Source organism: Aquimarina sp. ERC-38 (genome assembly GCF_026222555.1).
Classification (GTDB): domain Bacteria; phylum Bacteroidota; class Bacteroidia; order Flavobacteriales; family Flavobacteriaceae; genus Aquimarina.
On record NZ_CP098511.1, the window covers coordinates 4,146,830 to 4,204,500 of the forward strand.

A 57,671-nucleotide genomic window follows, 5' to 3' on the forward strand; every position below is an offset into this window, starting at 1 on the left:
CCCTGCTAATATCCTCAAAAAATTAGCTGATCTTTTTGGGACTTCTATTGATTATCTTGTTTGTGGTACGGCTAATGAAAAAATTGTAAGTGATATACAGGATGCTAGTATTATCAACGAATTTAAAAAAATTGCTAGTCTCCCTAGCGAAGAAAAAAAAACACTACTAAAAGTAATCTCCGCTTATCTTAGAGACTTCCAAGCTAAAAAAGCGTATGCTTCTTGATCTTAAAAAAATGAACAAAAAAATTATTAAAGGAAGTAAATTGATCAGTCTTATTTTAAGGCATCAACCTGAAAAAATAGGACTAACTTTAGACAATGAAGGTTGGGCTAACGTAGAAGAGTTAATAAGAAAACTAAACAAAAAAAAGTTTAATATTGATCCTGATGATTTGAAAAACATCGTAGAAAATAATGATAAAAAACGTTTTACATTTTCTGATGATTTTACAAAAATAAGAGCTAATCAAGGACATTCTATAAATATTGATTTAAAGCTTGAACCCATAATACCCCCAGAAATTTTATTTCATGGTACAGCAGAAAAAAACATAACTTCTATTTTCAAAAAAGGGTTACTTAAACAAAATAGAAATTATGTTCACTTAAGTACTGATATTGATACAGCTAAAAAAGTTGGTATGCGTTATGGTAAACCTATTGTATTAAAAATTAGTGCTTTGAAAATGCATCAAGAAAACTATAAATTTTATCTTTCTAAAAATAATGTATGGCTTACTGATTTTGTACCCAACAAATTTTTCGAAGATTGATTATTCATCTTCAAAAGAAAACATATCATTTAATGCTTCTTTAAACCAATCATCAAAATTTTCAAACTCTTCTTGTTGTTCCCAACCTTCAGATGCAAAGTCATGGATTATATATATTTTTTCAATACTTTCTGTTTTAGACAAATCCCAACAAGCTACATCGTCACAATCTATTCGTCTAGCGAAAGGAATTAAGTTTCTTTTTGAATATCTCTTTCTTAAATCTTTTCCATATTTATCACTTTGACTTTTAGATAGTATGCGCCAAGGTTCAAAATTCTCTAGATTTAAATCTAATAATCTTTTATATTTCTTTGATATAATCATAAATTAATTTACCCTTTTGGTTTTGGATAATTTGCTCTTGGTTTAGTAGTTGTACCATTAGGATTTTCCGTCCTGAATTTAGCTCCCTGATTATTAATTCTCATTTTAGCGGCTTCTCCATAAGTACTTGGTCTTTGTCCATATTGAGCTTCGAAAGCATCCGCTCTCTCTTTTGGCAGAACATCATCATAATCATATACATTAACTTTAGCATCTATATTAGCATCTTGAGCTGCTGCTAACCTTTTATTATCTAAACTAGTGTACATATTATCTTTCATTCTTACAATATCTATAGCATCTCCATTCCAACCTTTCGTTTTCATGCTTTGAACAATTCTATCGAACTTAGGACCATTCATTGTTTTTTGAGTAAATCTTATTAGTTTAGAATCCACAAACTTAGAAGAACGTGCTATTAACGAGATTTTACCAACTTTTGCTAGTTTATCAAATCCTTTAGCTGTGATAATACCTGTAAAAACATCTGTTGCTATTTCTGTTCTATCTTCTAAACTGCCATTTAAAACTTTATTCGCAGCTTCTGTTATACCAGCACCAAAAGCATCGTTTGTAGCTTTAGTAGATGTACCAAATTTATCGTCAATATATTGTAAAACTTGTTCCCTATCTCCATCAGGTAATCCTCCTAATAAAAAAGTTCCTAAAGTAAAATTTCCGACACCCTTTGCAGTGCCTATTGGATCCTTAATAACTCCTTGGACACCCTCTACTGTTTTAACTACTGACTTATCTACTCCTCTTTGAATTTGTTGTATATTATCTCCATAAAGACCTGCCCGTGCTCCAATCATAAACCATTCAAATTCCCCTCCTTCTAAATCAATACCTTCTATTAATCTATTTTCACTTATAGCATAAGTTGAGTTCCATGGATATGATTTAAATAATGGATCAGAAGACATAAACCTATTAATCCTAGGATCGTACATCCTTAAAGAGAAGTTTACACTATTCCCTTCCCCTTTAATTTCATCGTCCATCTCTTGACCTTGGAAGCCGTATCTATAATCTGAAGAGTTTCCGTGCCTACCAGGTAAGAGCATCCCGCCGGGATAGTAGTCATTATAAGCTACTACATCGGGAAGGTAATTCCCATCGTTACCTACTATCTTCCTGTCAGTTACAACAGAAAGGACATTGCCCAGGTGGTTGGTAAGAGCATAACGTTTATCTCCGGTAGTGTTTGTTATCAAATCAGGGATGATCTTGTTCTCATCAGTAATAGCAATTCTCTTCTCTTCAATTCCTAACTTACTGCTACCATAAAGGTGGTGTTCGGTTAAGTATAAGCCTTGATTGCTTCCTACTGTACCCTCTACGGGTGCTATTTTTGCTAATACATTTGAACCGGATACAATATGAGTATTAGGTTTCCAGGTGATACTAGTTCCTGCCGTATTCATATATTGTACTCCTGTTGAAACTACTACTGGTTCTGTAATAGAACCTATATTAATTGTATTGACAGCTTTATCATCTCGATTTTCTGCAATTAGCTCTCCTTGTATATCCAATTCATTTGGATTTGTAGTAGTAACGCTTCCGTCAGAAAAACTTTCGTAAACCGCCAATGGGTTTCCTTGTGCATCCCTAGCGTATAGGGTGGTTTTATTTTTCGGAATTATGGTTTTGGAAATACGATTTCCTAACCCATCATAACCAAACTGTATCTGAGTACCATCTGTTTTGTTAATTTGCTTTACTTTTCCGTCTACCCTCCACTCGATTTTCAAGCCTTCTGCTTTGTCCTCAACTAATTGCCCTATTTCATCATATACATAATTTTCCGGATTTTGGTTTCCTAAATCATTAAATCCAACTTCACCTAAAGCATCTTTAACATATTCCAACTGGTTAGACCTTTTAGACTCCCCGGTTTGAGGATCCATAACATTTTTATAAGTATAGGCTAATTGATCCATTTCTTTAGTTACACCAGAATTATTTACAGTGGTACGATCTAAGGTAAGTAGATTTCCATTATTATCATAACTGTAAGAACTACTGTAATTTTCTGTAACTCCATTAGCATACCCTTGCATCTCTGTAATGCGGTTAAGTTGGTCATATCCGTATTGATTTACCTGTACTCCGACCATGGATTCATCATCATCTATTAAACTAGTCACCATTTGCCGAATGTTTCCATTATATAAATTTCTACCAGTGGTGTTTGTAGCTGCTTTTGGATTCGAACCAAAAGTAAATGCATTTATTCCAACTACCCCATTTATAGTTTTAAAATCATTTTGATAATAAGCTAAAGAATATCCCATGGCATCTTTAGCAAACGTACTACCTGAAATCCCGTCTTTCCCTAAATCTTCCTGAGATGTTAAGTTTTCCGAATTTACTCCTTTTAACCATCCCTGTAACGTATAAGCATAATCCATACCCTGAACTTTTCGGGTACCCAGTTCTGTTCTGGCCAAAGGGCCATGTGCAAAATACGTATAAGTTGCATCTTCTTCCCATAACTTACCATTGTCCGAAGTTTGCACCTTTACAATACGGTTATCTGCATCATAGGCGTACCAGTGAATAAACTGATCCTGTTTATCTCTTTGGTAAATGACTTTGTTAACATTTCCACTAATCAGGTCATATTGGTATTGAGTACGTTTCATACCAGAAGTAGCATTACTTCCATCTATAGAAAGTTGCCGGTTATGCTGAGTTAGTTCAGAGACATTTCCGTGAATATCGTAAGCATAGAAAATAGCATTTAAGTATTGACTTTCGCGATTTACCTGGATATTATAATCATCATAATAAAAGATAGCTGCAACCCGGTTTCTAGTATTGCTAAGATAACTATTAATACTAGGTACCGTCTCAAAAATAGTCAGCGGGCTATCTAATATAGTATTGTACCTTGTTTTGGTTACTTCAAAACGCTGAACTGCAATGTTATCAGGATAACGTTGTACAATCGTAGCAGGCTGGTTGGGTTGGATTGCATCCGGATTTGGAACGCTCCTCTCAAAAACGACCGGATTTCCAGTATCCTGATTTATTAAAATCCCGGTTTTTTCTATGATTACTAAAGGAACTGTAGGTTGCATTTCACCCGCTTCAATAATTCTTCCCAAGGCATCATAGGATGTATAACTAAAACGGTTATTTATCTTTTGCTTTGCATTTTGCGAAGCAATGATCCTTCCTAAGTGATCATAGGCAAAAACGGTAATACCACCGTCCGGTGTTTTTTGCCAAACTAGCTGGTTTAAGCTGTTATACCGATATTCTGTTAGTAATTCATGATCCGGAAGTAACGTTGGATTCTCTATCACCCCTGGAGTTACTCGATGTTGATTAATTTGTTGGTTTAAATTATTTATTTCTTGATTAGTAAATCGGTCTACCCCTTCAGGAGGTACAGTTTGCAGCAGATTGCCTGCTTGATCGTAGTAATAGAGTGTATATTGATATTCTTTATCATAAAAAGTCATATCAAAGTTTTCTATTGCATTTTCTATTGCTGTATTAGTATAATTCCTAATAAACTCTTCCCTTTTTTGATCTAAAAAGTTTCCATACACATCTCGAGTATAAGCATTTCTAACATTCTGTACAAACTGTTGACAATCCGTTTCATCTGGAACCTCAATGATCAGGTCGCTAAAATCCGTTAGGAATGGACGTGGTACACAAATTTCTTCATTTCCCGGACGGTTTAAATAGTCACTGGTCCAGGCAGACCAGGATAATTCCTGGTCATCTTGAGTATTGTTTATATAGGTTGCATACTCATCGATCAAAGCATTTCTCCCTTTATAAGAAGTACGCATCCCGGGATAGCCGAAATGAAACTCTGTAGCACCAAATCTTCCAATACTCATATAATGTAAATCTTCCGAAGATGTAACATTTAATTTATTAAGGAAGTAGCGATAATCATCAACCAGATATTGTAATGAAGCTTCACAAAAATCACCTTCTAAAACGATATCCGTTTCATTATCTTCATTAGAAATAACTATATTATTAATCGAACTCATAACAGCTATATAGTCTTGATATTTATCTGTACAGCTTACCGGTTCTGGTACCGGTGGGATACAAAATTGTTGATTACAATTTTCAATATTCACAGATAGATGATTTTCTTTTGTATCAGACAATTGGATAGATTTACTTATTGCATTTTGACCTGATGACAATTGTAAACTATTACGGGTCAAATTATTTACTACCTTATCAATCATAGATGGTTTATCCTCTATTTCTAAATTTAATAATTCGCAAAAGAATTTACTACCAGACACTGTTGTACTACTGCTTGTATGAGCAAGAACCCCTATATTCATTGCAACATAGAGACTTTTTGTAAGATTATTAAAATTTAGATATGTTAATTTAGCTAAAGATGTTCCAGTATTTATACCTTCGATATAATCAATTTCTTTTATCTCTTTTATATCTTTAAAATCTAATTCTTGATCAATCAGATGATGAAGATTTTCGGTTGACATTCTTAATCTAATTGAGTTGAATTCTTCACCTTCCACTATGCGTCTATTTTTAAAACCAATTCTGATAAATAGATATGAATAATTGTGTATACCTTCAATAAAATAAAAATAATGTGCTCCTTCTCTACTTATAGGTTTATCAAATAAATGAGTACTAGCTTCATGTAATCTATCTTCAATTCTTAAGGTATAATCGTTTAAAAAGGACTCGACATTATCCAACTTATTCAGATCAACCGGACGTCCTGATACTTCAATCGTTTCACTTATTACATCCTGAAAAATGGATTTCATGTAATTTTCATATAATATTTCTAACTCCGGAGCTAATTCACAGAAATTTACTGGATCAGTAGAATCTATATCTGCAAAAAAATCACAATCAATTGATGTGTTCAAAATTGGATTTCCTTCTCTATTAAAATCATGAAATTGAAGGTTTACTTCTATCTTTTTATTAAATTTTATTTGTTCTCCTACTTTATAAGTTATATAAAATTCAGAGTTTTTATAATCAAGACATATTACTTCGATAATATTAGGGAAATCATTTTGAAATTCAATATCAGCAGATTGAATATCGATTCTATCATAGTTTCCATTAAGAATTAAATAAAATGTAGAACTATTATTGAATTTTCTTACCTCAAGCCCTTCCACTTCAACATTATATGGCGAACTAAACTTTTTTCGTACAAATTCTTGTAATCTTTTTTCTAGCTTTATATCATTAATGAAATTAGAAATTTCAACACTGTTCTGATAGTTTTCTACTCCATCTCCTAAGTAATTATTCTGTTGGAAAGCAAAAGTTAAAAGATTTTTAAAACGGTCTTCAAAAAGTTCTTCATTTTCTGGATTTGTAATACAATCTACTGAATTAGTACATTCATCCGTACTTGGAACATCCTCAAAAAACCCACAATCAAAAGTAGAGAAAGTACCATTATCCGATACCGCAAAAGGATGTAAAACTTTTATAGAATTATCAGTAGATATACCTAAATTATTAGTAAACACTGATGTTCCTTCTGCAAAGGAATCGATTCCTCCAAAGTTATTTTCACTTGTAAATTCAGTTAGGTCTATACATTGAATTTCTTCTACATCTTCCTCTAAGTTAATATCCGTAAGTTTAAAAACTATTTTAATTGGCGACGAATTAATACCAAAAGTAAAAGAAATAGTATCATAAGATAATTCATATGACTTTATAGAACTTTGAAAATTTTCGTCCAGGTTACTATTATCTCGTTTAAACCTTTCTAATAATTCAACTTCTTTCATAAACGTATCCATTAAATCATATATTATCCGTTCATCTTCATTTCTTATGATAGCATTTACTATTTCTAATAGATGTTCTTCATAGAGTTCTTCTACATTGTTATTTTCCGGACATGCAGGTATAGGATCACCGCATTCTACAATTTCTTCGCCAACATACAAATTATTAATATCACCACAGCAGTTTAAGTTAATCAACTTACAATTCGTACTATCTGATATATTGGATAAACTAACATTAAATTGTGATTCGGAGAAGATTTCGTTTTGTTCGCAACTTTGAAAAATTTTTCCGGTTTGTGCATTTATTCTGAATCCGGTATCCATAGATACAATCGTTACACGTTGTCCGGTTATCCTACCTTCTTTATTAAATTCATATTGCAATCCAAAACCGGTAAATACGCGAACACCGGATTCAGGCAATTCTTCTTCTAATCTTAATGTTACCAGATTGTTTGATCCGTTAGCAACCAATAAATATTCTCCACCTCCTTGACTTAGCCAGGTTATATTATTATATGCACTAAAAAAAGTAGCTAAATACGTATTTTGATAGTACGGTTTAGCATCCAGAATACCTGAACCGGATAACATTCCGTCATTTTTTAATCCGTTTAACAGCTCTAACATTCCATTACGGAAGCGAGCAGGTTTGTTACAATTTGCATCTGCATTAGTTCCGGCATCGTGTAGGTATTCTCCAATAGTATCTTCAGTAGTAATACTGCAATCAGATAAGCGGGCTTCGCTACTACCACTCATCAGTACTTCAATTCGTTTATCCGTATTATTAGCATCTTGTATCTCAGCAACTAAGATATATTCAAACTGCTCGTCTTTTTCCTGATTTGATGCCTTTATGTTCTTTAATTTTTTAACTGTCCATTGAGAACCGTAGTTACTCCAGGAATAGGTATCACTTTCTATAGTAATTCTGGTAGGAAATTCTCCAATAACTTCTCCCCCCTGATAAAAAGTAAATTCTAAGCTCTGGCCACTGGCATTAGCTTCAATTTCTACCGGATCACTAATCTCTTCTGTAGGACGTACACCACCTAGATCAACAAGCAGTCCCTGGCTCAAATAATTACCTGTAAATTCTTCTTTTAGAAACGTATTATTTTGATGGTTAAAGAAATAATATTGTAAAAACAACTCTAGATCCCTGGCTTTAGGACAAACCCCAGTTTCTTTAAAATATCCGGCATCCGTTAATCTCTTCATATCTTCATAAATATCCCGATTGCTGTCTCCGGAATTAAACAACACATCAGAAGGTTTAAAGCGTTGTTCTTTTTGCTCATATAATGCCTTGTTTTCATCACAAATATTATCTCTCTGGTTTGTGATCAATTGATCAATACTACTTCTAGACGATGCGCTATAATCTGAAATTACCGTTAAAATATCCGTTGGAGGCTCTTTATCTCCTATACAACCGTTATAACAACCATTATTTAGGGCGTATATATTAGCAAACAGAGATTGTACGGTCTGTTTAATAGTTAAGTAATTAGCTTTATACGTATTCCAGAATTGATTACGTTCTGGCTTACCAAGCAAACTTTCCAGGTTTGCCGTAGAACTAAAATCTTGATCACAAGTAGTTACGCTGCTACATACTATGGTTGCATAAGATGTTGATATCAAATTTTTACCACTTCCATTATAATTATCATTTAAAGCTTCATTTATAATTAGTTTATGATGGGCTGTATTTAAAAGTGCTACATTATTACTATAAAAAGGGTCATTAGTAGCAATGGCATTAGAAATTAACCCAGCTAATTTTGCTTCTTCATAGGTTTGAATTGAGTTTAAATACGCATCATACCCATCAGAATTCATGATTGTTCCGGAAACAGGTGCAGTCTGAGCACATGAGGCATTTGCCAGTTCCAGGTAGCAATATTCCGGATGGTATTGAAGCAAAGATTCTGACCACTGTGGTTGCCAAATATCCTTACTTAAAAAATCACTCACATTTGCCAAGTATTGAGGTTCAGCATATACAAACTCTGTATCTCCCGTAATTTCGCGGATAAGCGTACCTTCTTCAAGCGGAGGGTCATATGTAATTTCTCTACTGAAAACTACTCCATTCTCATTAGTATCTGTAGTAATGGTTTGTTTTACTTTAATATAAGATATTGTACCATCTTCATTATAATAGTGTCCGGAAGTAAATAGACCTTTATCAGAAATTATTCCATCTCTTTGAATATGTGCAGGATTTTTCCAGCTATTGTACAAATTATCCGTAGTTTTTGCAGATAATAATATATTTTTATCGTTAAAAATACTTAAGCGAGCGTCATTATCAGAGGTACTATTTGTATTAGAGGCATTATTTTCATCATCAAAAGTGTTAGCTGTGTATGCCCCGTATTGTCCTAAAGGTTGCATATCGGATAATAATACTTCTTTAGCTGTACTACAAGAAATTGAAGAAGCAATCAGGTCTTTTGACTCAGTACTGGTTGTCACTTGATCTTTATCTATACAAGGTTCTTTACAAGCCCGGATTAATGCCTGCCATTGTTCAGAAAGTGTCAAGCGCAAGCGATTTTCTTCATCATTTTGTTCAGAAGTTGATAAATGATTCCATTGAGTTCGGTCGAAATTGTCAAACTGGGTTTCGATAAATCCGGCCTCGTTACCAAATTCTTCTTTTAATCCGTTTTCACAATCTGCACAGGTTATAAAACACCCTTCAAAAGTAAGTGGAGGTAACGGATATACTTCCGTAGGATCTACATAACAGTCGCTATTTGCATTCTGTAATTCCTCTACGTACGCTTCGGCATATTCTAAAACTTTTTCAGTATTTACTTTAAGATCCTTAGAAATTGTGATACTTCCCGGTTTGATACGTGCAGAAAAATCAGGAGCAGCGTATGCGCCCCTCAGGTCATCCAGGTCTATTGTGGTTGAAATTTTATCCACCAGATTTTGATTTGAATCCAGTAATACTGTTTGACCATCAGTATCCTTTACACTAACTGAGAAGTCATAAACCAAAGGATACTGTAAGGTATTACCATCTTCACATACTATAGAATAATTAGGATCATTTTTCAGGTTATAGGAAAAAATATATTCATCTTCAAAAGCTGAAGTTTTTGTACCGGCATAACGTAATAAATTAGATATTGGCCCTAATTCCTGATTTGCCAGCTTTATATTTTTATCCTGATTGGTATCCTTTGCAGTTACTGCTTGTTTGTTTAACAGGTCTATTGTCAGGTTTTCATGCCTGGCAGTTCCATCAGGATTTACTGCCTGATTATTTGCATCAGGTAATTCCTGTAAGTTTTCCGGAGTAATACCACTGAGTGCCGTAGCAATGGTTCTTCCTTGCGGATCGATATAACTAATACTTATTTGCTTATTAGGGTCTACCACAGTATTTTTTTTGTAATGCACTGCATTTCCCACACTATACCCAAATAAACGATTTAACTCAATTTGATCGGGAGTTCCGTAGTAATATTTCATTTCGTGACCAGTCCCTAATTGATGTGTTGGCCCTACCCCGCCTTTTCTACGAATACGCCCTGTATTATCCGGCATATATTCTATCTGAGAATAAGGAAATCCCTGAGCACTAGGTATTCTATCTCTAAAAGATGAAGCTATATCATTATTTACGGAATAATACTTTGATGCCCCGTTAATACTATCTAAGGCTTTCTGACCTGTAAATTCGTCAATTTTATTTTGTAAATCCGTATCAAAGTCTGTATAATCTATAATCTCACTGTTGGACGCTGCTATAGTCAAATCCGACTTATAATTAAGGCTTTTGTCTTTAACCGGCACCGGAAGCACTTCTATGGCAGGCCGGCCCTGCGCATCATAAATTACTTCTCCGGCAATACTATTATCATCACTATTAATTCTGGTTACCGTTTGCCGGTTACGTAAGGTACCATCAAAATAACTTACGACTTCTTTCTTTTTTCCTCCTTCGGCAAAGCTTGCCTGAAACTGCCAGTTTTTAAACTGTTCTTTATTGGTAAGAATCTGATATACATTAGGCCAGTCTGCCACCGTATTCTTTTGATTCACACCGCTGCTCCATGAACCAAACTGGTAACGGGAAGTGTCTGAGGTAAATTTTCCTACGGCTCGTACTCTATAAACTATAAATCCTTGATCATAAATTAAAGGGATAGAAAAACTAGTTTGATCTGTCTCAATTCTAGAGTTATTTCTAGCATACGTAGATTCAGAAAGGTTCACTTGATTAGCTTCTAAAGTTTTTGAAGTATCCTCAGCAAAATTATCTATCCAGGTCCATTCTACCTGGTAGTTGATTGCTCCTTCTTTCTGATCCCAGCTTAGGATTAATTCATTTTTATCATCAACAAAGAAATTTGAAATTCCTGGTTTTGATGTATCCAATTTTGTATATAAATCAAAATCAGGTTGTAATGTAAGCTTCACATTATCCGGAATGGTGTTTGCATTCACCTGACCTGTTATTAAGTTTTTATAATTACCTGAAATTAGCTTAATCTGGACACCTACCGTATTTGGTACAATATGAGAGGCTTCTATTACTTCGTTACTTCCGTTATCCTGTAATTTATTATAAACCACTTTCAGAGTACGTTGATACTTTTTATCTTCTTCAAAATTACCCTTACGATTACGGGGGATTACTTCAAAAGTTATTTCATATTCAAACCAATCTGCTGTTAAACCTTCCTGTAATAGTTGAAGTGTAATCAGGGTTTGAACATTTTTCCTGTTTAGCACGTCTTCACTGTAGAAAGAAATATCCGGAGCAAAAGAGATAGTTTCATTACTGCTTATGTAATTTTGAATCTCCGTATTACTAAACTCAAGGCTAGCTTGTGATTGTAAGGTAAAAGATAATCCTAAAATTAAAATACTTATTATCGTATGTATTGCATTTTTCATAAAATAATGCTTAAATTATGGTAGTTGATTGATTAAAGTGTACGACTGATAGTCAGAAGTAAGTTGATATTGATCTCTTTGTTTATGCAGATAATGCTGTAAAGGTAAAATGGAATCTATTTTTTTATTTGTAATATGGTTTAACATTATCTGCAATCTTCCGGTATCCATTATTACTTCACCGGAGGTTCTATTTTTGAAAGGAACCATTGTCGAAAAAAATAATTCCTGCTTAGCAATGGTAAAATTTTCTTTATGAATAGTAAGGATTACTTTATTATAAGGAATCTGCGTATGTCTTGTAGTGGGTAGTAAAGTACATTCAAAATATTTGTTTAATTCTTTAATGGAAGCATCACCAAAGTATTTTAAAAACAGGTCTACATCTACGGGAGAGTTCCCATCTAACTTTTGATTGTTCTCAGAAAGTAATATTTGCTGATTTTCTTTACTAATAGTTAGTTTCACTTTAGGATAGATAATTTGAAGATTACCTAGAGCTTCGAAACTCGTAATGCCATTTTGTTTTTTAGATACGGCCGGGTAGCTTTCTGTAACCATATTCCCTTCACGCCCCCTAAGCATTTTATAATCTGCCTCAATATAATATTGACTTTTAGCTTTATACGTATAATGAACTTTACTTAGGAGTTCCTTAATATCATATTGCTGGGCAAAAGATGCCTGAAAGCTTAGATAATATAATCCGAAGATAAATAATATGGTTTTCATCCCTTTTATTGTTTAGAAATTAGTTTAGCATTACCAGAACGTGTTTCTTGTATGGTAAAAACACCTCTTTCCGTTTCTTTCTTGACCCTAATTAACCCTCCTTCATGATCATACTCATAATAAGTAGCATAATTATTTTCATCCAGTTCGGATTCTAAACGCTGTGTCTCCGGATGGTATACAAATGTTTTCATAGATCCGTCATACGGATGCATACGGATGTCGTCAAAATGAACATTTACCGCGGCACCAGAATTGTTTTGTGCGGTACTTTCTAAAGAAATACGCATATTAGCCGCTTCAAGAGGTATACGGAACTCTGATGAAATTCGCTGCCAACCATCAATAACGGCTCCCTGAGGTTGAAATTCTACATTTGTAGATTGTTGTGGGATCACAGCACCTTCTGTAGTTCGGTAAATCAATTTTAATAAAGAGTTTACATAATTAACAGGTTGATAATCCGGATCAGATATATAATCAAAGGATTGATAAGAAGGTTTTAATAAAGAACTGGTAAGTGTAATATCCTCTTGTTCTTCATAACCGTATCTTCTACTTGTAATTTTAAAGTCATACGTAGCACAAATATTAGTACCACAGATTTTTGAACTGATAAACTGAAGGTCAATTTTAGAATTGTGATATAATGGGTATCTAAAGTTGAGTTCTTTTACTCTCCTTCCAATACTACTCCTCACTCTAGGAGAACGAAATACAAACTTGGGGGCATTCCCAGGAGCAAATTTAAATTCAAATCCTACGGTCTTAAAAGCTCCTCTACCATTTTGACGCTCTTTTACAGGTTTAAAATCATATATGGTCAAGTTTTTATCTATGGTATTTGCAATAAAAGGAACTAATACGTCAAACTCCCTTGTATCAGGTTTGGGTACATATCTACTGTCCACATGTCTATCTTCAGGTAGGTCTGCCAAAAGTCTATCATTTAATAAGTGATTAAGTAAGTTTGTGAATGCATCACTTACAACATCAAAATTAATAGTTACCGGATTCACTGCTTTTACACCATCTTCCTTAACCCAAGCACTAATAACATATTTGGCTCCCGGTTGCGGGCGAAATTTTTCACATCCAATCAGGGAAGGAGGTTGTGCCGGAAAAATTTTTACTTTCACCTCTTCCCTGAATGTACTGGTACAGCAATTTTCATCATCAGTTGTACATCCTATTTCGGTTAAAGCTGCATAATAAATTCCTCCATCTTCCAATTGTCTCGCACTATCTAAAGCATTCCCTTCGAATTGCGCGTCATACCAAACAATAGTACCTCCCGTAGCTGTAAGATTAGAAATGTAGACCGGATCATCTGTAAAAAAGACCTGTTCTTTTTTTATTACTATCGGAGAAGGAACATCATAGATAGAAATTACCACACGCTTTGGATTACTTTTAAAATCAGGGTTTTGTATATTTTGTTGAATCACGTATAGTACTGTATTATCAGCAAGTCCTTCTTCATTATTAACAACTTGAGTCCCTGCTTCATCATGATACCAGAATAATTCATACCCGTTTGAAACTGTAAATCGCTGGGAAAGGTCGCTTATTTTAGCTCCTTGCGATTTACAGAAGGTCTGCCGACTATCCCCCTCTGCTTCAAAAACGCCTACAAAAACGTTTACCGCAAAACGGCAGGTTGAAGTTCCTTGTTGAGCATAATAAGTATTATTATTTTCTAGGCGTTCATTCAATTCGAATATAGAACCACCGGTTGCAGAACTATACCAAACGACACCATTTATATTGGGTTGTAAGTCAGAAATCATCGGGTTTTCTGTAATTAGAAATTCCTGGTAACCCAATTGGTCAATATTATCTATGGCAACTCCATAATTAATAACAATAGGAATTTCTTTGCGTTGTCCGGTAATGCTATCTTCTGCCCATAAAGAAGTATTTTTTGATAGTAAATAATCTTCAGCAAGTGGTTGGGTATCATTTTCCGATGTATACCAATTAGCTGTATTATTAAATGGTGATTGAAGGTTGCTTATTGTAATTTCTTCATTTTCACCTACACAAAAAGATTGAGTATCTATTGGATCACCGCCTATAATCCTTCGCAATTTTACCTGTATATTTCTACGTCTTAGTGTTAATCCTTGTATAACGCTATTTGTAGCGTCAAAGGAATAATATCCCAAATCTTCTTCGCTATTAATCGTTATAGTTATTTCTCTAGAGGTAGTAGTTCGAAAGTTTGCAGCGTCTTTAAACCATTGGTAAGTATTATTAGGATCCGTTAAATCTCTGGTAGATAGAGTAACTTCATCTCCTAATTCAACTTCGATTATTTCGGTTTGATCAACCAGAGCTTGTGGACTATAAACATATCCTGATCCAAAGTTTAAATAATCTTGATGATCATCTATAAAATCACTAAAAACAAACTGATTTGAATCAAACTGAACGATGTTAAAGACATCAGTCGGGTCACTAGCTAAAAAGGGAATTTTACCAGAAAAGCGATTGTTAGAAAGTTTGATTGAACGCAATTTAGATAGATCTTTAATTTCATCAGGTATATTTCCAGATAATTGATTAAAACTGACATTTAAATTAGTAAGAGATTGTAACTTATTAACGTCGCTTAAAATAGGACCAATTAAACTATTATTAGCAATATCTATAAGAGATACTTTTGAAAGGTTATATAAACTTCCAGGAATAGTTCCTTCTAATTTATTTGAAGAAAGAATAAGACCAAATAAAGATTGAAGATTTCCAATATTATTTGGAATCAAGCCAACGAATTGATTTCTAGAAAGGTTTAAACCCACTAGATTCACTAAATCAGTAATTTCGTCTGGTATTCTACCAACTAAATTATTGCCTTCAAGAGCTAATTCTTTTAAATTAGTAAGACTACCTATACTTTTAGGAATTTGTCCTATTAAATCATTCAGATTTAAATTTAGCGTTTCTAAATACATTAATTGATCAATACTATTTGGAATATTTCCTCTTAGATTATTTGAAAAAAGTCTTACTTTAATTACATTATAATTCTGATCAACTGTTACTCCATACCAATCACAAATTTTGGAATCGGGATCATCAACTGGCCAGGTGTTCTTCCAGTTAGGCCCGTCAGTTGCATTATATAAATCTATTAAGGCCTGTCGCTGTTCTTGTGGAACTTCACAAATATCAGTAGATAGTATAATTACATCTATAGGATTACGCTCCAAAGATAAGCCTGGAACCTTATCATTAGTAGCTATAAAATGGTAGGTGCCTACATCTTCTAAAGAAGTTTCTGAAATAGTAAAAGTTTTAGAAGTAGCATTAGGAATTAAACTTCCATTTTTATACCATTGATACTGATTGTTTTCACTTTGCAATTCATCTGCATTTATAGTTAGAGGTTGACCTGCTACTATTTTAAGGGTGTCCAGAGTTCCTACTTTATTTTGTACACCAAAATCCAAAAGAACCCCTGCATCTTTATATGCAGTAAATTTATCTTCTATATCTTTAAAAATAAAGTTATTTTCACCGAAGTACCAACGCATTCCTACATTTCCAGCATCCGTAGGAGGATCCGGTAATGTTCCGCTTAAATTATTACTCCGGAAATTAATATCCATATTCCGGAATTGAGTAAAGCTTTGTGGTACCCCACCAGTTAAGTTATTACCTGACAGATATAAACGCCAGATAGTTGAAAGGTTTCCTAGTTCTTCCGGAATAGTACCCGTATGCTTGTTATTCGCTAGTGCCAGAACTCTTATTTTAGGAAGTTTACCTATGTCGCTCGGGATAGGAATTTCTTTAATACACTGCACTAACACTAATTCTTCAAGATTAACTAATCGCTCATAGGCTATATCGCCTAAATAAACGCTATTTGCTTTAAAATTTAATTTTCTTAAAGAAGTAAAATTTTCAATCACCGAGGTAATTTCTCCGTTTAGGTTATTTTTAATAAGCTCTATTTCTGTAATATGTCCTTCTTCAACTGTAACTCCAAACCAGTTGCACACTTTTTCATTACTTAGCCAGTTGGAGTTATTAGTCCAGTTATCGCCGTCTAATTGATGGTAGAACTCAATAAGCGCTTGCTTTTCAGTAGCTACTACTTCCAGGCAGGAGTCATCAGTTTCACTAACCTGTATTTCAACAGGCGATCGAACTAAAGTTAAATTAGGGAATTCAGCATTTTTTACTTCAAGGAAATACATACCTGAATCTTCTGTTACACCGTTAGTAATGATATAATTTCTAAGGTTTGCATTATTTATAGGTAACCCGTTTTTATACCATTGATAGGTATAATCAGGATTGGCTTCCAAACTAATATCCGGTATGGTAAAATCTTTTCCAGTTCTAATCGAGAATTTTTGAGCTATTCCTATTTGTGCTTGTGGGTGGTAGCTAACTGTAAAGCCATTTTGTAAATCAAGATTGTTCAAGTCAGAAAATACAAACTGATTTCCTTCTAAGGAAAGAGTATTTAAAGATTGCAGACTACTTATGGAAGAAGGAAAACTTCCGTTCAATTGGTTGTTATGAAAGCTAATTCTTTGAAGAAAAGGAAGATCACCAAATACATCAGGAACAGTACCTTTAAGATTGTTATCATTCAATTTTAATTCTATGACGTGACCAGCATTATCAGTTTGTACCCCAAACCAATTACACACAGCAGAGGAACCATTTTCTATACTCCAGGATTGATCACCTGCTATAGTATTATTCCATAAAGACCCATTTAGATTATTATAAATCGCTATTAATGCCTGTTTTTCAGTATCCGGTGTTTTACAATCTTCGGAAACCGTTAGGGTAATCGTGTTTCTTTCTAAAGTTAAATTAGTAATAATGCTATTTGTAATTTCTACGTAATACTGACCAGCCCCGGTTAGATCAACATTTTCCAAGAGAAGCGTACTTTCTGTTTTTCCGGGTAGTATTTGATTGTCTTTATACCATTGATAGAAGTTATTTTCTGAAACTACTTTGGTTTGTAAAGAAATGGTATCTCCTAATTTTACACTTCTCTCTTCAACTTCATCCGTTTTAGCCTGAGCTTCATATCGATATATTCCATTTATATATTTGACATAATCTTCATGTTCATTTTCAATATCAGAAAAAATAAATTTATTATTAAGTATGATTAGTTCTTCCAGATTAGAAGATGAAGAAGCTGTAAAAGGTACGATACCAGATAACTGATTATTACTTAAATTAATTACCTTTAGATTAGATAGCCTGCCTATAGGAGACGGAATCAATCCGGTAAATACATTGTTACTTAAATTAAAGTACGTAAGTTTTTTAAGAAGTCCGATCTCCTTGGGTATACTTTCTGACAAACGATTGGAAGACAAATTAAGTTTCTCTAAGTTTATAAGGTTACAAAAGGCAATTGGTATAGAACCTCGAAGTTGATTAAAACTTAGATCTAATTCTTTTAACTTAGCCATACTTCCTAGTGCCGGGTTTATAATTCCAGAGAAAAGGTTGTATTGCAGTCGAAGACTTTCCAGGTTTAATAAGGAACCTAAAGCTATTGGTAGTTCTCCGGTTAATTGGTTATTGTTTACAGTAAATACTTTAAGTTTTTCAAGACTATTTATTTTTGATGATAAAATACCAGTAAGACCATTATTACTAAGATTAATATTCTCTAAATTAGTTAAAGAGTACAGTTCTACAGGTATCTCCCCTATAATTTGATTATTATTTAAAACTAAATTTTTAAGATTTAAAAATTCTAGTATAATGCCAGGTAACTCCCCTGTAATACTATTGTCAGGAAGGTTAATTGATACGACTGAACCGTTTTCTATACCTATACCATACCAATTAGTAATATCTGCATCAGGGTTTAAAATATCCCAGGATTGAATATTTTCAATAGAATTTTTCCAGTTGTCCCCATTAGTACGATTGTAAAACTCAACAAGTGCTTGACGTTCTTCATTAGAAACCTGAGCTGAAGCATTGATTACCCATAAAAAAATTAGCAATCTAAAAACTAAGCTTAAAAATTGTTTTAATTTAATGTATATAAAATCCATAAGTGCTACTGAATATTGTAATAGTATTAATAAGTAATCTTGTCTAGATTATCCCAAACCGGTATTGATCGATTACAACTTTTTATACGTTGACCAAGTGATTTTAATTTAAACCTTGTTCCTTTGATTACTCTACTATTCTGTTTATGAAGAAGTCTAAATTCAATTTCCCATGTATTGTTAGGTCTTTTCGATCTTGCTCGGACTACATCCATATCTAAATTGAAAATAGCATTACCCGTTTCATCAAGTACAATATCATTAAATACAAACTGGTCACCTTGCCTATCCCTTACATCATCTCCTCTCAAAAAAACTTTACTACCTTTCCGTAAAGCCATACCCCTGTAATTTGTCTTTTGAAGAACTATTCCATATTGTATGGTATCATTAGGACTTCCATTAATTCGTATTTCAGCTGCCCTTCCCACACAACTTTTTATTTCCCTGCCTTCTTCATCATAAAAAATGTGAGTATCATTAGTTGTGTACCTTCCGGAAATAGTAGGTACTGCATCATCGTCACATTCATCCCCAATACCATCTCCATCATAGTCTCGTTGTGTACTTGGTATATAAGGACATAAATCCACTGTATCGCTAATTCCATCATTATCAGAATCATTGTCAACCGGCTGTTCACCAATTAAATTTCTTTCTAACTCTGCCTTTTCACCTGCTGGAATCAGCAGACTATACTTACCAGAGTGTGCTTGTTGATCCGATAAGCGAACATTACCAATTCCGTCTCGATCTACTGCTGATTTAAAATTAAAATGTGCACTATCTGACCTGATATAGTTATAATCTTCAAAACTATCCATTCCCATATCCCGGTATCTGCTATTAGAAACTACAGCGTTGGGTAAAGTGTAGTTATATCCATATTGTGCGGACGAATATCTGTTTAGCGCATCCCTGTTTTCAATCTCTACTCCCTGAGCGTTGTACTGCGTAACTTCACTGGCGAATGTCCATTGATCTTTTTCTTTGGAATCCTCCCATTCGTTATTAGTATTTTTGTTATAGTAAGGAGTAAAATTGTTAAAAAACCCTTCTACTCGCGTATTTACTTTTTTGGAATTATCATTTCCTCTGTCTGTAAGATAGGTATAGGACTTATCAGCTCTCCATTCTCCTTTGATGTTGTATACGTAGGGATTGAGTAAGGGTTCAAAAGGATAATTATCGGCACCTACGTTCTCAATACCCTGAGATGATAAAGCTTCTGGTACAAAAGGAAACAGATTTTCACATTGACAGTTCCAAAATTCTTTATAAGACACTGCACTTGCATTTACTAATCTGTGGTTTTTTATATTTTCGGACGTATTACTTTCCAGTAATCCGGAAGCAATATGATCGTTATTAGCACCCGTAAGACTTTTTAACGGATTCTGCATCATTGTAATAGATGACATTGTCGACATTTGCTGATTCCTATTTCCGGAGCGTACTACTTTAAATTTAATATCCTTATTGATACTTACTCCTTCTGTTACATTGACCACACCCCCATCTTTATCCATTAAAAGTACTTCATCATCTCCTCTTATCCCAGCAATCCAATAGCGGTTTTCTTTATCGTTATAAGTTCCAATAATTTCATCACCGGGAATCAAATACTTACTTGCCTCAGTGTAATTAAAATATTTACCTTGAGGTTTTAGTATCCCATTAATACCAGTACTTTGAGAGGCTAATCCCATTTCTGTATACCTCCAATACGCCGGAAACTCAAGATTAAAATATTCATCATCAAATTCATTAACAGTTCGGGTTAAAAGTACTTTTCCAGTATTAGCATCCCAGGCTTCATTAATAGTTGAAACTTTTGAACCTAAATCATAAGCTATTTTCTCTTTAAGAATTCCACTGGTATGAATAGCTTTAGTAGTAGTTGTAGTATACGCCACATTTTCAATAGAAGTTCTTGACGGTACAGTTGTAGGTATTATTACTGGTATAATTCCAAAAACAATAGTTACTACATTCACCTTATATCCTTGCGTTTTAGATTGAGAGTAACTCTCCCTAAAATCTGTAACAACCTCATAATCAACCCCAATATGATCATTATATAAAATTTCTCCGTTTTTATCTATCAACGGAACTTTATTATCTAGCTTATCACTATTGGTAAGATCAGTATTATATTTATAGTGAACTCCGGAAATTAGAGTGTTGGCATCTTCCGCGTATACTTCCTGAGAACGCATTTTACCATTCATATCGTTAGTATGTACCATAAAACCTTGAGATAATGCATATTCATTCCTAGTTTTAACTTCACCACCAAACAGTCCCGTTATCAATTTTCTTAAAAACTGATCTTGATCCGTAGCATAATTGTTAGGGCTATCAATATCTGTATAATCAACCAGGGTAGGATAATCCTTAGAGGTGTAAAAGGAGGTAACCACCTTACCCGTCGCATGACGTTTGATACCATCTCTTTGTAGATTTTTAACCGTAACTTTACTATACGTAACTCTTGCCTGAGGAAAAAAAGATTCTCCAAAAGGCTTTTCCACATAGTTTACTTCCTTTGGAGCTACCAGGTGTTCGGATTTATTGTAAAATGGTTCTACAAAGGGATTTTCTTTAGACATTGCAGGTTCAAAAACTGCTACTCCATTTGAGCTTCCGTCTTCATTATTATACTGGTAAGTTTGACCATAAGATTTATTGTATTTACTGTTGTTTACCGTACTTGTAGTATTTAACATTTTACCCCATTCATCGTTCATTACTAATTTTGAGACTCGGGAGCCACCTCCTATTTTAAATGTCTTAGGGTTTGATAAACGTATCCATGATTTATCTGGAATAAAACGTTGCGCACATAAAAACTCATTGCTTCTCAAACGACCGTTTGGACCTGTTAAAATTTCCTTTGTTGCTTGAAAAGAACTTATAATCTTTTTAGCAATACTTTCAATATCTTCTGATCGGTAATCATTATTTAATCCGTAGGTTAGCGAAGGCATATATCTTCTTCCAAAGTACCAACCTGCTTTGGAAATTGGGTTTACATTTTTACTTCCGGCAATCCCTCCTTCCAAATCACTCATCTGCATGGGAATTGCTGCATAGACTCCCTGGTTTGCCGAAAAAATGTTTACCTCTGACTCTTTTGATAAATTAAAATAACCTGTAACGTAATCGTAATTCGAACTTCGGATGTTTGATACGGCATCCTTTTGCATATTGAGTAAGAATCGAAAGTAAATTGGTTTATCCTCTATTCCTTTTAAATATTTTCTTCTAAAGGTATTATTAGAAATTACTGTTTCTTCCGGAAGTTTAATATATAGATATTCAGGATCCTTTTTTGCTAGGTTGAACCTTCCGGATTCATAAAGTTTTTGATTAGCTTCCGGGTCAAATGTACTTTCCTCCTTGCCTACACCGGCTACCTTAAACATTCTTAACGGACTACGATCCTGAACTGAATTATAATCATCACTTTCATAGTCCATTTCTATAGTACCACCAGAAGGCAAGTTGATAGAAGCTAATAACCATGCTCCTGCGTATTCATCTTCTTGTTGTCTATTAGTTTGTTCGACATAAGGGAATTCAGCTACCGTAATCGGATCTAGAGTTCCGCACCCTGTTCCAGAGTTAGGTTTGTAACCTCCCCAAATGTTATAAGATTTTAAATTATAATTCGGATTGAATCCATCGTAATTAAAAGTATACGGGGTATATTTCCCCATATTAGAGTTTCGATAGGTAAAGTAAACCGATTTTAGGGTCAGTTTACCTTTAGTAGCTGCAGTGGAATTAGGTGTTCCTTTTGCCAAAGAATAATCGTAAGTAAAATGAGCAATTTTAATGGCACTTACCGGCTTATCATTCTTGCTATCATCATCCAATAGATTTGCAGCTATAGCTTCAGGTTTAGAATACAGACGAATTTTTTCAATTTTATACATTCTATCTGTATTTGAAGCACCTCCATTAATACCAGATACACCTACAGCATCATTTCTTTCAGATAAATCAAAAATTGCTACATGTGTTTTAGTTTCAATACTTTTAATGTAAACTAATTCTTTTTCTCCATAAATGTAACTTCCCTTCTGATCCGTTTTGTCAGTATTTAATCCAGGATTATAAGAGGCATGATTTCTATTGAAGGGCACACGCCATTTGTAATTCGCATTTTTCCTTTCGTAGTTAAATTTAGTATATGAACCTAAGTCATCATCCGTAGGACCATCTCCTTTAACATCCTCATAATCGGCAGAAAAGACTGCTGAAAGTAGGTAGGTATGCGCATATTCCGGAGTTGATATCGCATCATAAAAATTGTCAATCCCACTCCTGTTACTTGGAGAATTTTCACCCGGTCTATATACAACAGTACCATCTGCACAATTAAAAGTTTTACTATTTGTAGTAAATGTAACTTCTTGTTTAAGCTTATTATAAGCTGTTTTACCAAATACATAAGTAGAACCATCATCTTTCTGAATCCTGATTTCTGCTGTATGATGAGGCTTTGAAAATTCATTAATCTGAGTGCTTAAGTATTCAGCGCTATTGTATAGGCCCCGTACTTCTTCCACCGTAAATTTTTGAACATTTTGATTTCTCAAATTTCGGTTTTTTCTTTTGAATTTTTTATTATCAAAAGTAGGTAGAGAATTATATTTTATACCGTTACTGCTATTTTCTTTGATACGAAATTGATTTTTTGCATACTTATTAAAGCTATTTTTACTTCCTCCAATCTTAAGAGCGATAGGGTTGTACCCTCCCAGATTTTCGAAAAGTTCTTGATCCCGATCCCTAGTAGGTTCCCCGATAAACTTATAATACACTGGTTCATAGTCTTTTTGTTCGTCAGAAGCCTTCTGATCTTCTCTGTTCTGTTTAAAAGATTTTAATGCTCTCGTATCCCATACTCCAGTTCTTGATACCGAGGGTGCATTGGTATAATTAGCTCCATAATGAAATCCGGTACCAGGTTCAATTTCTACACCAAAGGTTTCGCTAGCAGATTCGTCTTCAACCAAATCATCGTTGATCTGTCCGACCTGACTTCTATAAGGACGGAACATCCCTCCTATACCTTGTCCCTGTACGGTATATAAATCATAGGTGTAATTTGCAATAGGTAGAGATAAAGTATTTCTATTAATTACTCCATTGTCTTTTTCTCTATTATAATCTTTAATATCATTAGGGGTTGCAAAACCAGTATAGTCATAACCATATCCTTTTTCAGGTCGTTCTACTTGTTTTATTTTTTGAACCGAACCAGTAGCTGAAATTTCTCCTTCTACATCTGCTCCAAAAATATCTCCACCCAAAGAGACTGCTACAGTACCGTTATTATTAGTAAATGCAGTTCTTTTTCTAGGAGTTAAAGAAGGTGTGTTAAATGAATAAGATGTTGGACTTTGAGAATCGAAATTTCGTTCTTTAGATTTACTATACCTTAATCCTGCCGAAAGGTTAAAATTAGTCAATCCAGCTCTAGAATTATAGGATACTCCAGCATTTAAAGAACCTAATACAAATCCATCGTTTATCTTATTAGACGTGGCATTGATACCAACATTAGGTGCAACAGTAATTCCCTCAGTTGCTGAAAGTTGATAATCTACACCTACAGATACCGTATTAGCCAAATCAAAGGATACTCCAAAGGAGGGAGTGAATGAAATTCCCGTATAATTGTTATATTTTAAGTTCGCTCCTAACGAAGCTTTACCTACTTTGATAGTATCAACCTTTTCTTTAACCCCATCTATTGTTTCGAATCCAAATAATTGAAAGTCTACTTTTGCATCCACTCCAACAGTTACATTAGGACGCATATAATTTTCATAGGTTAATTCATCCCCTTTAAAATCATCGGGTAATCCTCGTACCTGACGGTTGATCTGACCAACATTTAGGTTCCAACCTAAACCTACCCAACTGGCTTCCTGATCCATCGTAACTCCCGAATCATAAGCTAAATTCAGCGGATATCCTCCAACATCCATAATGGGTATATTGTAGTTAAAATCTCCTGAGGCCAGATCTACCATATCCGAAGTACCAATTGGAGTAAAGGAATTAAATTCCGGTTGGCTAGGACCTCCAGTCAATGCCCAGAGGGCTGCTGGTTGTACCAGTTGTACTAACATCTGTATTACCAGGTAGCTAGCAATTACTTTGGTTATTTTATTTTCTCTTATAGATCGGATCATATCACTTACTGTGTTATAATATTATAGGTGTATCGGTAAAATTAAATCGCATAAACCCTTTACTAAACAACGTGTCATCGTAGAGTAAAGTAATAGGTACCCCTTCGGGTATGTTATCAAAATAAAGTAATACCCGTTTGAAGGGTGCTACTTTAAAGTTTCGTTCAAAGGTTAATCCTGAACAGGGAATTGTATCTTTATTATCAACCAGAGCTTTAAAATCATTTTGCATGCTAAAACTCATGTACTTTACAGAAGTCTCGTAATCCCTGGAAGTGTATTTGTTTTTTAGCAAGTCGTCTTCTCTCTCCTGTTGAAATTCTACCTCTATGATACGCTCCTCTTTTAAAGATTGATAGATAGAATCTACTTTTTCAAGATTTTGACTTCCTTCATGTTTCAGTATATAATACTGCAAGGGTACCATTGTTGCTTTAAAAGCAATATCATCCCTAAAGTTAGTAATGGCTTTTGACTTCCACCCCACCTGTTCTAAGTTAAAGAACTTTTCTTCAGTCAAGGTTTTAGGTTTACTTTTCTCCTTATCACAGGAAATAAACAATAAACCTCCCAGCAAAAAGAGCATATAATTCTTTCTGAAATACATATTTATCGGGTTGGCTAGGTTATTTAGAAAGGTGTTGTTCTATTTTTTGTAAACGTTCTTCTAATTGAGAATTTACTGTTTTCTGTTTTTTTAACTCTTTTTCTTGAGCTATGGTATACAGGGTTAATTCTTCTATTTTTTCTAAAAGTTTTAAATTAAATTCCTTAAGATTAATTCCTTCCTCCTTCATCTCATTAGCTGAAGGAATATTAGGTAAATGTCCATTTTGAACGATATAATTTTGAACTTGTCCTAAAGTTTTTAGATTGTAGTCTTCATAGAAAACATAGTCAGGCGGTTCAATTGCCCCTAATAAATCCACTTTAACTTCCTGTACATGAATTTTACCAGCAACCGTAAAGCTATAATCAGGATCCGATTTTTCAGTTCCAATTCTTACTCCACCTTCCGTGTAAAATATTTCATCTCCTTTTTGCAACCAAACGGAATTAGTATTTCCCTTTAGTAGGTCGTCTATATTACTTTCAAAACCATTTACAATTTCTAATGTTGGTTGATAATAATACGTTCTATCATTTATGTTTTGACTAAATAATGAATATGCAGCAATTCTTAAAAAATGTGCTTCTTCAGAAAATTTGTGATCTCTTAACTCCGCAAGTTTATTGCCAGTTTCCGGATCATAAATACCTCCTTGATGAGTTGTCCCGGTATATCCTAATGGGTGAATATAACCAACAAGTAGATACCATTTATCCAACTCCTCAAAATCGTACGCAAAATCACTAATCCAGGTAAAACCTTTAGAAACAGGTGTATTATCTAGTTTTAAAGTACCACTATTTCCATTTGTTGGTGTTCTGGCTTGAATAATAAAATAGTTAATTCCGTCTAAAGAATTAGTTTTTTTTATCCATACTGAAAATTGATAAGTTTTTGTTTGGTCTACTAAAATATTACTTGAGTTAAAGCCCCCATCCGGACCTCTATCGGCATCAGGTTTTGTTACCCATAAAACTTGTTCTGTTCCATCTGGTGCTAAACCTAATTCCCTAGCATTTTCACTTTCTAATCCTCTCTTATTGTAACCAGGCGGATCAATAGTTCCAACTTCCCATGGAGTTTGATTCAATAAATTTTGAGCGGAAACAAAGAACAAGGAAAAGTAAAATGTTGTAAATAAAATAATTTTATTTTGGGTAATCATGATAGTAATTATTATATATTTTAAAATCTTTTAATTAAAAAGTTCACTAAAAAAATATTCATCTAAGGGAAATTAACAAAGGCAAATATATCTTAAAATTTTATTAATTATAAGTTTTTCCCTTATATCTTGTACTTTTTAATGATATTTCAATTCTTTTTAAAATCAAGCATATTTTCTTTACTAAATGTTAATTTATTTTAATTTTTTCATAACAAAATAAACCGAAGCATGTTTTATAATTCTAACTTATAAGTATCATAGAAGTAATAAACGTTACACTTTTTATTAATTATTTTTAAAAATTTACGTATTTAATTCACTATTAACTATTTAAAATTTAGATGATGAATTAAAAATTTAGAAATGAATACAAAATCTTACAACTAACAATATTAAACTTTGCTTAATAATAGGATAAGGTTGAGGCTATAGAAACCAAGTAAATACAGTATTTCCTAAATGTTAATTTTTTATCAATATAATTATGGAATTATTGTTGTAATCCAAATATTTTAGTTTCATTTTCCATGGAAAGTAATAATTGCTGGTCTTCAATCTTAAGAACTTTAATATTATCATACGTTTGATTGATACGAACCCTTTTTAGTTTTCCGTCAAAACGTACTAAAGCTAGTTTATTTGAATTTTTTGCTGCTTTTATGAATCCTACATATTGAATTTTTGGCCAGGTTTTTAAGGATTTAGTTTTTATCTTATTCTTTTTAACACTCTTTTTTGAACCTGTTTTGACTTTTACGATTGGCTGATATGTTTTATCTAAAAATGGATCTCTATCTGGTATAATAAGTTGAAAGGAATCTTTTTTCTTAATTTTAATTTGTGATGGGGTTACTAAAGTTTCCGCAGTGATAATTCCAGTGGTAGTTGTAAAAAAGGGGGCGACAAATTTATAGATCACCACAAGCCAAATTATGGCTACTGTAATTAATAGAATGGTATTTATTTGTTTCTTTTGCATTAGTTAATAACTATTTGACCGGTACTATTATATTCTCCTGTATTATTTGCCTGATCCGTACCTTTGATACGCCAATAGTAAGTACCATTATCAGTAAATTGATAACTAAACTGAGTGTCTGAGGCAGTTTCTTGTTCAATGATGTTAGTAAAGTTCATATCACTCGCTATTTCCAGGATACTAACTATTTTTGTATTAATTCCTTCAGGTTTTTCTTCTGTAAAACTCCACTCAAATGCTACTTCTTGATCTCTAATAAATTGTTGCCCAACCGTAGGTTTAACTATAGTAGGTACCGGGGGATTTTTGGAATCAATGATAAAGGTCCTACTAAAATATCTACTAGATCCTAAATTATTTTTTGCTCTGACCTGCCATTTATAGGTAGCGTCTTCTAACGTATCTGGAGAATCAATATTGACTGATGTATTTTGTAAGCTATCTTGTACGAAAACTACAACCTCCTGATTATTGCTAATGGAGAACAGTTCAAATTGATATCTAGTCGCTGTAGTTATAGCCTCCCAACTGAACTGTCCCGGTTTTGTGTTTAAAACTATGTTATCCCCTGGGTTGCTTAAAATTATAGTTTGATTCTCAAGATTTTCGGATTCAATAATTTGAAAAGAATTTTCAGAAGAGTACGGAGTTTGATAAGCAGAGTTTTCGGCTCTTATCCGCCAGCGATATGTCCCCGGGCTAATAGCAAAATCAAATCTTGTATTTACTAGTAAAGAATCTAATATGATACTATTTGTAGTAGTATTACTTACCTGTAACCGATATTGAGGAGTTCCGTCAACTTCATTCCACCTGAATTGAACTGTATTACCTTCAATCTGCGCATTATCCTCCGGAGCTTCCGGAATGATAACGGCATCGCTAATATCTTCTTCAATAATATCATCACAACTTTGTGAATATAGAGCGTATACGATTAATAGTAAATAAAAGTTATAATTTTTCATAATTTTGAAAGGTAATCTGTTCAATTAATTTTTTCTTCCTGGTTCGTGGTTCTTTTTCTGTATACAGCTTTAAACTTACAATTCTGGATACATCAAAGCTTTTTTCTAACTGATAGGTAGTTTTTAACAATTCACTGTAGCTCCCCGTTAATATTAACTGATTAGTGTAAATAGTAAAGTAAGCATCTTTTGCGCTATGTGCTTTATTTAGTTTTAATATAGTTGCTTGAGAAACCATTTGATCAACACTATTTAAAATCTCCTGTTGGATTATATTCGGATTTTTAATCTCTTTTCCAATTAATTTATCTAAATAGTTTACTTCTTTTTGTAATTTTAAAATTCGTTGTTGTGAATTACTAACTTTAGCTAGTTTAGACCTTGATTCTTTTACCAATTGGGCTGCTTCCATAGTCATTTTAAAAGAACGCTTATATGCGGTGATTGCCAGAATAACTGCAATTACAATCAATATTAAACTTTTTTTCTTGTATGATATATTTTCAAACATTGAATCTTACGGTTATTAAAACTTTAAAAAAGTTAGTCTTATTATTTTGTTGAAATGCAGCAATTTCAATATCCTCGACCCATTCTTTTTCTTTTATCCTTTTTATCCATAAAGAAAAGGAATTATAAGAGTTTACACTACCTTCTATCGTTATGGTATTGTGGTCAAAATTAATTTTCTCTAAAGGTTTAATCTTTGAATGAAGGGGAAAAATTTCTAACTCTGAAATAACTAACCCGGAAGGTATATGTTCGCTAATTGTAGAAAGGTAATAACTTAAATAATTGCTGTTTTCAAGTCCTGATTCTTTTAAAATTGCCGTTTTATTTTCTTTATCATTTTCTAGAACCACCAACTTTTCATAAGCTACATTCTGTGCCCCTAGGGCTACCATAAGTTCTTGATGCTCCTGTTGATAATGTATTAACAATACGTAGCTGCTTAGTAATGAAATTAGAAAAAAACCTAAAACTCCCACACCTAAATATTGAAACAACCTACGATATAAAAGCTCTTCTTTTTGAATTTTTAAATCCAAATCAGGAGCCACTATATCATCGTTAGGGTATAAGTATTGAATGATACCTGCGAAAGGTAAAATAGTAGTTGAATTGAAAGTGTCGTTTCCTATTTGATATTCTTGCATCTCACTTGAACCTAATCTTGTAACTGCAGTTAATTTACCTTGTTCATAAGACAACTGATAATCATCGACTGAAATAGATGTATTATCTATAAAGGTTTTAATTGCAGAAAGAACTAAAGGCCCGATTGCAACGTCTACAATCGTTATTTGATTTTGCGCTAAGGATGTAAGATGTTTATTAACAAAGTCTTTTCTTGCTATCGATACAAAGCGTTGTTCTTTTTGAACTATTTCATACCAATAGAAATCATCCGGATCTGATTTAAAAATGAGGTCAGCTTGGTAATTTTTCTTATTTTCTACTGTTTTTGTAATAATCCCATTACCGCTTAATAGTAAAACAACCGGGCTATTTTTTACAATTTTAGAAAGTAATTGCTCATAATCTGCTGATTCAAATTGAGCTTCTATAAGTAACTCTTTTTTCTTTTTACGAACTTTGAAATACTGATACCGTACTTTACCATCTTCAAAATGAAAATGAACAGCTTGTATCGTATTACCTTCTAATATGCCCGTAATTCTCTGTAACATTTTAATACACTACGCTTGGTTTGATAAATACATGTAATTTCCCTCGATCCCTTGCCCTTCGGCGACTACTAAAAAACCATTTTAAAATAGGTATACGAGATAAAACCGGGGTACCACTTCCTGAGTTTTCTTTTTCTAATTCGTCTAATCCTCCTAGTAATATCATTTCATTATTTTTAACCCGTACTAGGGATTCAAATTTCTGAGTAGATTTTCCTGGTGGTGCATTTTCTCCTGCCCTTCCTAAAAAGGAACTTTTTTCTACACTAATTTCCAGGGTAACATGTTCATCCAGTGAAACAAAGGGTTTTATATTGACACTAAGATTTGCTTCTGTAGGTTTCCACTGTCCGGATTGCAAAATGTTATCATTGATTCCAGAATTTATCAATCGGTTCGTTTGTTCAAAGTAGTAATTAGTTTCTCCAATTGATAAGGTAGCTTCATGACCGCTAAGTGTAGCAATTTTAGGCGTTGACTTTAAATTAATAATAGAATTATTTTCTAAAGCTGAAAGGTTGGCATAAAAGTTTTTAGTAACCTTACCTAAATTAATAACGCCTAAACCGTTGAATGCATCTATTAATTCATTAATAGAACCAGCATTTAAAGTGACATCAGTGTTTGGAAATAATACCCCGTTGGTTTGAATTTCCTCTGAACCATCTCCTAAAATTGCCTGTAAGCCTGTTTGTACGTCATGTGATTTTTGATACTGTACAATTAAAACTTCTATTTTGACCAGGGGTACTACTTTATCTAGTTTTCTGATTACTTGTTTTAGTTCTATAATCATAGGTTTTGAACCCGTAACTAGCATTCCGTTTAATTCTACAAACTCCTGAATTTCAACATCCTGAATCATAGATTTTGGGATGGTAGCCAGAACGGACTCAATCGTACGATTCTCCAATTGCACTAATTCTGAAGTCCGTAAGCCCGCAGATGTTTCTTTACCAATATGATATAAATTTTCAAACTGATTGAAGGTATATTTTTTACCAGTGAAGATTTCGTTAAGCAAATCATCAAAGTTGATAGCATTAGAATAAATGGTCGCAACTACCTCATCAGGTTTGTCGTATAATACATAATTGATCTTTAATAATTCAGCCGCTTCACTAATTATTTCGGTGGCATTGGCTTCAAAAGCTTTAATGGATAAGTAACCATTTTCATTTAGCGATATTTCAAGATCCCCCGACCCGGTATTTCTTCTTTTTCCATTTCTGGAAGTAGTTCTACGCCTATTGCTTCCGGAAGTAGGGACAGAAGCATCAACAACCGCTTCATAATCCTTTGATAAAAAATAAAAACCATTCTCATCCACTTCAGCAATTAATTGGTTTGATTTAGCTAGCATATTAATAACTTGATCAAATGGGCGATTGAGTATGTACGCTGATACTTTCATTGTTTTAATGTCCGGAGCCAATACAATATTTTTATTTGCAATTTCAGTGATCTTAGCAGCAACTGATGGTAGTGAATCGTTTTTTAGCTTTACAGATAAGAAATTATTTTGGTTATTATAAGTAATATCCAATATTCGTTTTGGAGTTAATTTAGGTGGTTCTTCAACAATTTCTAGTGGTTTAAAAACAATAATATTATTCATAAATTGAACATCCAGGTCGTATTTTCGGATTAAAAAAAGAAAAACATCTTTGACTTTAACATCAAAAAAATTGCTTACTACCATTTGGTTTAATCCCGGGTCTACATCTACGTTTAACTGATGTTCTTCAGCTAGTGAAGTGATGATTTCAAATAATGTTAATCCTGAGACGTCCAGCTGAGTCACCTCTTCTAAACCTGGCTTGGATTGAGCTATTTCATCAAGTCGTTGTTCCACGGTTGCTCTTTGTGCATGTAGGTTCAGTATACCTCCTAAACAACACAGTATTATAATTTTTTTAATCATGTTTTTTATTATGCTTCAATTATAATTGCATAAACCTCTTCTATAGAAGTTATTCCTTTTTCAACAAGTTTTAATGCCCTTCCGGATAGACTGGTACTTTTATAATCCGCAATCTGCTCTTCCAGATTCCCTGTATTTTTTTTAATCTGTTGTGATAGTTCATAACTTATAGGAACTACTTCATAAATAGCCGTTCTACCTGTATATCCGGTATAATGACAATGTTCGCAGCCGTTAGATACCCAGTGTTTTTCAAGATTTTGTAGAAGTTGATTTTTATAAAGAGCAGCATCAAAGCTGACACACCTTTTACAGGAATTACATAGTTTTCTTACTAACCTTTGAGCTACAGAAACTTTTAAAGTCTCTGCGATTAAAAAAGGGGGAATACCCATATCAATTAACCTGGATATCGTACCTAAAGCAGAATTGGTATGAATCGTGGATAATACAAGGTGCCCTGTAAGGCTTGCCCTAATGGCCATTTCGGCCGTGGCCCCATCTCGTATCTCCCCTAACATAATAATATCCGGATCTTGTCGTAAAAATGTTTTTAACGCGCTGGTAAATGTAAGTCCGATATCTTCTTTAAGCTGAACCTGATTAATCCCTTTAAGCGTGTATTCAATCGGGTCTTCTACCGTTACTATATTACTAGACACAGTATTTAGCAATTTAAGGCTTGCGTAGAGTGTGGTAGTTTTACCAGATCCCGTAGGACCACTTATTAAAATTATTCCTTTTGATGCTTTTAAAGCTTCCAGGTAACACTCTTTATCAGCAAGCTCCAGACCTAACTTTTCCATACTCAAATGACCTGTATCACGTCCTAGTAAACGCATTACAATTTTTTCTCCATGTAAGGTAGGAAGTATGGATACCCTTATATCGAAGCTATCGTAATTAATACGTCCATCTTGGGGCAAACGCTTCTCAGTAATATCAAGGTTGGATTTAATTTTTATTTTATTTACCAGTTCCAGGTAATTATCCAGATCAATTTTAAACTTTTCAATTAATTTACCGTCAATCCGATACCGGATTCTTGCTTCATCTTTAAATACCTCAAAATGTATATCACTACTACCAATTGCTTTTGCTTCAAAAATTAATTCTTCCAGAAAATCCTTTGCAGTTGCATTAAAATCAGAGGTGAGGGTTTGTTTTTCTTGTTTATGGTTTCCTTTTCTGTAGTAAGAAACCAAAGCTTTTACTACTACCTTTGAAGAAACAGGCACTAGTGCTATGGTTTTACCCAGAATTAATTCTAACTCTTCCCGGGTACTCGTATGATTATGTTCTTGATCTACAAAGAAGTAAAGCGTTGAACCTTTATCTTCTTTAGGTATAACCTTATAATTATGGGCTATTTCAGCATTTATAAGTTGTTGCTGCTCTGTAGTCAATACTATTTCTTCTACCATCTCCATTACAAATGACTATTAAAATGAACCAGATCGTAATTAAACCATTGATCTATCATAAGAAGTAGCATCATATATATTGCCAATAAACCTGCCAGTGGTACTAATTCAGTTTGTACTAAAAATTTTAGGAGTAAAAAGCCCAAAATGGAAAAAACCATCCCTGTTATAAAAAACAAAATGTAGTTATAGGTAGAAAAATAGGGTAAAACACTCATAAAAAATAAAATATCACCTAACCCAATTACTTCGCTCAAATTATAATTCCATTTTTTATTTTTTATCATCATATACATATAGAGTCCTGTAAAGGTTAAACCTAAAAAAATAATGTTATAAAGTAATATAGATGTGTGATAACCCTTTTTATAAAAGTTTAAGATTCCTATAATTCCCAAAGCTATAGGTAAACCTATGTGAATTGCCCTCATTTTGAAGTCCTGCCAGGTTATAATAGCCAGGACTATGACGACTAAAGCTTGAAACACTACATTCACGTTTTAGTCTTTTACTATTTCTTTTAATTGTTTTTTTTGGTCTATTTCCCAGGTATTATAATTTCCGTCATCATCAAAGTCTGATAAAGAAGTAGCTGTAGCCTTAAAAGAATTAGTTGATGCTTCTGTAATTTGAATATTGTAAACTGCTTGACCGCCTTGCTCTATGGTTAAAGCTGGTTCAAAACCCAATTCGGTGAAATCTGCGGTATATTTTGAATGCCTAAAAAAGTAATTTTTTTCCAGACCGTACAAATGGTTTAACATGCTTTGTGCTTCAATGGATTTTGCCTGCGTTATAACCGAAGTTTGACTGGGCAGTACCATTAACAATAAGATACCGATTATACAAAGTACAATAAGTATTTCTGTCATTGAATACGCACTAGCATACCAACTTTTATTTTTTGTTTTATTAAGAACCGATAACTTTAAACAATTCATTTTCTGTAAATTATAAGATTGCAAAAATATAAATTTTTGTTAATAATATCTAAAATATATTTTTCATCCTCCATTTATGATTTTACTTAAATCAAACATAGGGGCATACATAGCTATCATAATTAATCCTACTACACCACCTATTATGAGTATGATCATAGGTTCCAGAATTACCCCGATCATTTTGGTTTTATGTTCTACTTCTTCGTCATATTCATTAGCTAATCGCGAAAACATCGTATCTAACTCATTAATCTCTTCGGCTACTTCTACCATAGACACTAATTTATAATCATATATCGCATGCTGTTTCATAGCTTTAGCAAGCGGAACCCCCTTGATAACATTTTTATGAATCGAATCAATAGAAACTTCAATCGGATAAAATCCAATCATCTTTTTTACCATCACCAGTGATTCGGTCAAGGAAGTTTTTGAGGTTAATAATAAATCTAGAAACTGACAGTATCGGGCCAGATAAATAGTTTTTACTAATTTTCCAAAAAAAGGAATTTTAAGAATTAAAAATGATCGATATTTTCTAAAAGTAGAATTTTGTCCATATACTTTAAGTACCAGTATACTACTTAGTACCAAGAGAACTCCCATTCCTAAAATCAGCGGAAATTTATCAGATAATATGATAATTTTTTTAGTCAATCCCGGTAAATCTCCATCAAACTGATTAAAAACAGATTTAAACATAGGAACTACATAGTTTAACATAAAATATAAAACTCCAATAGTCAGAATTAATACAAATGACGGGTACGTGATAACCGAAATGATCTGTTTCCTCAGTTTAATCTGACGTTTAAAATATTTATGAAGTTCTAACAAAACGGTATCCAGGCGTTTTGTCTCCTCCCCGATTTTTATACTGTAATACTCATAAGACGAAAACTTACCGGTAGCCTCTAGCGCTTCATAAAAACTCCGGCCTTTTACCACATCTTTCTTTATTTTATCTATTAATAATTTAAGATGAACCTTCTTCTGTTGTTTAGATAAAATCGTTAAAGCTGACTCAAAATCAACTCCTGCGCTAATAAGGGTGGATAAGTCTTTATATAAAGCTTCTTTCTCTTTTGCACCAACTTTTTTAGAAAAGGAAATTTCTTTTTTCCAGAATCCTGTATTAACTGCTGAAGTTGGTTTAACCGCAATAGTTCCGCTTTTTTGTATATTACTAATATCTATACCCATTACAATTTCATTTTAAAATTTGGAGGATAATATTTGTATACGCTAAAGTTCAAATTTTCGTCATATAATTGTGTAACAATTTTTATTTGGCTTACAGCTCTTTTTAAAGTTGAAGAAAAGTCATTTTCGATAATTTTTATATGTTGAATTTCTAAGGTATCTGTATTTTGTAATTGCCTACGTATTATAGTCTTATTACTAATTCCGTATTCAATTTTGCGATTGTTATAAAAGATAACATCAAAACCTTTATCCGTACGGACAACTTTCTCCGATTCATACAGATCCGTTTTTAACTGATTATACATTCTTGTTATAGAATTTTGCTGTTCAATATCCTTACGGTAACTTGAAATATGTTGTGCAAATGAAGAATACGCAAAATAAATTAATCCCATAATAATTGACATTATTACCAGGTTAATTAACATTTCCATGATAGTAAAAGCTTTAACGCTACTGTTCATCTTTTCTAGTTGAATACAAATAATGATGGTTAATAGTATCTTTAGAATTTACAACCTTAAACTGTATATGTTGTATATCACTTTTATCGTCAAAATTTTGACTAGTTTTAATAATACTATAATCCCCTAGATTATAAATAGCATCATCAAAATCGTTTTTAATAATGGCTGTATTCCACAATTCTTCGACTTTAAAATTAGCCTGATACTGACTTAAAGAATAGCTATTATGTAATACTGTAGTGTATAATTGTGTTGCAATTAACAGGCACGTAGCTATAATCGTAATTGCAATTACTGATTCTAGTAACGAACTGGCTTCTACAAACATGCTACTGTACACTTTTAATATTTTCGATTTGGTTGTTGCTATCATTAAATAAAGGTAGGTTTACAAAAAAATCAGGTTTTTTAGTAGCATCAATAATTCCATTAAGAACTACGTCAGCATATTTAGCACTTTGTGTTTGTAATTCAAATTTATGAACATAGACGGTTCCAAATACATTACCCTTATGCTGGAACAAGCCATTACAATAAACATCCCCTATAATTGAAGCATTCTCTTCAAGAGATAACCTGTTGTTTTGTTTTTCTCTAAAACTTGAAGCATCCAGGATTACACCTCCATAAATCGTACTATTTTCACTAATTGTAATTGTTTTCTCAAAATCCCTATCACTTTTATAAATTGATATTACCGAAGGGTATTTTAAGCTTACATTCTTTTCCAGTATCACTTCTTTTGTAGCTTCGATTTGAATACTACCTGTAAACCCTTCTTCCACCACAACCTTAGGACCTTGAACAAGTATATCTTCGAACTTACAAGTTTTTGGTATGTATAAGGTATCCAAAGATTTTAAAATAAAATTTCCTTTTAGTGCTACATTCTCGAGAGATTCGGATTTATTTTTATAAACGATCAGCGTGTTTTTTGAAAAACTATTATAGTTAATATTATTCTTTATAACTTCTTCAAGAGTTATTTTAATAAGTTGTTTTTGATTTACCAAATCTTCTATTACTATTCTAGGTAGTTTCTGTGAAGCTACCTTTATAGCTCCTTCTACTTTTGAATTATTTTTATAAAGATTCCCTAATATATTCACTGTTTTAAAACGTTTTTTGGGTAAGTACATTTCCCCAAAAATTTCTGTTGTTCCTGAAACTTTTAATTCTTCTCCAAAATCACATAGATATAAAGCTAATGCGCGATCTTTATTTTTTTGACCCACCATAAAACTCTTTCTTATAGTATCTTTTTTAAAGAATGTTTTACCAGACATAATTTGATACATACCCCACTTTTTATATTGAAAAGAACATTTAATTCCATCATTAAATAAGTCAACTTCTTGAGTCATATTTTCTTTTAAACCCTTTGTATTGGAATATATATATTGAAAACAAGATTCACATTGGTCTACAAGTTCATTTTTAATCTCCTGACGGGTTGCCATTGTCTTATTTAATGTAAAAAAATAAATAAGGCCTCCTGCCAGAATCGATATCATCAAGCATATAAAAATCGCATATAAAAGCGATCCGGCTTTAAGCATTAGTTATCTGTTTTATTTTTAACCGGCTTCTTTTTACTTTGCTTATTATGCTTTCTTTGTTTTACTTTTTGATCATTTAGCTTTTTTTGCTTTGCTCTTTTATTCTTTATTGCTTTTTTTTCTGCGGGAGTTTTTTTCCTAAAAAATTCTTTTACCGTATTATTGGATGAATTCCAGAATTTCGTAATTTTTGACTTAGAAATTTTCTTAGTCTTACTTTTAGAAATAGTATCTTTTGGTTTGACAACTATTTTGCCTTTTTTATAGTAAAGAGTATCTTTTTCTATATGATTAATCCATTTACCGGATTTAGCATTATGCTTATATCTACCGGAAAGCACAGGACTACCATTTTCATTGAAACTGAGAAAAGGTCCGGAAGCAATGCCTTGATCCCAAGTTTTAATTTCTTTAAGAATACCATTCTCATACCAGGTTTTCCATTTTTTATGTTTTAGCCCTTTTTCAAAATTACCTTGTTCGGCAATTCCGTTTTTTCTAAAATATTTAGTATATTTTCCCTCTAATAAATAACCGTTTGCTCCACCTAACGAAGAATGGACCCCTCCGCTTTTATACCAGAAATACTTCTTTTCAAAACTGTATTTTTTACTTATTTTTTTGTTTACAAAGAAGGTATAGTTATAATAATCATCGGATATTATTTTTCTCTCAACCTCATTTAAAGTTTGACTAAAATTGCAAAAAATTAATAAGAGACTACATAATAGTTTCATATTTTAAAGTATTTAAAACAGTATTCTATAAAAAAAATACACTTCTTTTACGGCTACAAAGTAAATACATTCTGTTAACATATGAAAATTTTTTCCTAAAACTATGTTAACAAATATTAAGCCATAAATTTATATTTTTAACCAATTTTTAATGTTTAAAATCATTTTTTGAATTATACTGTTTATTAAGAAACTTTGTTACATTATTAGTATCAAACTCGGCTAATTTGTTACTGTTTTTTAAACTTTTTTTTAATATGAGGTAATAATAAAATATAAATGCTATTTTAAAAGTTTGATCTAATGCTAATAGTGAGGTCATGGAAGTGATAAATATTACAAATTAGATTGATTCACTTGATATTTAGTACAATATTTTAATTATCAATTGTATTACGTAATAGCTCTTTATATTATAGCATTAAATCTAACCCTCCATTTTAAAGATATATAAGTTCATATTGAAGTAACTGTAGAACATTAAGAAGTCTGTATTAGGTTTTCCTTAAACTATTACAATAACAAAGAAAAAATCGTTTTCTCAATAGAGTCAAACTTAAAGTATTATTGTTCTATTATGGTGTCACGTTTTAAAGCTTGGATAAACCCCCGTCTCACTCAATCCATTTTCTAAATTCACTAGTGGTGGATGCACTTGTAATTAAATGGGGTTTGTAGTTTTTGATTGAAATAGCTAACCGATCCCCGAAGTAAGGTTCTATTTTTTCGATAAAATTGATGTTTACGATTTCGCTTCGGTTAATTTGAAAAAATTCTTTGGGGTTCAACTCTTTAATTAAGTCTGAAATTTTATAGCGAAATTCATTTTCTTTACCGTTTTCATCTATTGCAATGCACTTCCCTGAATTTGATAGGATTACCCCGGTATTTTTAGTACTTAAAATTTTTATTTCTGTTTTGCTTTTTATAATGACACGTTCTTTATAGTTATTCTGCAGACCGTGAATGGTTTCGGATAATTTTTTCCAATTAACTTCTTTATTCTGTAGACTTTCATACTTATCCATTGCTTTACAAAACTTATTATAACTTATAGGTTTGAGTAAGTAGGCAATTCCATTTACATCAAAAGCCTCTTGATAAAATGTATTGTAAGCTGTGGTAAAAATAATTGGCGACTTTATAATATTAGTTTTTAATAGCGAGAACACATTTCCGTCCAGTAATTCAATGTCAGAAAATACCAAATCTACTTGTTTGTTGGTTTTATACCATTTTTCAATAGCTTCTTTACTTTTCAGTGAAGTTACAATTTCGATTTTATTATTATATCGAATTAAATGATCCGAAATAATTTCAATATTAATAGCTTCGTCTTCTATAATAAGCACTTTCATAATTATAAAATTAGAGGGATGGTGACCATAAATTCATCTTTCGTTTCGGTAATAACCACGTTTTTATTAAAGTTAAGCAGGTATTGGCGTTTTAAATAATCATTCCCCGTTCCAGTTCCTAGGGTAAAATCCACTTTATTAAGTTTATTTTTGATAATAATCGTATCCTCTTTTCTTGAAAGCGAAATTAAAACGGGTTTTTCCTCATTCCCTTTGTTATGTTTTATTGCATTTTCTACGCATAGTTGTAGCGAACACGGAATAATATAGCCATCTGAATTTTCAATATAATGTTCAATTTTATAGGCACTCCCGAAGCGTTTTTCCATTAGACCCATATAATTTTTCAAAAATATAAGCTCGTTTTCTAGTTCAACTAATTGTTTTTTTCCGTGGTTTAGGTAATAGCGATATACATCAGAAAAATCGTCTATAAAATCTTCAATTAGTTCCGGGTTCTTTTTTGCTAATCCTGATAAAACACTTAAATTATTAAATAGAAAATGGGGTTCCAGATTTTTTTGTAGCATTTGTGACTGTAACGTAGCTTTTTCTTTTTCTATTTGTTCTAATTCAAGTACTGCTTTTTGGGATTGTCTAAAATATAAAAATGCAGAGGTAAGTGCGAAGATATCTGCAAAAGCAAAAGCAACGGTTAACATATTTACGAATCGAAATACAAAATCATAATTTGAACCATTAAAAGATATCCAAAGAATATAATCAAGTACTAAACCTATACTATCAAAAATTAGAAAAGACAAACCATAGACTTTTACAAATTTTAAGATGGTATTTGTAGTATCTATTTTATTAATAATTCTGAAAGAGACTAATACGGATAGTAAGGCTACTATAGAAAATATGAGAATTGTAACATGATGAAAATAATTATAAAAATCAATATCCCCTTTAATCCGCAAATAATATAACACAAGGATTTTAACTCCATTTCCTATTAATAATAAGGCAGTTACCAGTAAAACTTGTTTTAGATCTATTTTATAATTAAAAATCTTCACTATCTATCTTTTAGATTAACAAAATACATTTATGATTGATACTAGTGCTATTTAAACCCAAAATTCTTTAAACAGCTTTACTGTTTTGCCCTGGTTTGCTCCTCTTCATTTCCTGAATTACGTTGCTTGATTTTAATTTTCTTGTTTCCAAAGCTATAATTTAGACTGATTTTTATATTTCTGGTATCAAAATAATTATAATAGGTCTGGTCGATTCCGTTAGTATTGGTATTTACGTCGGTTGCTTTACGCCTTAAAATATCATTAAAGGCAAGCGTACAATTTAGTTTTTTATCTAGTAATGAAAATTTCAAACCTAAATCAAGACTGATCATCTCAGATATTGAAAAGTACATTAATTCTTGTAGAGAAGCATATACAAGCGTTGTTTCTGCCTGTACGGTTTTTGCTTCGTTTAAATCAAACACATTTCTGTTATAAATTTGAAAATTCCATTTACTTAATAATTCAGCATCTAGGTTAAATCCATCTTTGTATTGGGTATCCATTTTAGACAAGGTTGCCTGAGTAGTAGTACTCCACCGGTTGGTTGGATTGTACAACAAGGTTTCGGTTAATCCGTAGTTAAAAGCAGTAAAAAAGTTCTCAAAAGTAACTACGATTCTTTGTTGTGCTCCGTCTTCGGCTTCAATAATATTAAAATAGCCATCGTCTACGTGACTTACAAATGCTTTGCTAATAAGTTTACCCTTATAGATATGTTTTAGCTCCAAATTATTAGAAATTTGTGGTCTTAAAAATGGGTTACCCTCTTGATATGAAATTGAATTGATATAGAAACGAAACGGATTTAAACGTTCAAAACTTGGGCGTTGTATTCTTTTACTATAACTAAAGTTAAAGGTATTCTTACTATCCGGATTATAGCCAATAAATAGAGAAGGAAATAATTGATTATACGAATTTTTATCGGTTTGATTATTCGTTTTTGAAACGCCTATTGTCCGGGTATTTTCAAAACGAAGTCCAATTTTAGTTTGCCATTTTTTCCCTAAAGGTTTAGACATATCTGCATACAAGGCATTGATGTTTTCAGAATATATAAACGCATTACTTTGGGTGGGATCAAAAACCGGTGTTCCTGTAGAGGTGTTAAAAAATTGTACATCGCTATCTGTTTTTGTAGTTGTGGTTTTAGCCCCATAAGAAAGGTTTGCCCATTTAGTTGGATGTGTTACATCAATTTTTCCGCTGTAATTTTTAATGTTTTGGTTGGTACTATTATTTGCTTCAAAAAAACTGGTATTGGTTACAAACTGCTCACTACTAAAACTTCTATCAAAAGAATTATCAAAATTAAAGTAATCCACGTCTACAGCTATTTTTTTACCTAATGTATCCAACTTTTGAATATAATGAGCGTTTATGGAGTGGTTATTTCTTAAAGTCTTTGCCTTACCTCTATTGATAGTAAACGAACCACTTCCGTCATTTATTAAAGTTCTTCCGTTATCTTCTATCCCCTTATCTTCAGTTGAACCCGTGTATAAAACACCCACGCTAGCTTTGTTGGATATATCATAATCTAAGCCTAATCTGCCTGAAACCAGATTTTCTTTATTTTTCATATCCAGATTTGTTGCCGTAGAGGCAGAAGGAAAAACAATATCAAACTGATTAAACTGTGCCATATTTCCTTTGGTAGCATTTAAAGAAGCATGTATACTTAGCTTATTTTTACGATAGTTATAGGTATTCCCAAAATTTAGCAATGGATAGGTGGCTTGTGTATACGAAGTTCTTAGCTGATTGTTCCAGCTATTTTCTTTAGATTTTTTTAGTACGATATTGATAAGTCCGCTATTACCTTCCGCATCATATTTAGAAGGTGGCGTGGTAATAACTTCGATATTTTTAATATCATCAGATGCTATGGTGCTTAAATAAGCGTTTAATTCACTTCCGGCTAGTTGTATCATCCTATCGTTGATCATCACCCGTACGTCTCCTTTCCCCACGATAGCCAATTTATCCGTATCTACATTGACGCTGGGTGTTGTTTTTAAGGCATCCAGTGCCGTTCCACCAGTACCCGCTACCGTATTTTCTACGTTAAAAATTAATCGATCTACTTTTTGTTGGATTAGTTGTTTTCGCTTGGAAATTACTACTTCATCCAACTCCTGCCCTCCTTCTTCTAAAACGATGGTACCTATGATCGGTTGGGTGGGGTATATTTTTTTAGTTGTAAATCCTATAAAACTAATTTCCAGGTATATATTTTTATCCTTGATATGAATAGTAAAATCCCCATTTTCATTAGAAATTACACCGGTAAGTAGGGAATTATTAGTTTTATCTTTTGCAGTAATGTTAGCAAAGGCGATAGGTTGATTTTGTGGGTCTACTATTTTTCCGGTAAAGTCTTGTCCAAAACTAAACGAAAAGATAAAAGCGATTAAAAGTGTGGTAATGGTTTTCATAATACTATTGGTTTTTAATGAATGATACGCCAAAAGTATTCTGAGAAGGCAGTTTTTAAAACAGCTATACCATGAGTTCCCGGAAAAGTTAAATGAATTAGAGGAAATTAAAATTGTAATCTAAATCCGGAAGTGAAAGAGTGTCCCTCATTCCATTAAATCGAAAGGTGCGATGTATTTAATCGTCCTATTTTTTGCTTTTATTTTTTCTAATTGTTTTACAATTTAAAGGAGAGGTAAGTTTTACTATTACTGATAATCATCAAATTGTAAAAGTGCTTGTAAGTTTATAAGTCGAAATGGATATACCCACAATACTTTTAAATTAGTGTAATTTCCCTTAGATTTGCAATATATATGGCATATAAAGGATATATGTCTTTAATATTGTTGTTATTAGTAATTTCTATTAATTCAAGAGTAACAATTTAGAATATCTAGACACTAATCTATACAAGAACCAAAATGAAAACCAGAATGAAAAATAAATTTCTAAGCATCTTTTTTATACTTACTATTTTATGCGCTTGTGATAAAGACTCTGATGAGATTAGTGATGTAATAACGATTGAAGGTACGGTACAAACAAATTCTTCTGTAATACCGAATGCAACAGTAATTATAGATTCTAAAATCAACTGGTCAACAAAGACAGATGAAAATGGTTATTTTAAAATAGAAGATATAACTAAAGGTGAACATCAATTAATGATTTCAAAAAATTTCGATGAAGGCAGTTTTATTGAGAAATCATATGAAATAAACTCTGCTGCCGATATTGTATTAAATATACTAACCCTTCCTAACCCTGTATCTCTTAATGAACCTGAAATCAATTTAAATTCAATTAAACTTAATTGGAACTCTTCTCTAGCAGATGATTTTAGAGAATATAAAGTTTACAGAAAGACTGACAGTGGATTAGACGAGACGACAGGAGAATTAGTACATGTATCTACGGCAAGAAATGACACTGTTTTTGTGGATAACGGTCTTTTGTTTGATCAAGAATATTTTTACAGAGTTTACGTAATGAATGATGTAGGAAGATTAGGCGGGAGTAATTTAATCAAAACTTCTACTCAAGAAGGTGAACTTATTACTTTTGGAAATTTTGAAGATCATTCAATACTAGATCTGATAGAGCGCAGCAATGAAAACGGTACTATAACTCTTGACGAAGCGATTATGTATAATGGAACGAAATCTTTGTACTATAATAATAACTCAGGTTCACAAATATCTGCTTGGGTAAATAAAAAAATATATTTAAAGCCAAACACTTCGTATAAGTTTTCCTGCTGGTATAAAGGAAAAGGATCAGGAGGAGATAGTGGTTACTGGCATTTTAGATTAGAGTTAACAAAAGAAGATTCTGGTGTAACTCTTAATGACCTACGAATTCCTGACGATTACATCGGTTCTGATGGCTATCGAGAAGATGATTGGACGTTTATCACCACTACAGTGTATAATGGTGAAAATACCGATCCATATTTCTTATACATAAGAACCGAATTAGAAGACTTATGGCTTGACGATTTGGAATTAGTTGAATTATAAAAACTAGAGAAAAATAACTTATAACACAAAAGTAAAAAGCATTAAAACGACTTTTTACTTGAACCGTTGTAGCTAGTTTGATAATGAAAATACTAACCAAAATTATATTATTAACTTTAATGGGATTATTTACCTCTTGTCTTGGACAAAAAGAAGAACATATTTATTTGGCTGGTTGGGAAATTGAATTTAACGGAGATGAACAATGCCAAAAATTTCTTGAAACACAAGTTGTAGATAAAAAAACCAGTAATAATATTTCGAGTTCAATTGATCTCGTTTTTAAAGATGAGAAATTAATTAAAGCCTACTATAATGATGAAGGACACAGAACTGAAAAGAAATTAAAAGAAAGTGAAATAGGATTTAAATATCAAAAATTAAAACCAAATCAGATTTATAGCCTTAATCAAGTAGCAAAATCTGAAAGCTATCTAGGGGGAGAGATACCAACAGAATTTAAAATTCCAAAATTTGAATTTAATGCACCTTTTCAATATTTAGGAAAATTCTCAAAAACAGAAAAAGCTTTCGATTGGCTTCCTTTTGATTTACATATTGCAGCGCCAATTTACTTGAATTTTGACAAATTGTTTATAGATTATTCTGACCCACTAAATCCTGAAGTTATAAACATTGATGAATTAAAACAAACGGACAATTCATATGACGACTTGAAACCAAATTCTGAAATAGTTTATGAAAAAGTATATATAACAACACAAAAAGAAAATAACTATGGTGGAATTGGACATACCGCAGTTCCTAATTGGATTCAATATCCTGATATTCCTATTTGCCCAAAGTCAAAGAAAACGATGAAGTTACTATGTCAATTGACTTATGATGGAATTGACATAAAAACTAAACGAACAAACGTACAAACAGAGGATGAAGGGTATCAACAATATTTTGAAAAGATGAACTTTTGGGGAGATGGAGATTTATACATATTTTTTGAACCTGAAAGCAAAATAATGTGCTTTATAATTCAAGGTACATAAATAACAATAGTTTGTACAAGACATTTGCTCCCTTCAAGAATTAAAAGTACTATTCCATAGATATTATGAAACATTTGCTTAAGATTAAAGTACTTTAATGAATAAAATTACTGCATTTATCGTCTCTGTATTAATTATAGTAGTTCCACTTGGAATTTTATACTATTTGGTTTCATATGGAATTGTTCAACTTTTCGGAAGAGAGACTTATACCATTATCATTTTAGGATTAGCTTTATTTTTGTTAGTTCAAGAAGGTTTAAAAAGAATAAAATCGAAAAAGTGACTTCGCCTATCAACATTCATAGCTTACATACTGAAATAGAACTTTCTTATGGAATTTATAGTGTAAAAGTTCTTGGAGGTTTGGGAGTTAAAGTTGGGAACTTTTCTTTTGATCTAAGAAATGTTGATAATAGTGAAATTATAAAACCGAAAAAAACGCGATGGAGAGTTCAATCTTTTGCATTTAAAAAGCGGGCGAAAAAGATTTTTACCCTTGACGTTGAAAATAGAGGAAACTTTTTAATTGTCTTTAAACATCAAACTGATTTAAAAGTGAGACGGTCAAATCTATTTTTAACAAGATTATTTGAAAATGAATTGCTAAACGAAAAATTGGAAATTTGAATCGACTAAATAAATACACTATAAAATACTTTACAAAAATTGGTTAAAGCATATTTTACGCAGAACGTTAGGTATAATTTCCCAACAAACCAAAAATTAAAAATACGAATTGAACTTAACAGATAATTTTATAAGAATAAAGGAGTTCATTGCTGAATATTACTGGATTGCTGGAATTCCATTGCTAATTTAGGCATTTATTTTTGTAATAGAGGAAAAACATGATATACAACAAAACGGAGCTGAAACCTTTGGAATGGTTTATGGCTCAAAATCGATTTATAAACAATACAGCAAACGGAATTACAAATATGAATTCTATTATAATGGAAAAAAATATATTGGAACCTCAATTGCCTATAATTCCGCAAATGTCAAAAATGGTAATTTCTACAAAGTAGAATTCTCTCATAAAAACCCTGAACATAGCAGAATGATTTTTGACTTAGAATACGTTAGAGAGATAAAGACAAATAATAATAAAAACATCGACACAATATATATTCCGAAAAACCGAAAATTACGGAATGAATTGAAAATCCAGATAGAAAAATATAAAATTGAACCGGACGCTATGAAAAAATAAACTTAAAGCTTATACAAAATATAGCGGTTTAATCGATTAATCTAAAGAAATGAATAAGTTAAATACCTGTTATCATTTAAAAAGTAATTGTACGAAAATCTATTATATTTTATATACAAGAACCATTACACAACCCCATAATTAGTAAACATCCGACTTTAAGTACGCCTTTTCAAAGGCATTTCAATTAAAATCCGTTTCTAGAACCGTAAAATTGAGTCACTCATTGTAAAGGTTTTAAGGTATATAAGGACATTTTTCAGAATTTGTTTCAGAACGGCTACTCCCACTCCGCTTTTTAACCATTTTTGAGTAAATTTCAGGTATTTCTTTGAATTGTAGGTAATAGCCAATAGGTGCATTACCTTGTTTGCCTGTTTGATCTTAGTGAGTTTTTTCCCTTACGTTTCATGAAATTAAGGCTTTTTCATATCTTGTGCGACAGGTACAATGTAGATAAAAAATAGCGGTTTGTGTGATAAAGCGAAAGTAAAAACACAAATCAAAAGTCAGTGTGAAATTGAAAAGTTATTGGGCGGGAATCCGCTACTATTTTCATACAATGCCGTTAACATTTATTTAAATATATGTCATGCGTAATTATTCGTTTTAAAAATTAAATAAAATCAACATATGAAAAAAATTATAATCGCCGTTTTATTGGTATGTATTTCGAGTTCTTACGCCCAAATAAATATTGGTAAAAGTAAATCACTTATTAATTTGTATGTATCAAAACATAAGCAAGCAGTTTTTGATAAAGTTAGAAGTTCTAAAACAGTATTTGTAGTGCCAAAAGTAGTTGATGCAGAAAAGTTTGAATCGTTAATTTCTACCATTTGGAATTTTAATGAAGCCTTTTTTGTAGATGATGAAGCATACAAAGAAAATATAGAAAAATATATATCTCCGGGTTATTCAACTATTCAATTGGTAGATAATGGATATATAAAACAAAAAACAGGAGGGTTTATGGGTCCAGAAGAAAGAAATGTTGCAGAGTATATTGTTTTTAAATTTATGATGACCTCTAATTATGAAAACATCAAGAAAGGAAAAAATGGAAAGTTGAAGTATGACTTTCTTAATGTAGCCGAGATATTTTTTACACCAAATATTAGATATCGCCAAGATATTAGTTCAAAAGTGATATTAGGTAGTATGGAAAAGATTAATGAGAAGTATGGAGAAGAGCCTGGTTTTTACAACTTTAATATGGGCTACATAAAAAATTATTTTCAAGAACTTAATAATAGATTATCCAATTCTAAAAACTTGGTAATCGAAGATGGAATAAAAAAAGAGGATAAAATTAAAGAGCTAAAATACAAAACTTTATATGCTCCTAAATGGATTTTAAAGAAATATAATGCGTTGATGTCTACTTGGGGTAAAACTAGAACTGCAGATGATATATTTGGGAAATATGAGTATAAATACGAGGTTATAGATAATGAGGAAGTAAATAATAAAATATTGAATGGAGAAGATTTCTATTACTTAATGCACACTCAATTTAATCAAAAAAAAATAATTTCAATTATACATAGTCTAACGGGTGAAATTATCTATTTAAAAGAAAGTGGTTCTTATAATATAAAAGATTCAGATATAAAGGAATTTGCTAAAATTATCGATTAGATAGAAGTAAGAATGCAACATTATCATTTTATAATGCAACATTTAACCTTTGCATTTTCAATCTTGTTTATAAACAAAGGTTAGTATAAAATCAAAAAGTTATTGATCGGAAATCCGCTACTATTCATACATAAAACCCTTGTGTCTAACTAAAAAATATTGCTATTTAATCTTTAATTTTATAGCATTTTATTAATTTTATGGAAAAGTGAGTTATGAATGCTGCAGAGATAAAACATGATTTATTTAGAAAACTTGATAATCTAAAAGGAAATACCCTTGAAGAAGCTTATGGATTATTAATTAATCTTATAAATAGTAAAAAGGAGATTAATGATTGGGATGATTTAACAAACGCTCAGCAAAATGCTATACTTCTTGGAATCAATCAACTTGATGAGGGTAAAGGTAGAAGTCATGATGATGTTATGAGTGATTTAAGAACAAAGTTTCCGGATGCATAAAAAAATAATATGGTCTCCTGCATCTGAAGAAGATCTCAATAGAATACTAGCATATTTAGAACTAAACTAGAGTCGTAGAATTGTATCAAAATTTATAGACAAGATAGATGATTGCATTGAGTTAATTATGGATAACCCAAAAATCTTCCCATTGATCAACAAAGATTTAGAAATAAGAAAATGTGTTATAACCAAACAAAATACGCTATTCTATAGAGAAAAAGCTAACAATATTGAGATAATTAGAGTATTTGATAATAGGCAAGACCCTAATAAACTTGAATTCCTAAAAAATAGCTAGGCACAACAACCGAAACCATTACATAACCCCATAATTTATAAACATCCAACTCTAAATACACCTTTATTAAAGCTTTTCAATCTAAAATCCGTTTCTAAAATCGAAAAAATCAGGTCACTCATAGTGAAGATTTTAAACTATATGAGGACATATTTCAGAATGTGTTTCGGAACTCCTACTCCCACCCCACTTATCCCCTGTTTTTGAGTGAAATTCAGATATTTTTTATCGATAGGCAATAGCGATAGGTGCATTATCTTGTTGGTTTGTTTAATGCCTATGGTACTGATCTTCCAAAGCCCCTTAAATATAAATAGTAGAGAAAGATACATTGCTCAATTTTAGTTTTTTTCGTGTTTTTAAAGGAATGTACACTAAAAGTATAAATGGAAGAGTTAGTATTACTAAGTTAACTAACTAACACAAACGACTCATGAAGGCAAGGATCTTATTTTATCTGTTTTTTATACCTAGCATCTATACTTATGCGCAACCCCCTGCACCAGCCTCAGGATATAGATGGGTTCTCTGGGATCAGTATTCTGATGAGTTTGACGGTACTTCTTTAGACCGATCCAAATGGAGAGATTATTTTGTAGGATGGAATGGTAGGTCACCCGCAAAATTTGATCCGTCTACCATCTCGGTTCAAAACGGGGATTTGCGAATTAGAAACAAAAAACTAAAAGTAAAAGAAGGGCCATACACGATGGCAGGAGGAGCTGTTCAATCCTTAGAAAAAACTGCTCATTTTGGATACTATGAATGTAAATTTAAAGCATCTCGAGTTGCGATGTCTACTACTTTTTGGATGTCTAACCCGAAGAGATCGATTCTGGGGCGTACAAAATTAACGGGCGATTGTGCCAATGATAAATGGAGTCAGGAACTTGATATTTGCGAAAGTATTGGAGGCGTCTTTAATGGAGGTTCTAAGTTTAGGACACAAATGAATTTTAACACGCATTATCGCTATATAAATTGTAATAATGCGCCGGAAGTCTTTTATTCCGCCGGTAATAATGCAGTAGAAGGTAACGGGCAGGATGCCGATGCAGATTTAATCGGTAGTGAATCCTGGGAGGACTATCATACGTATGGATGCTATTGGAAAGACCCTAAAACTTTTGACTTTTATGTGGATGAAAAATTCGCCGGAACCGTTATAGGGCGAACAGATGTTGTAGATAAGCCATTTACGGAGCCTATGGGCATTAATATGGTTACAGAAACCTATAATTGGGCAAAACCCTACCCTTCGGATGCTGATTTGGCTAATAATGCCATTAATACTTCTTATTATGATTGGATTCGTTCGTATCGGTTAATACCGATTTTAGAACCTGAATTTTCAGGAAATGATGACCTACAGATTCCTAATGGTAATTTTGAAAATGGTAATTTAAGCGGCTGGACCGGTTGGGGTGGCACTATAAGAAATATAACGAGCACAGAGGCATATGAAGGAAGGTATGCAGGTCATATCAAAGGTGCCGGGGCTCATGAAAAAGAGATTTCCCTAAAAGCAAATACAGCCTATATATTGTCTGCTTATGTAAAAGTAGTTAGTGGAAATATCATATTTGGAATCAAAGAAAACACAGCAAGCGGACAAGCCGCTGCAAGCGTTTCACTTAATAACACGAAGTACCAGAAAGTAGAATTACGTTTTACTACAGGTTCAGAAACAAGCTTAAAATTCTTTTTATTTGCCGAGCAAACAACAGACGAAGGTTTTGGTGATAATTTTGAAATAGTTAACCTGGGAGTGGACAACCCAAAACCCATAAAGCCGGCAATCTTTATAGAAGAGTTCAGTTTTGTCAACAAACCGGTACTAAATGCCCAGGCAAATCAGCTAAACCTATCTTATACCTATAAAGCAAATGTAGATCGAGAACTACAAATACATATCTATAATAATGCCGGTGTAGAAGTGTTTACTCAAACGATGAATGCTCTGGAAGGCTATGGTGTGAATGAAGTCAATTTTGATATTGGTAGTAATTTGCCGGCAGACGATTATACAATAGTTGTGGATTTAAGACCTATAGATGGTGCTGATTCAGAAATTATTGATTCGGATGCTACAAATACTACAATACTGTCCGTAATCGATGTTAATAAAGATACCTTCTCCGTCCAATTATATCCCAATCCAGCTAGCTCTTTAGTGCACTTTAAAACAAAAAAAGGTACTAGGGTTACTTCTGTAAAAGTGTATGATATACTAGGTAAAAATCAATTAAGCACAAGTATTAATAAAAATGAAAAAGCATTAGACATTAGTACTTTAACTAAAGGGGTGTATTTTGTTACTTTCCAAAATGGTAAAGCAAAATCTACTACTATTAAAATACAGGTAGAATAATAAAAGTAACCAAATAGGCAACTCAAGTTGTATACGTATAAGCAAGAAAGCAGTTAATTCGTTTTTAACAAGATTATTTAAAACGAATTGCTAAACGAAAATTTGGAAATTCGTATCAGTTGAATAAAAACATTTTACAACACTTTGTGAAAATTTATAAAATTATATTTTACACAGAACATTGGATATAATTTCCAAACAAACCAAAATTTGAAAATACGAATTGGATTTAGTAGATAATTATATAAAAATAAAAGAGTTTATTGCTAAGTATTACTGGATTGCTGGAATTCTATTGCTCATTTGGGCATTTATTTTTGTAATAGAAAAAAAAGAGATTGAGAAAAAGTGATAAATCCAAACATAATATTACAATTGCTTCTATTAAACGAAGTACTATAAAACCATACGATGATTTTAAATGGACAAAATTTTACGAATCAAATTCTGATTTTCTATATTCCGGATTAAATTTAAACCTGATAGAAAATGAATTAATCATATGTTCTACTATTATTAATTCTGACAACTACAGTATCTTAACTACTCAGAAATTAATTACAAATCAAAATGGAATTGAGTACTCCGGGAGTTTAATCAATGCCAAAAATAAAGGATATGGTAATTTTAAAGGATATCAAGATCATTCCTTAACTTTGGGTCATATCGAGCTTAAAGATGGAACCGACTTAAAATATTTTATCGAAACTGGACGAGCATCTATGGTTATGATTAATGGAATTGGTACGCTAATTAGCATGAAAAGACAAGAATAAGAAAACTATCACCAGCTACATATAATATGATTATAGAACCTAAGTGATCAATTAGATGGTCTTTGTGTATGCATGAAGGCATAATGCTTGTAGAATGAAAAAGTTAACAAGCAATGCGCAGAAAAATTGAAAAGCAAGGTAACATTTTGCCCTGTTATGATACATATATTTTACGTTGTAACCAATTAAATGAAAATAATTTTAACTTCCATAGCATATATACTGTATCTCCTTCCCTCTTTCAAAGAACTAAATACTGGAAAGACAATTTACAAGTATCGGGTTTTCCTGAAAGGAACAAAACAAAAAACTGGAACCCTTCCCCTGAATTGGAAAAATTTATAAACCAGCATTCTAAAATTGGATTTATAACAAAAGTAAGAAGAGGAAAATTTCTATTTTAGCCAAGTAATAAACTAAAATGATATTGCTCATTACCTACCCTACGTTGGTTATACTGAACTTTGTAAAACAACAGACCAAATTAAATCCAACAAATAGTGTAACATTTGACCTCATTTTGACTCTAATAATAAACGGTTTAAAATATCAAATAAATTAAATTATGAAAAAAACTATCTCTCTATTTTTATTTACTTTGATTAACCTGGTTTCCATTGCACAAACAGAGAAGTTAATTGATTCGGAAATCAAGAAGGTAACCGTTTATCAAGAGGGAGCAGAAATTATGCGTCAGGCAAATATCAATTTGCAAAAAGGGAAAACTACATTAATATTCAAAGGACTATCGTCAAAACTGGATTCAAAAAGTATTCAAGCTAAAGGTGATAACGATTTGATGATAGTTTCTATATCTCAAAACATTGATTATTTAAATAAAGTAAAGATCTCTTCGGAGATTGAACAACTTGAAAACAAAAAAGTATCTATAAAAGATAGTCTTTCTGCATTAGATGGTTTACAGAAAGTATACAGGCAAGAAAAAGAAATGATAATTGCCAATAAAACCATTGGAGGTGATAATGGGGTTAATATAACAGAACTTAAAAATGCAGCCTCGTTTTTTCGGAGTAGGTTGACGGAAATTGAGAATAAAACGAGAGCATTGGATAAAATCAAATTTACCCTTAAAACGGAATTTGTCGAAATTTCTAAACAATTGCTAGAATTAAACGCTACCTCTAATTCACCCACAAGCGAAGTAAAAGTTGTGGTTTTAGCTAAAAAAGCAACAACATATAAAGTTGATTTAGCTTATGTTGTAAACGATGCAGGTTGGGAACCTAATTATGACTTAAGAATTCCTGATGTTAATCAACCCTTAAACTTATTTTATAAAGCTAAAGTAGTTCAAAATACTGACGAAGATTGGAAAAATGTGAAACTAATTCTTTCTACGGGTAACCCAAATATCAGTAATTACAAACCCGAACTGAATACCTATTACTTAACTTTTAATAATTATTATGAAGAGCCAACAAGACAAATTATTCAAAATAATCAGCCTTTTAAAGGAACTGTTCGTGGTACAATAACAGATGCTGAAACCGGAGAGCCTTTAGCTGGAGCTACTGTTTCAATAAAAGGAACATCACAAGGAACAGTTGCCGATTTTTACGGAAAGTACCGAATGGATATGCCGTGGAATAAGAATAAATTAATATTCACATACCTTGGCTTTATAGAACAGGAGCAATACGTGAATTCAGATCAGGTAGATGTTTCCTTGAAACCAGATGAATCATCTTTAGACGAAGTTGTAGTTATTGGTTACGGTTCGAAGTCAGATGGATTACAAGGTAAAGTTTCAGGTATAAAAGTAATCGAGGAAGAAGAACATATACCTTTGGCTGTTGAAAAAAGACAAACTTCAACCGAATTTGAAATTGAAATTCCATACTCAATCCCATCCAATAATCAACCTTATGATGTGACAATGGTAGAATATCAGGTAGCAGCGGATTATCACTATATTGCTGTTCCAAAACTCTCAGACGATGCATACTTGACAGCTAAAATACCTGACTGGACAAAATACGAAATGATTAATGGCAAGGCTAATTTATTTTTTCAAGGAATTTATCAAGGCGAAACGTATTTGGATTTAAAAGGTTTTGAAGATACCCTAAGTATTTCTGTAGGAAGGGATAGAGATATTTTGATTAGCAGGGAAATTCAAAAAGATTTTTCCAAGAAAAGTATGATTGGTTCTAATGAAAAAGTATTAAAAGCTTGGGAAATTACTATTAAAAACACTAAAAATGTTGCCATTGATTTAGTTATCGAAGACCAATTCCCAATTTCTAAAGTTGCAGATATTAAAATCGAACAAATTGAATCCTCCGGAGCGGAACTAAATGAAGATGACGGAAAATTAACCTGGAAACTAGCATTAAAACCTAAAGAGAAAAAAGTGCTAACTATCAAATACGAAGTTAAATATCCTAAAAACAGAAACTTAGTTGTAGATTGATATTAGGCGTTAAAAGCGATACTAACTCATAGTGATATGCCCTGCTACTGGGAAAATAAGGCATATTACGCGTAGTTAAACCGTTGTTTATAATACGAAGAAATAGTTTAAATGGATGGTACAATACTACTATGAGCTCGATAAAGATAATTAAAAATTTTATTATCAACATTTTACATGGGAATAATAAAAGGAAATAATTTATGTTGATAAACCAAATTCTAATCATGTATAAATAACCCTCTATTTTTTTCCAATCCTTAGCACCAATTATAAAATTAAAATGAAAATCATAGAAGTACATAAAGATGAGTACACCATTTCAACTGATAATGGCAAGTTAGACATTCCAAGCATTCACAATTTCCTTGCAAACGAAACGGATTGGGCAAATGGAATACCTATGGATACGCTAAAAACCTCAATTGAAAACTCGTTGAATTTTGGGCTTTATCATAAAAATAAACAAATTGGCTTTGCAAGGATAATTTCAGACTATTCTACTATTGCCTATTTAGGAGATGTATATGTACTAAAAGAATATAGAGGAAAAGGGTTAAGTAAATGGTTGATAAAAGAAATTATTGAGCACCCTAATCTTCAGGGATTAAGACGTTGGATTTTATTAACTAATACTGCAGAATGGCTGTATAAAAAGTTTGGGTTTACAGAAGTTAATAATCCGGAATTTTATATGGAAAAGCATAACCCCAATGTTTATAAGTAAACAGGTGAATATTATACTAATAACAAAGTACCGCAACAATATCCTATAACAAACAGATCCAAAGACATTGTCTAATAAAAAAACCTTTACTAAGATCAAACGAAGTATCTCATTTAATCCCGGTAAAGGCTTTGCTTTTAATTAAATTTTATTTAATCCTTAAGTGTATGTTTATTCTTTTAAAAATTTAAGGATCTGATCATTGTCAAAAACTAATAAGTACATACTAGATGGTAATTCTGAGATATCAATCGTATTATTAGAAGCATCCACAGCTATATCATTAAATATTTTACGACCGTATAAATCGTATACACTTACCTTCGTACTTTTCTTTAAATTATTAATGGTAAGTACATTCGCTGCTGGGTTCGGATAAATATTGATTTGATTGCTACCTAAATCAAAATCATTAGTGCTTAATACACAATCTACTAATACTTCATCCGGACCATTTCCATTTGGTTTTGTGTATTTTTTATTTAATACAAGCTTATCCATTTCAAAACCATCCTCACGCATGGATACGGAAACCGTATGTACCCCCGGGGTATTGATATTTAGGAAAATTTGCTGATTAACACCACAGTGATTTTGAGGCGTTCTTTGTTTACTCGCCCAGGTCCATTGGTTTTTATCTTCACACCACTGCATTCTCTTACCAGACTCCGGCCATTGACCATCTAAACCAACATGAATACCATTATCTTCAGAATTTGTAGAGAAAGCTCGAACCCACACAAAATATTTTCCGGTAGTTTGGAATTTAACCTTATAGTTCACTATCGTCATCCGCCCGGCATTAGGTGAAAAGTTTTCTCCTTCTACTAATTTATCTCCGTGGTTTCTTCGGGTATCTGGTAATATTTCAATATACCCACCAGCACTAGCACTTGCAAAATGGTTAGGATCACCGTCAGGTGTAGGGGTATTCGTAGTACCCTGTTCCATAACATACCAGTTTCTCACGCCTGTTTTCTCTAATGAATCAAAGTGTTCTGCTTCAATAGCAACCACACCATTAGACTCTAATGCTACACAACCACCTGCCGGATCCGGATCGGGATCAGGATCTATTACATCAGTGGCTTCTTTTTTAATTAAAGCGACCCAATCCTGGTTACCAGGAGCATTAATAGAATTGGTTATTTTTGTGGAGGCAGAAAGAGCTCCCCCGGTTCTTGGGTTATACCATTGTACTTGCCAGGATCCTCCGGGTAAATTAATGTTGGTTCGTCCACCATTAGGAAGGTATACTACGTAAACTTTATTAGGCTCAGCTAGTACAAAATCATTAGTATTATTGGTTACCCCATCAGATGGAACCATTTTAGGAAGGTATTCCTGTAGGTATTTATTAAAAAAGTCCAATGCAAATTTTACATCCGTATACTTTGCATCCCTCGTTCTATGGTCTTGATTACTATTATCTGAACCTCCGTAATAGTACTCAGTTCCTGCTCCTCCGGCTAAAAGAGTACCCCAAAGGATTTCTTGTCTTACCAGTTTAGTTTCTTTTGGGTCCGCACTTACACCAACGTTACCAGGCCCTTGCTCATCATTTGCTACAATCCACTTTCTACCAGCGTTTCTGGAATTATTAACCCATTTTTTAACCTCTGCATGATTTTTAACTAAATCCACCTGAATTGAAGGACCGGTTAGCTTAGATTGATTCCCTAAAAATTGAGAATAGATTTTTTGCTGACCGTTAGGTCCGGTATGTAGTACGATATTGTGATCGTAAGGATCAACTTCAGCAACGTAATTAATAATATTTTTAACAATATTAGCAGATATGGAAACCTCTTCGGAGATGTTCCAGTTTAAGGCTAAATGATGACCGTATCTTGCA

Annotated in this window: 36 protein-coding genes (2 of these 36 running past the window's edge); 12 read left to right on the top strand and 24 right to left on the bottom strand. The window is 32.4% G+C overall.

From position 1 onward, the window contains the following. Nucleotides 1–226: the 3' portion of a helix-turn-helix domain-containing protein gene (locus NBT05_RS17265; RefSeq protein WP_265771138.1), read on the top strand. The gene continues 125 nt to the left of window position 1, outside the view; only the last 226 of its 351 coding nucleotides appear in the window; the start codon falls outside the window, past its left edge; it ends in the stop codon at nucleotides 224–226. Nucleotides 227–236: 10 nt separating this feature from the next. Then, a complete protein-coding gene (locus NBT05_RS17270; protein WP_265771139.1) occupies nucleotides 237–776 on the top strand; it encodes an RNA 2'-phosphotransferase in 540 nt (179 codons plus the stop codon). Here NBT05_RS17270 and NBT05_RS17275 read toward each other — a convergent pair whose 3' ends face one another. From NBT05_RS17275 to NBT05_RS17385, 23 genes are all read right to left on the bottom strand, one after another. Continuing rightward, nucleotides 777–1,103, bottom strand: coding sequence for an SMI1/KNR4 family protein (locus tag NBT05_RS17275; protein ID WP_265771140.1), 327 nt, complete (start codon nucleotides 1,101–1,103; stop codon nucleotides 777–779). Between the two features lie 8 nt (nucleotides 1,104–1,111). After that, on the bottom strand, nucleotides 1,112–11,821 hold the full coding sequence (locus tag NBT05_RS17280) for an RHS repeat domain-containing protein (RefSeq protein ID WP_265771143.1): 10,710 nt from the start codon (nucleotides 11,819–11,821) through the stop codon (nucleotides 1,112–1,114). Nucleotides 11,822–11,836: 15 nt separating this feature from the next. After that, complete coding sequence (locus NBT05_RS17285; protein WP_265771144.1) at nucleotides 11,837–12,553, bottom strand: hypothetical protein; 717 nt, start codon at nucleotides 12,551–12,553, stop codon at nucleotides 11,837–11,839. A 5-nt stretch (nucleotides 12,554–12,558) separates the two neighbouring features. Continuing rightward, nucleotides 12,559–18,606 carry a hypothetical protein gene (locus NBT05_RS17290; RefSeq protein ID WP_265771145.1) on the bottom strand — a complete coding sequence of 2,016 codons (6,048 nt, stop codon included), beginning with the start codon at nucleotides 18,604–18,606 and terminating at the stop codon, nucleotides 12,559–12,561. Between the two features lie 26 nt (nucleotides 18,607–18,632). Beyond that, the gene (locus tag NBT05_RS17295) at nucleotides 18,633–24,818 is read right to left on the bottom strand and encodes a hypothetical protein (protein WP_265771146.1); all 6,186 of its coding nucleotides are present in this window, start codon (nucleotides 24,816–24,818) and stop codon (nucleotides 18,633–18,635) included. Between the two features lie 13 nt (nucleotides 24,819–24,831). Then, entirely contained in the window at nucleotides 24,832–25,404 is a 573-nt protein-coding gene (locus NBT05_RS17300) for a hypothetical protein (RefSeq protein WP_265771147.1), read from the bottom strand. Between the two features lie 40 nt (nucleotides 25,405–25,444). Next, nucleotides 25,445–26,593, bottom strand: a complete 1,149-nt coding sequence (locus tag NBT05_RS17305) for a hypothetical protein (RefSeq protein ID WP_265771148.1) — start codon at nucleotides 26,591–26,593, stop codon at nucleotides 25,445–25,447. Between the two features lie 493 nt (nucleotides 26,594–27,086). Continuing rightward, a complete protein-coding gene (locus tag NBT05_RS17310; protein WP_265771149.1) occupies nucleotides 27,087–27,575 on the bottom strand; it encodes a hypothetical protein in 489 nt (162 codons plus the stop codon). Beyond that, complete coding sequence (locus tag NBT05_RS17315) at nucleotides 27,575–28,543, bottom strand: hypothetical protein (protein WP_265771150.1); 969 nt, start codon at nucleotides 28,541–28,543, stop codon at nucleotides 27,575–27,577. The genes NBT05_RS17310 and NBT05_RS17315 overlap by 1 nt, the downstream gene beginning before the upstream one ends. Next, complete coding sequence (locus NBT05_RS17320; RefSeq protein ID WP_265771151.1) at nucleotides 28,530–29,015, bottom strand: hypothetical protein; 486 nt, start codon at nucleotides 29,013–29,015, stop codon at nucleotides 28,530–28,532. The genes NBT05_RS17315 and NBT05_RS17320 overlap by 14 nt, the downstream gene beginning before the upstream one ends. Before the next feature lie 31 nt (nucleotides 29,016–29,046). Next, complete coding sequence (locus NBT05_RS17325; RefSeq protein WP_265771152.1) at nucleotides 29,047–30,234, bottom strand: hypothetical protein; 1,188 nt, start codon at nucleotides 30,232–30,234, stop codon at nucleotides 29,047–29,049. 1 nt (nucleotide 30,235) lies between these two features. Beyond that, nucleotides 30,236–32,158, bottom strand: coding sequence for a type II secretion system protein GspD (locus NBT05_RS17330; protein ID WP_265771153.1), 1,923 nt, complete (start codon nucleotides 32,156–32,158; stop codon nucleotides 30,236–30,238). 8 nt (nucleotides 32,159–32,166) lie between these two features. After that, on the bottom strand, nucleotides 32,167–33,588 hold the full coding sequence (locus tag NBT05_RS17335) for a GspE/PulE family protein (protein WP_265771154.1): 1,422 nt from the start codon (nucleotides 33,586–33,588) through the stop codon (nucleotides 32,167–32,169). Continuing rightward, nucleotides 33,588–34,079: a hypothetical protein gene (locus NBT05_RS17340; protein WP_265771155.1), complete on the bottom strand. Its 492-nt coding sequence runs from the start codon at nucleotides 34,077–34,079 to the stop codon at nucleotides 33,588–33,590. Before NBT05_RS17340 ends, NBT05_RS17335 begins: the two co-directional genes overlap by 1 nt. A 3-nt stretch (nucleotides 34,080–34,082) precedes the next feature. After that, complete coding sequence (locus tag NBT05_RS17345) at nucleotides 34,083–34,454, bottom strand: type IV pilin protein (RefSeq protein WP_265771156.1); 372 nt, start codon at nucleotides 34,452–34,454, stop codon at nucleotides 34,083–34,085. 132 nt (nucleotides 34,455–34,586) lie between these two features. Continuing rightward, a complete protein-coding gene (locus tag NBT05_RS17350; RefSeq protein WP_265771157.1) occupies nucleotides 34,587–35,729 on the bottom strand; it encodes a type II secretion system F family protein in 1,143 nt (380 codons plus the stop codon). Next, the gene (locus tag NBT05_RS17355; RefSeq protein ID WP_265771158.1) at nucleotides 35,729–36,196 is read right to left on the bottom strand and encodes a PulJ/GspJ family protein; all 468 of its coding nucleotides are present in this window, start codon (nucleotides 36,194–36,196) and stop codon (nucleotides 35,729–35,731) included. Before NBT05_RS17355 ends, NBT05_RS17350 begins: the two co-directional genes overlap by 1 nt. After that, nucleotides 36,186–36,527 carry a hypothetical protein gene (locus NBT05_RS17360; protein ID WP_265771159.1) on the bottom strand — a complete coding sequence of 114 codons (342 nt, stop codon included), beginning with the start codon at nucleotides 36,525–36,527 and terminating at the stop codon, nucleotides 36,186–36,188. The genes NBT05_RS17355 and NBT05_RS17360 overlap by 11 nt, the downstream gene beginning before the upstream one ends. A 1-nt stretch (nucleotide 36,528) precedes the next feature. Then, a complete protein-coding gene (locus tag NBT05_RS17365; RefSeq protein WP_265771160.1) occupies nucleotides 36,529–37,758 on the bottom strand; it encodes a hypothetical protein in 1,230 nt (409 codons plus the stop codon). Then, nucleotides 37,758–38,495, bottom strand: coding sequence for a toxin-antitoxin system YwqK family antitoxin (locus tag NBT05_RS17370; RefSeq protein ID WP_265771161.1), 738 nt, complete (start codon nucleotides 38,493–38,495; stop codon nucleotides 37,758–37,760). Before NBT05_RS17370 ends, NBT05_RS17365 begins: the two co-directional genes overlap by 1 nt. A 614-nt stretch (nucleotides 38,496–39,109) precedes the next feature. After that, nucleotides 39,110–39,853, bottom strand: coding sequence for a LytR/AlgR family response regulator transcription factor (locus NBT05_RS17375; protein WP_265771162.1), 744 nt, complete (start codon nucleotides 39,851–39,853; stop codon nucleotides 39,110–39,112). Between the two features lie 2 nt (nucleotides 39,854–39,855). Then, nucleotides 39,856–40,875 carry a sensor histidine kinase gene (locus NBT05_RS17380; protein WP_265771163.1) on the bottom strand — a complete coding sequence of 340 codons (1,020 nt, stop codon included), beginning with the start codon at nucleotides 40,873–40,875 and terminating at the stop codon, nucleotides 39,856–39,858. A gap of 77 nt (nucleotides 40,876–40,952) precedes the next feature. Beyond that, a complete protein-coding gene (locus NBT05_RS17385) occupies nucleotides 40,953–43,319 on the bottom strand; it encodes a TonB-dependent receptor domain-containing protein (RefSeq protein WP_265771164.1) in 2,367 nt (788 codons plus the stop codon). A gap of 477 nt (nucleotides 43,320–43,796) precedes the next feature. On the opposite strand from NBT05_RS17385, the gene NBT05_RS17390 reads away from it, so the two are divergent. From NBT05_RS17390 to NBT05_RS17435, 10 genes are all read left to right on the top strand, one after another. Beyond that, complete coding sequence (locus NBT05_RS17390) at nucleotides 43,797–44,882, top strand: carboxypeptidase regulatory-like domain-containing protein (RefSeq protein ID WP_265771165.1); 1,086 nt, start codon at nucleotides 43,797–43,799, stop codon at nucleotides 44,880–44,882. An 83-nt stretch (nucleotides 44,883–44,965) separates the two neighbouring features. Next, complete coding sequence (locus NBT05_RS17395) at nucleotides 44,966–45,886, top strand: hypothetical protein (protein WP_265771166.1); 921 nt, start codon at nucleotides 44,966–44,968, stop codon at nucleotides 45,884–45,886. Nucleotides 45,887–46,168: 282 nt separating this feature from the next. Then, a complete protein-coding gene (locus NBT05_RS17400) occupies nucleotides 46,169–46,516 on the top strand; it encodes a hypothetical protein (protein WP_265771167.1) in 348 nt (115 codons plus the stop codon). A gap of 221 nt (nucleotides 46,517–46,737) precedes the next feature. Then, entirely contained in the window at nucleotides 46,738–46,917 is a 180-nt protein-coding gene (locus NBT05_RS17405; protein WP_265771168.1) for a hypothetical protein, read from the top strand. Nucleotides 46,918–47,735: 818 nt separating this feature from the next. Further along, entirely contained in the window at nucleotides 47,736–48,743 is a 1,008-nt protein-coding gene (locus NBT05_RS17410; protein WP_265771169.1) for a hypothetical protein, read from the top strand. Between the two features lie 215 nt (nucleotides 48,744–48,958). After that, nucleotides 48,959–49,207, top strand: a complete 249-nt coding sequence (locus NBT05_RS17415) for a hypothetical protein (protein WP_265771170.1) — start codon at nucleotides 48,959–48,961, stop codon at nucleotides 49,205–49,207. A 734-nt stretch (nucleotides 49,208–49,941) separates the two neighbouring features. Then, the gene (locus NBT05_RS17420) at nucleotides 49,942–51,879 is read left to right on the top strand and encodes a T9SS type A sorting domain-containing protein (protein ID WP_265771171.1); all 1,938 of its coding nucleotides are present in this window, start codon (nucleotides 49,942–49,944) and stop codon (nucleotides 51,877–51,879) included. A gap of 338 nt (nucleotides 51,880–52,217) precedes the next feature. After that, nucleotides 52,218–52,655: a hypothetical protein gene (locus NBT05_RS17425; protein WP_265771172.1), complete on the top strand. Its 438-nt coding sequence runs from the start codon at nucleotides 52,218–52,220 to the stop codon at nucleotides 52,653–52,655. A gap of 565 nt (nucleotides 52,656–53,220) precedes the next feature. Beyond that, nucleotides 53,221–55,089, top strand: coding sequence for a mucoidy inhibitor MuiA family protein (locus NBT05_RS17430; RefSeq protein ID WP_265771173.1), 1,869 nt, complete (start codon nucleotides 53,221–53,223; stop codon nucleotides 55,087–55,089). Between the two features lie 283 nt (nucleotides 55,090–55,372). Continuing rightward, complete coding sequence (locus tag NBT05_RS17435) at nucleotides 55,373–55,816, top strand: GNAT family N-acetyltransferase (RefSeq protein ID WP_265771174.1); 444 nt, start codon at nucleotides 55,373–55,375, stop codon at nucleotides 55,814–55,816. A gap of 171 nt (nucleotides 55,817–55,987) precedes the next feature. Here NBT05_RS17435 and NBT05_RS17440 read toward each other — a convergent pair whose 3' ends face one another. After that, nucleotides 55,988–57,671: the 3' portion of a DUF5060 domain-containing protein gene (locus NBT05_RS17440; protein ID WP_265771175.1), read on the bottom strand. It continues 1,028 nt past the right edge of the window; 1,684 of the gene's 2,712 nt are visible here — the last part of the coding sequence; the start codon falls outside the window, past its right edge; it ends in the stop codon at nucleotides 55,988–55,990.

Coding starts and splice junctions, on each gene's coding strand:
- NBT05_RS17270 (WP_265771139.1), top strand. CDS start 237: ATGAACAAAAAAATTATTAAAGGAAGTAAATTGATCAGTCTTATTTTA.
- NBT05_RS17275 (WP_265771140.1), bottom strand. CDS start 1,103: ATGATTATATCAAAGAAATATAAAAGATTATTAGATTTAAATCTAGAG.
- NBT05_RS17280 (WP_265771143.1), bottom strand. CDS start 11,821: ATGAAAAATGCAATACATACGATAATAAGTATTTTAATTTTAGGATTA.
- NBT05_RS17285 (WP_265771144.1), bottom strand. CDS start 12,553: ATGAAAACCATATTATTTATCTTCGGATTATATTATCTAAGCTTTCAG.
- NBT05_RS17290 (WP_265771145.1), bottom strand. CDS start 18,606: ATGGATTTTATATACATTAAATTAAAACAATTTTTAAGCTTAGTTTTT.
- NBT05_RS17295 (WP_265771146.1), bottom strand. CDS start 24,818: ATGATCCGATCTATAAGAGAAAATAAAATAACCAAAGTAATTGCTAGC.
- NBT05_RS17300 (WP_265771147.1), bottom strand. CDS start 25,404: ATGCTCTTTTTGCTGGGAGGTTTATTGTTTATTTCCTGTGATAAGGAG.
- NBT05_RS17305 (WP_265771148.1), bottom strand. CDS start 26,593: ATGATTACCCAAAATAAAATTATTTTATTTACAACATTTTACTTTTCC.
- NBT05_RS17310 (WP_265771149.1), bottom strand. CDS start 27,575: ATGCAAAAGAAACAAATAAATACCATTCTATTAATTACAGTAGCCATA.
- NBT05_RS17315 (WP_265771150.1), bottom strand. CDS start 28,543: ATGAAAAATTATAACTTTTATTTACTATTAATCGTATACGCTCTATAT.
- NBT05_RS17325 (WP_265771152.1), bottom strand. CDS start 30,234: ATGTTACAGAGAATTACGGGCATATTAGAAGGTAATACGATACAAGCT.
- NBT05_RS17330 (WP_265771153.1), bottom strand. CDS start 32,158: ATGATTAAAAAAATTATAATACTGTGTTGTTTAGGAGGTATACTGAAC.
- NBT05_RS17335 (WP_265771154.1), bottom strand. CDS start 33,588: ATGGAGATGGTAGAAGAAATAGTATTGACTACAGAGCAGCAACAACTT.
- NBT05_RS17345 (WP_265771156.1), bottom strand. CDS start 34,454: ATGACAGAAATACTTATTGTACTTTGTATAATCGGTATCTTATTGTTA.
- NBT05_RS17350 (WP_265771157.1), bottom strand. CDS start 35,729: ATGGGTATAGATATTAGTAATATACAAAAAAGCGGAACTATTGCGGTT.
- NBT05_RS17355 (WP_265771158.1), bottom strand. CDS start 36,196: ATGAACAGTAGCGTTAAAGCTTTTACTATCATGGAAATGTTAATTAAC.
- NBT05_RS17360 (WP_265771159.1), bottom strand. CDS start 36,527: ATGTTTGTAGAAGCCAGTTCGTTACTAGAATCAGTAATTGCAATTACG.
- NBT05_RS17365 (WP_265771160.1), bottom strand. CDS start 37,758: ATGCTTAAAGCCGGATCGCTTTTATATGCGATTTTTATATGCTTGATG.
- NBT05_RS17370 (WP_265771161.1), bottom strand. CDS start 38,495: ATGAAACTATTATGTAGTCTCTTATTAATTTTTTGCAATTTTAGTCAA.
- NBT05_RS17375 (WP_265771162.1), bottom strand. CDS start 39,853: ATGAAAGTGCTTATTATAGAAGACGAAGCTATTAATATTGAAATTATT.
- NBT05_RS17385 (WP_265771164.1), bottom strand. CDS start 43,319: ATGAAAACCATTACCACACTTTTAATCGCTTTTATCTTTTCGTTTAGT.
- NBT05_RS17390 (WP_265771165.1), top strand. CDS start 43,797: ATGAAAAATAAATTTCTAAGCATCTTTTTTATACTTACTATTTTATGC.
- NBT05_RS17395 (WP_265771166.1), top strand. CDS start 44,966: ATGAAAATACTAACCAAAATTATATTATTAACTTTAATGGGATTATTT.
- NBT05_RS17405 (WP_265771168.1), top strand. CDS start 46,738: ATGATATACAACAAAACGGAGCTGAAACCTTTGGAATGGTTTATGGCT.
- NBT05_RS17410 (WP_265771169.1), top strand. CDS start 47,736: ATGAAAAAAATTATAATCGCCGTTTTATTGGTATGTATTTCGAGTTCT.
- NBT05_RS17415 (WP_265771170.1), top strand. CDS start 48,959: ATGAATGCTGCAGAGATAAAACATGATTTATTTAGAAAACTTGATAAT.
- NBT05_RS17420 (WP_265771171.1), top strand. CDS start 49,942: ATGAAGGCAAGGATCTTATTTTATCTGTTTTTTATACCTAGCATCTAT.
- NBT05_RS17430 (WP_265771173.1), top strand. CDS start 53,221: ATGAAAAAAACTATCTCTCTATTTTTATTTACTTTGATTAACCTGGTT.
- NBT05_RS17435 (WP_265771174.1), top strand. CDS start 55,373: ATGAAAATCATAGAAGTACATAAAGATGAGTACACCATTTCAACTGAT.